The organism is Microcoleus sp. T3_D1, from assembly GCF_036700405.1.
In the GTDB taxonomy this organism is placed as follows: domain Bacteria; phylum Cyanobacteriota; class Cyanobacteriia; order Cyanobacteriales; family Microcoleaceae; genus Microcoleus.
The window spans coordinates 1-57671 of record NZ_JAUBOV010000034.1 but is presented as its reverse complement, the minus strand read 5'-3'; the positions used below and the strand labels follow the sequence as shown (position 1 = coordinate 57671).

General features: G+C 45.6%; 46 protein-coding genes, 1 tRNA gene, 1 other RNA gene, 3 pseudogenes and 1 CRISPR repeat array (1 of these 52 running past the window's edge). Of the genes and pseudogenes, 18 read left to right on the top strand and 33 right to left on the bottom strand.

All coding sequences use genetic code 11. From position 1 onward, the window contains the following. From QT992_RS16875 to QT992_RS16860, 4 genes are all read right to left on the bottom strand, one after another. Positions 1–1586, bottom strand: partial view of an O-linked N-acetylglucosamine transferase family protein gene (locus QT992_RS16875; RefSeq protein WP_333338257.1) — the 5' portion only. It extends 655 nt beyond the left edge of the window; 1586 of the gene's 2241 nt are visible here — the first part of the coding sequence; its start codon is at positions 1584–1586; its stop codon lies beyond the left edge, outside the window. Positions 1587–1695: 109 nt separating this feature from the next. Continuing rightward, the gene (locus QT992_RS16870; RefSeq protein WP_333338254.1) at positions 1696–2229 is read right to left on the bottom strand and encodes a type IV pilin-like G/H family protein; all 534 of its coding nucleotides are present in this window, start codon (positions 2227–2229) and stop codon (positions 1696–1698) included. Between the two features lie 54 nt (positions 2230–2283). Then, positions 2284–3663: a class I SAM-dependent methyltransferase gene (locus QT992_RS16865; RefSeq protein WP_333338251.1), complete on the bottom strand. Its 1380-nt coding sequence runs from the start codon at positions 3661–3663 to the stop codon at positions 2284–2286. Positions 3664–3858: 195 nt separating this feature from the next. After that, positions 3859–4956 carry a flagellar assembly protein H gene (locus QT992_RS16860; protein ID WP_333338249.1) on the bottom strand — a complete coding sequence of 366 codons (1098 nt, stop codon included), beginning with the start codon at positions 4954–4956 and terminating at the stop codon, positions 3859–3861. Between the two features lie 237 nt (positions 4957–5193). Between QT992_RS16860 and QT992_RS16855 the strand changes: the two genes are divergently transcribed. After that, the gene (locus QT992_RS16855; protein WP_333310604.1) at positions 5194–5388 is read left to right on the top strand and encodes a hypothetical protein; all 195 of its coding nucleotides are present in this window, start codon (positions 5194–5196) and stop codon (positions 5386–5388) included. 15 nt (positions 5389–5403) lie between these two features. Here QT992_RS16855 and QT992_RS16850 read toward each other — a convergent pair whose 3' ends face one another. Further along, entirely contained in the window at positions 5404–5985 is a 582-nt protein-coding gene (locus QT992_RS16850) for a Uma2 family endonuclease (protein ID WP_333338246.1), read from the bottom strand. Between the two features lie 141 nt (positions 5986–6126). Between QT992_RS16850 and QT992_RS16845 the strand changes: the two genes are divergently transcribed. From QT992_RS16845 to QT992_RS16835, 3 genes are all read left to right on the top strand, one after another. Beyond that, entirely contained in the window at positions 6127–6315 is a 189-nt protein-coding gene (locus QT992_RS16845) for a hypothetical protein (protein ID WP_333338243.1), read from the top strand. 296 nt (positions 6316–6611) lie between these two features. Further along, complete coding sequence (locus QT992_RS16840) at positions 6612–7229, top strand: Uma2 family endonuclease (RefSeq protein WP_333338240.1); 618 nt, start codon at positions 6612–6614, stop codon at positions 7227–7229. A 179-nt stretch (positions 7230–7408) separates the two neighbouring features. Then, the gene (locus QT992_RS16835) at positions 7409–8581 is read left to right on the top strand and encodes an AI-2E family transporter (RefSeq protein WP_333316660.1); all 1173 of its coding nucleotides are present in this window, start codon (positions 7409–7411) and stop codon (positions 8579–8581) included. Between the two features lie 97 nt (positions 8582–8678). Here the strand turns inward: QT992_RS16835 and QT992_RS16830 are convergent. Next, positions 8679–9326, bottom strand: a pseudogene (locus tag QT992_RS16830) (Uma2 family endonuclease). 309 nt (positions 9327–9635) lie between these two features. Here QT992_RS16830 and QT992_RS16825 point away from each other — a divergent pair. After that, a complete protein-coding gene (locus QT992_RS16825) occupies positions 9636–10811 on the top strand; it encodes a homocysteine biosynthesis protein (protein WP_333108202.1) in 1176 nt (391 codons plus the stop codon). Between the two features lie 237 nt (positions 10812–11048). Here QT992_RS16825 and QT992_RS16820 read toward each other — a convergent pair whose 3' ends face one another. Beyond that, positions 11049–12299, bottom strand: a complete 1251-nt coding sequence (locus QT992_RS16820; protein WP_333338237.1) for a hypothetical protein — start codon at positions 12297–12299, stop codon at positions 11049–11051. A 549-nt stretch (positions 12300–12848) separates the two neighbouring features. Between QT992_RS16820 and QT992_RS16815 the strand changes: the two genes are divergently transcribed. The 3 genes from QT992_RS16815 (at position 12849) to QT992_RS16805 (ending at position 16290) form a co-directional block, all read left to right on the top strand. Continuing rightward, entirely contained in the window at positions 12849–14063 is a 1215-nt protein-coding gene (locus tag QT992_RS16815; RefSeq protein ID WP_333316656.1) for a transposase, read from the top strand. 191 nt (positions 14064–14254) lie between these two features. After that, positions 14255–15163 carry a tetratricopeptide repeat protein gene (locus QT992_RS16810; RefSeq protein ID WP_333316654.1) on the top strand — a complete coding sequence of 303 codons (909 nt, stop codon included), beginning with the start codon at positions 14255–14257 and terminating at the stop codon, positions 15161–15163. A gap of 257 nt (positions 15164–15420) precedes the next feature. Then, complete coding sequence (locus QT992_RS16805; protein WP_333316652.1) at positions 15421–16290, top strand: Uma2 family endonuclease; 870 nt, start codon at positions 15421–15423, stop codon at positions 16288–16290. A gap of 37 nt (positions 16291–16327) precedes the next feature. On the opposite strand, the gene QT992_RS16800 is transcribed toward QT992_RS16805, so the two are convergent. The 5 genes from QT992_RS16800 to QT992_RS16780 form a co-directional block, all read right to left on the bottom strand. Beyond that, entirely contained in the window at positions 16328–16609 is a 282-nt protein-coding gene (locus tag QT992_RS16800; RefSeq protein WP_333316649.1) for a type II toxin-antitoxin system mRNA interferase toxin, RelE/StbE family, read from the bottom strand. Then, on the bottom strand, positions 16609–16833 hold the full coding sequence (locus tag QT992_RS16795) for a hypothetical protein (RefSeq protein WP_333251707.1): 225 nt from the start codon (positions 16831–16833) through the stop codon (positions 16609–16611). The genes QT992_RS16800 and QT992_RS16795 overlap by 1 nt, the downstream gene beginning before the upstream one ends. Positions 16834–16957: 124 nt before the next feature. Then, positions 16958–17800, bottom strand: a complete 843-nt coding sequence (locus QT992_RS16790; protein WP_333316647.1) for a pentapeptide repeat-containing protein — start codon at positions 17798–17800, stop codon at positions 16958–16960. A 191-nt stretch (positions 17801–17991) separates the two neighbouring features. Beyond that, entirely contained in the window at positions 17992–19719 is a 1728-nt protein-coding gene (locus QT992_RS16785) for a succinate dehydrogenase/fumarate reductase flavoprotein subunit (protein WP_333377356.1), read from the bottom strand. A gap of 129 nt (positions 19720–19848) precedes the next feature. Continuing rightward, entirely contained in the window at positions 19849–20163 is a 315-nt protein-coding gene (locus tag QT992_RS16780) for a hypothetical protein (protein WP_333104558.1), read from the bottom strand. A 522-nt stretch (positions 20164–20685) separates the two neighbouring features. Between QT992_RS16780 and QT992_RS16775 the strand changes: the two genes are divergently transcribed. Then, positions 20686–21411, top strand: coding sequence for a lysophospholipid acyltransferase family protein (locus tag QT992_RS16775; RefSeq protein WP_333377354.1), 726 nt, complete (start codon positions 20686–20688; stop codon positions 21409–21411). A gap of 92 nt (positions 21412–21503) precedes the next feature. Next, positions 21504–22325 (top strand): alpha/beta hydrolase, encoded by an 822-nt coding sequence (locus QT992_RS16770; RefSeq protein WP_333377352.1) that lies wholly within the window; start codon positions 21504–21506, stop codon positions 22323–22325. 793 nt (positions 22326–23118) lie between these two features. Here the strand turns inward: QT992_RS16770 and QT992_RS16765 are convergent. The 12 genes from QT992_RS16765 to nadA form a co-directional block, all read right to left on the bottom strand. Beyond that, the gene (locus QT992_RS16765) at positions 23119–23559 is read right to left on the bottom strand and encodes a hypothetical protein (protein WP_333245633.1); all 441 of its coding nucleotides are present in this window, start codon (positions 23557–23559) and stop codon (positions 23119–23121) included. A 75-nt stretch (positions 23560–23634) separates the two neighbouring features. Continuing rightward, on the bottom strand, positions 23635–25230 hold the full coding sequence (locus QT992_RS16760) for a tetratricopeptide repeat protein (RefSeq protein ID WP_333377349.1): 1596 nt from the start codon (positions 25228–25230) through the stop codon (positions 23635–23637). 311 nt (positions 25231–25541) lie between these two features. Then, positions 25542–25982 carry a hypothetical protein gene (locus QT992_RS16755; protein ID WP_333377346.1) on the bottom strand — a complete coding sequence of 147 codons (441 nt, stop codon included), beginning with the start codon at positions 25980–25982 and terminating at the stop codon, positions 25542–25544. A 234-nt stretch (positions 25983–26216) separates the two neighbouring features. Further along, entirely contained in the window at positions 26217–27038 is an 822-nt protein-coding gene (locus tag QT992_RS16750; protein ID WP_333377344.1) for a sigma-70 family RNA polymerase sigma factor, read from the bottom strand. Between the two features lie 378 nt (positions 27039–27416). Further along, positions 27417–27989, bottom strand: a complete 573-nt coding sequence (locus tag QT992_RS16745) for a DUF2996 domain-containing protein (protein ID WP_333299244.1) — start codon at positions 27987–27989, stop codon at positions 27417–27419. Positions 27990–28172: 183 nt separating this feature from the next. Beyond that, positions 28173–29060, bottom strand: coding sequence for a hypothetical protein (locus tag QT992_RS16740; RefSeq protein WP_333377342.1), 888 nt, complete (start codon positions 29058–29060; stop codon positions 28173–28175). A 137-nt stretch (positions 29061–29197) separates the two neighbouring features. After that, positions 29198–29752, bottom strand: coding sequence for a hypothetical protein (locus QT992_RS16735; RefSeq protein WP_333338283.1), 555 nt, complete (start codon positions 29750–29752; stop codon positions 29198–29200). Between the two features lie 337 nt (positions 29753–30089). Continuing rightward, positions 30090–30206: a photosystem I reaction center subunit VIII gene (locus tag QT992_RS16730; RefSeq protein ID WP_333042098.1), complete on the bottom strand. Its 117-nt coding sequence runs from the start codon at positions 30204–30206 to the stop codon at positions 30090–30092. Between the two features lie 57 nt (positions 30207–30263). Beyond that, the gene (locus QT992_RS16725) at positions 30264–30773 is read right to left on the bottom strand and encodes a photosystem I reaction center protein subunit XI (RefSeq protein ID WP_333081456.1); all 510 of its coding nucleotides are present in this window, start codon (positions 30771–30773) and stop codon (positions 30264–30266) included. Positions 30774–30887: 114 nt separating this feature from the next. Then, on the bottom strand, positions 30888–31607 hold the full coding sequence (locus QT992_RS16720; protein ID WP_445305340.1) for a TIGR04283 family arsenosugar biosynthesis glycosyltransferase: 720 nt from the start codon (positions 31605–31607) through the stop codon (positions 30888–30890). A gap of 413 nt (positions 31608–32020) precedes the next feature. Next, entirely contained in the window at positions 32021–32638 is a 618-nt protein-coding gene (locus QT992_RS16715; protein WP_333316703.1) for a TIGR04282 family arsenosugar biosynthesis glycosyltransferase, read from the bottom strand. Positions 32639–32839: 201 nt separating this feature from the next. Then, positions 32840–33808 carry a quinolinate synthase NadA gene (gene nadA / locus QT992_RS16710; protein WP_333316629.1) on the bottom strand — a complete coding sequence of 323 codons (969 nt, stop codon included), beginning with the start codon at positions 33806–33808 and terminating at the stop codon, positions 32840–32842. Between the two features lie 199 nt (positions 33809–34007). On the opposite strand from nadA, the gene QT992_RS16705 reads away from it, so the two are divergent. Continuing rightward, complete coding sequence (locus QT992_RS16705) at positions 34008–34937, top strand: TIGR04168 family protein (protein WP_333316627.1); 930 nt, start codon at positions 34008–34010, stop codon at positions 34935–34937. 34 nt (positions 34938–34971) lie between these two features. Continuing rightward, a tRNA-Ser gene (locus tag QT992_RS16700) sits at positions 34972–35058 on the top strand. Between the two features lie 78 nt (positions 35059–35136). Here the strand turns inward: QT992_RS16700 and QT992_RS16695 are convergent. Next, complete coding sequence (locus QT992_RS16695) at positions 35137–35295, bottom strand: hypothetical protein (protein WP_333289107.1); 159 nt, start codon at positions 35293–35295, stop codon at positions 35137–35139. A gap of 189 nt (positions 35296–35484) precedes the next feature. Then, positions 35485–36215, bottom strand: a pseudogene (locus tag QT992_RS16690) (IS1 family transposase). A 63-nt stretch (positions 36216–36278) separates the two neighbouring features. On the opposite strand from QT992_RS16690, the pseudogene QT992_RS16685 reads away from it, so the two are divergent. Next, positions 36279–36449, top strand: a pseudogene (locus QT992_RS16685) (ISKra4 family transposase); the annotation flags it as partial. Between the two features lie 252 nt (positions 36450–36701). Here QT992_RS16685 and ssrS read toward each other — a convergent pair. Both ssrS and QT992_RS16675 read right to left on the bottom strand, forming a co-directional pair. Further along, positions 36702–36889, bottom strand: a non-coding RNA gene (gene ssrS / locus QT992_RS16680) — 6S RNA. Between the two features lie 325 nt (positions 36890–37214). Continuing rightward, entirely contained in the window at positions 37215–38477 is a 1263-nt protein-coding gene (locus tag QT992_RS16675) for a 5-(carboxyamino)imidazole ribonucleotide synthase (RefSeq protein WP_333341697.1), read from the bottom strand. A 338-nt stretch (positions 38478–38815) separates the two neighbouring features. On the opposite strand from QT992_RS16675, the gene purD reads away from it, so the two are divergent. Together purD and QT992_RS16665 are read left to right on the top strand one after the other, a co-directional pair. Continuing rightward, positions 38816–40096, top strand: coding sequence for a phosphoribosylamine--glycine ligase (gene purD, locus QT992_RS16670; protein ID WP_333316624.1), 1281 nt, complete (start codon positions 38816–38818; stop codon positions 40094–40096). Between the two features lie 170 nt (positions 40097–40266). Beyond that, entirely contained in the window at positions 40267–42432 is a 2166-nt protein-coding gene (locus QT992_RS16665) for an ATP-binding protein (protein WP_333316622.1), read from the top strand. Between the two features lie 120 nt (positions 42433–42552). Here the strand turns inward: QT992_RS16665 and QT992_RS16660 are convergent, their stop codons facing one another. Further along, positions 42553–43908 (bottom strand): O-antigen ligase family protein, encoded by a 1356-nt coding sequence (locus QT992_RS16660; RefSeq protein WP_333316620.1) that lies wholly within the window; start codon positions 43906–43908, stop codon positions 42553–42555. 33 nt (positions 43909–43941) lie between these two features. Here QT992_RS16660 and QT992_RS16655 point away from each other — a divergent pair, with 33 nt between their 5' ends. Both QT992_RS16655 and QT992_RS16650 read left to right on the top strand, forming a co-directional pair. Further along, positions 43942–45372, top strand: a complete 1431-nt coding sequence (locus QT992_RS16655) for an SLBB domain-containing protein (protein WP_333316618.1) — start codon at positions 43942–43944, stop codon at positions 45370–45372. A 25-nt stretch (positions 45373–45397) separates the two neighbouring features. Further along, positions 45398–47629 (top strand): polysaccharide biosynthesis tyrosine autokinase, encoded by a 2232-nt coding sequence (locus tag QT992_RS16650; protein ID WP_333316616.1) that lies wholly within the window; start codon positions 45398–45400, stop codon positions 47627–47629. Positions 47630–48118: 489 nt separating this feature from the next. Here QT992_RS16650 and QT992_RS16645 read toward each other — a convergent pair whose 3' ends face one another. The 3 genes from QT992_RS16645 to QT992_RS16635 form a co-directional block, all read right to left on the bottom strand. Beyond that, the gene (locus QT992_RS16645; RefSeq protein ID WP_333053701.1) at positions 48119–49018 is read right to left on the bottom strand and encodes a S1 RNA-binding domain-containing protein; all 900 of its coding nucleotides are present in this window, start codon (positions 49016–49018) and stop codon (positions 48119–48121) included. Between the two features lie 99 nt (positions 49019–49117). Next, positions 49118–49864 (bottom strand): dienelactone hydrolase family protein, encoded by a 747-nt coding sequence (locus QT992_RS16640; RefSeq protein WP_333316614.1) that lies wholly within the window; start codon positions 49862–49864, stop codon positions 49118–49120. 29 nt (positions 49865–49893) lie between these two features. Then, on the bottom strand, positions 49894–50913 hold the full coding sequence (locus QT992_RS16635; protein ID WP_333316611.1) for an RRXRR domain-containing protein: 1020 nt from the start codon (positions 50911–50913) through the stop codon (positions 49894–49896). A gap of 1269 nt (positions 50914–52182) precedes the next feature. Next, positions 52183–55526: direct repeats of the CRISPR family, unit length 37 nt; unit sequence GCCGGATAAAACCTAAAACCCTATCAGGGATTGAAAC. A gap of 17 nt (positions 55527–55543) precedes the next feature. Between QT992_RS16635 and QT992_RS16630 the strand changes: the two genes are divergently transcribed. Continuing rightward, positions 55544–55951, top strand: coding sequence for a hypothetical protein (locus QT992_RS16630; protein WP_333316609.1), 408 nt, complete (start codon positions 55544–55546; stop codon positions 55949–55951). Positions 55952–56053: 102 nt separating this feature from the next. On the opposite strand, the gene QT992_RS16625 is transcribed toward QT992_RS16630, so the two are convergent. Then, the gene (locus QT992_RS16625) at positions 56054–57280 is read right to left on the bottom strand and encodes a glycosyltransferase family 4 protein (RefSeq protein WP_333316607.1); all 1227 of its coding nucleotides are present in this window, start codon (positions 57278–57280) and stop codon (positions 56054–56056) included. Between the last annotated feature and the right edge of the window lie 391 nt (positions 57281–57671).

The window sequence follows — 57671 nt, the reverse complement described above, 5'->3', positions numbered from 1 at the left end:
AGATAAGTGGCAGGCAATCGCCATATTTTTTCTGCGTAGTAATTCTGTGCTGATTCCGGTAAAACGTAATTATCTGCAATATAGTAATCAACATTTGGTACGCCCGAAGCCTCCCACCCGAGCCAACTAACTTGTACAGGGGCCGGCTTAATTGCCATTACCTCACAGCTACAATTCATCGTAATGCTATCGAGATCGATCAATATATCAATTTCATCTTCGTGAATTTTTTCAGCAGCTTCAATACCCGAAATACCTAGTTTATAAGCTTTGTCAGCTTTACCAATATACCATTGCTGAATGGGATCATTTGTCAGTTTGGCTCCCATTAGATAAGCACATATTTCAAAGCGATCGCGGTCGTGATGTTCAAACAACCAGCGTGCCAGCCATCCTACAGAATGGCTACGTAAGCAATAAGATAAATAACCAACTTTATAACGTCTTTTTTCATTACCTCCCTGAAGCAGAGGCAACGAGCGATGGCGACACCTCTCTACTATTGGCTTAGCATAATTTTCAACATTTGCTTGAAAAAGATTACCAATTTGGATGCGAATTATCCCAGCTTCTTGAGGTCGATCTTCAAAGTACGGAAAGAAAAATAACGAACTCATCAAGCGAAGCGCAGCAGCCGAATCCAGATTAGTCGGATGTTCCTCAATAATAGCCCTCATCATTAATTTGTGTGTCTCAAACGCTGACCAAGAATCTTCCCAATTACCACCAGCCAGCATCAGTCCGCGCAGCAGCAAGTGATTGGCAAAAATTTTATCTACCAACTGTTCCATCACTGAGTAGCAAATCTTAGCAGTTTCTATCCCTTGAGAAAAGTTTCCTATATCTTGGTAAAAACTAGCCAATGCACGCAAAACTTCTTGGTGTTTAGCTTCTAAGCGCAAGGCTAGTTCCACATAACGGGTCGCTAAGTGAAATTGCTTTCCTGAATATGCGATGTCATAAGCAAAGTAAAGTATATTTTCAATAACAGGTAGAGGTTCTTTAACATGATTAAAACAAGCTTCTGTAAATTCAAATGATGAAGGATGGAATGGAGCAACATCTAAAACGGTCTTCCAGACTTGCAACAACAGGTCGTAGTCTAATGCTATTGGAGGCTCGGACTTCAGAAGCTCGATGATCGTGTCCAAAGCGTCTGATTCTTCACCTCTGTAAGTTTTCCGCAGGATGGAAAGTCCCACCGAATGCAACAGGTTATTAATATCCCCAGGATTGATTTCTCGGATATGCTGCCGAATCGCCCAAGCTACTTCATAATTTACCAAATCCAGCCGTTGTCGTTCAGCCTCAGCTTCCAGCACTTGTAACAGTTCTGCTGTCCAGAGTTCAATTTCTTCAGATTCACCCTCAGCCATTGCCAGCAGCCAGGTTGTTTGAGCTTCTGCTTCTTGTTCTTGCAACAGCAATATCAATCCCAAGTGCCAGTAGTAAGACTTAACGCTTGGTTGCTCTGTAATCGCCTGTTCGTAGAGGATTGCTGCCTGAGCGTAATTTTCTTTAAGCAGGAGTTGCTCGGCTGTTTGCTGCCAATCCGGCGCAAGTGCTAATAAATTGTCAGAAATCATAAACTCAGCCACTAAACTCAGTTTCCTATCTACAGTAAAGCGGGCAGCATCGATAACGCTAACCCGCTTTTTCGTACTTTTTCACAAGCATGGCTTGTGTAATAAGCTGTTACTTAGTAACGATTGTCATACCGGCGGGACAAACACTATTGCTACCAGCAAGAGCAATATTCGCAGGATTTCCAACACCCGTCGTTTCACAAAGGATTGTCTGTGTGCCTGAAGCCCCTGTAGCATCGGCCGCTGTCACTGCTACAGCTCCTCCATATCCCTTCAGTGTATTAGCACTCTTAGGACTTGCTGCCGAAGTTGATCCGCCGTTTGCGCCAGTACCACCATCGCTCATGGTGTATGTATAGTTGGTGGTGTCAGTTTTGAGACCAAGACCCAACACACCGACATCTGTTGTAAACTTGGTGTTTTCTGCAAAGTAAGCCTGCGTACCCTTGTTGATTGAACTGATATACTGCTTGGCTTCTGTCTGCTTGGCTTTGTTTGCTTGACTGAGGAAGGAAGGCAAAGCGATAGCGGAAAGAATACCGATAATGATGATAACAACCAGCAGTTCAATCAGGGTGAAACCTTGATCCTGTCTTCTTTTGTTGATGTGTTGCAGGAACTTGGCTTTAAATTCAGTCTTCATAAGTCTTTTCTCCGTGAGGGGTGGGATGCTCGATTTCTAACTCTTATATGTAACTTACCCAGTTATCGGCGCTTTAATATCACCCCCAACTATTTTTTTTTTCAACTCCTGGCTCTCAGGCTCCAAAAGCACATACAGAAAGACTTCCAGCCTAATCAACAGTTCCTTGACTTCCTCAAAGGCAGTCTGCTCACTAACAGGCTCTAGGTTAACACCGATCTGGGAGCCGATCTGGAGCCACTGTTGCACCAGGGACACCACAGACTGCGGCCCATCCCAAAGAGGTAGCAAACAAGCAGCCATTGTACTCTCGATCGCCACCGGCGCTAGAGTGGGCACAATAATATAACGGCTAATCTCAAACGGCGTCTCGCTGTCAATGCAATTACTCAAGTCTTCCCTCACCTGAGAAGTCCTCAGTTGGGGGTGCAGGTGTACCCGCGCTTCCCGCCATTGAGCTTCCGTCCATTCCGCAACTGGCACAAAAGCCTGAGTTCGATCGGGATTGCCACACCAGAAATCAAACAAACGGTACATGGGATGTAATAAGTCAAATAAATGCAGCCGCTCTTCCAGAGAAGTTTCTGGCAGACTCATCGCCAAAAACGGAGGCAAATCATCTGCATCTTTGAACAAATCCATCAACTCCCACCTGCGCCAAGCCACCATACTGATAAACTCTAGATCCGCACCTCTCAACATTGCAAACACTTCAGGAATGGTACAACCTTTATCACCCACCAATAAATAGTTAGCCATAATCCATTCCTCATCCTTTGCACTATCGGAATTCCAGGTGAATGCCTTAAGCCCTACTCCATCTTGTAATGCTTCCATTGTTTCCCGGACTATTTGTATCTCCAATTCTCCCGGAGATCCACTCATTAATCCCATTGCTTTGAAAGCAGCTTGAGCGCGAAATATTCCCGCTCTACCATTTGAACTGTGAAGGTTTGTGCGGATGATGCCATCTGGTTTTAGAACTGACTTCATCGCTTGCAATCCAGCAATAGCATCGGGCAAGAGATACAGAACTTCGTCAGCATTGATATAGTCAAACTGTAAACCTAAAGTTGGTAAATCTTCTATCTTCAAAGCATAAAACTCTGCATTAGCAACCCCATGATATTGTAAACGTTGCTCAGCTAGTTTCACAGATTCTTCTGATAAATCGATGCCTACTATTTTCGCTCCCGGATTGGCTATAGCTAAAACCAAGGATTTATAACCGGTGCCGCATCCCGCATCGAGGATAACTTTACCTTCGGTATTGATAACTTTCCGATTTCTGAAGTAGTAAGCAGTGACAAGATTATGAAGGTAGAGCAACCCACAGTTGTCTTTTGGAGATTGTTCTAGCGGTATTCTGGGATAAGGAGTATTGTCAAATTGCTGGCGAATGTTTTCTATTAACTCTAAATTTTGGTGATCCATGTTCAATTACACTCAACGCTGGCAAGTTATTCTAGTATCTCAGAAAATAGCCGATCGCCCGCCCGGCCGCAACACATACTTGCAATAATAGTCTGAAAACCGATCGCCCCCTGCTGCCCATTTTAACTCGGAGCGATCGCCCCCAACTCAACCTCCCAATCCAGAGGATTTGTAGATCGCTCTCCTCCAAAAACTCTATAATCTTGCCCTCAATTCATCAGCCGATAACTGTGGCAGTTCTTCTACCAACACAGCCAATTCGACCACGGGCAATTCTAGTAAATTGCTAACTGCTATAGCCAGAATATCTACCGATTCATTAAAGTACCTACTCAAGACATATTCCGCCAACAATTTCACCGCTTGTTGCTTTCCTGCTTCATCGACTGTCAGCATTGATATCGCCAGCAACATCCGAGTAAATTCCGTCGCCGACAACTTGGATAGAGGCGTTAAAAACACGCTCATTTTAGGGCTTAATTCTCCGAATCTTCCTGGCAGAAAATCTGATAAAATTAAGCGTTGTTGTTCTTGTCTGCCTCGTTCTAGCCCTTCTCCTCTCCCTTCTTCTCTAGCTTGTTGTTGTGCTGCTTGTATTTGTTGTTGAAAAAGTGGTGTAATGGCCATAATTAACTCCCGCTCTTCTGGTTCTAATTGCTGTGGGGCATCGGTCACTAAATTTGACTGCAACCTATATAATAACTCTAAGGCAGTCATCCGCAGCGGATCGTCCGTGGCTAAAGCGCTCAATTCGGCGATCGCCCTTTGCTGCACTTTCCCTTTACCCAAAATCCTCAACCACAGGGTTTCTGGTGTTTCTGGCAACTGGTGAATCACCACAATTGCCCCTTGCCAGTGCTCCGGGAAAAAATAGATTCCCTCCAGCCAATTGGAGAGGTTTGGCATTCCACCAAACCCAGACACTATTGATTTCGAGGCTGTCGGTGTCAAAATCCACAGGAAGGGCAACTTAGCATCATCATAGCGAGTATTTTCTCTTCTTGCCTGCCGCTCTAATTCTCTTCGCAAATCGAATAACTTACTGGCGCAGTTCCAGACTTCGCTGACAGTTATCGGATTGCGAAACGGTTCAAATATTGCAGTTGTGTTTGCCATTTTTCCCAACAATCCTAGATTCTGTGTGTATTCTGGGATTAGGGCGCCAGGAGTGAAATAGACATCGATTTCTCGGACTTCGCTCGTCACATCGCGGCCGATATTGACTGTGCCGATGGGAGAGAGCATTTCTTCCAGGTATTCTTTGGCAAAGCGATCGTGAATGAATCGCGTCATGGAATTTATGATTGATTTTTATCACTGCATTTTATCATCATTTAATCGCTATGCGATTTCTGAGTTTAAAACAACATTCATTGCCGCTTTCCTGTTAAAAAAATTGTTAGGTGCGATCACGCTGCCAGTTGGGTAAGTTCGTCCGATCGCTCTCTACTTACCTCCCAACCCCACGCCCAGTCCAGAAATTTGCCATAATAGTCTCAATGCCCAATTATACAACTACAGGCTAATTCTATGGACGGAAACACCGCATTTATCCTAAAAGTATTTTTGATGTCGATCGCCCTCTCCCTCACCATCAAATACGGCGGGCCCATTCTGTCTATACCCTCTACCGCTGCGATCGCCCTAATCGCCGTGTTTACCTGTACTATTATCCTTGCCGCACTGCTAAGCTGGCGATCGTTCAACATACTAAAATCAAGTTAATCATAGGAAAATAGCTTAACCAGAAATCCCCCTCCTAAACTCTCTCATCGCTTCCACACTCGAAGCCATCAGCAAGCAGCGACACAGTAAATTAATATCTAAATCTGGCAAAACAACACTTGAAGAAATTTTTTCATAACCCTCAGAACCCAAGCGATACATAGCCAATACACCATCCTCCCAGAACCAGACTTCAGCAACTCCCAATACTCCATAGCGCTGCAATTTTTTGACAGTACCGCTAGTGAAGATAACCTCTACAGATAAGTCGGGAGGGGTTCCAGTTGACCTACCAATAAGATATGATTCGTCAGCTTGTGCTGAAGCTTCGCCTTCTATTTCTAGAGTCCGGCTTCCTGTAGGTTTAAATTCAATATTTTTGATGTCAAAGTAAAGAGCCAAAAGAATAGTGAGGGTGCGACTAATCGCTTCGTGGTCTTCCGAAACTGCCAAGATTTCTACCTCTCCTCTGTAATAAAACAACCTGATGCCAGGGGATTCAGAAAACCCCTGTTCAATTAGCTTGAACTGTTGCCAGCTAATCCCGGAATGAATGAACCGTTGTTCTAGTGGCTGTAAGAGTGTCTGTGTCATCATGGGAACCTCAATCAAGTTCTGGGTTTAAAACAACATTCATCGCCTCTTTCCTGTTAAAAACTCTAAGGCGCGATCGCAGCCGCAACACAATACTTGCGATAATAGTCTCAATGCCTCATTATACAACCAACTACCATATCCATGAACGCCAACATCAGCCCCATCATCAAAGTATTCACCCTATCCGCCGCCCTTTCCCTGGCCATCAAGTATGCAGGGCCTAGCTTATCCATCCCCTCTACGGACCTCAACGCCCTAATCGCCGTCTTTACGCCCAGTATCATCCTAGCTGCTATCCTCGGCTGGCGATCGCGCCAACAGCAGCAGTAGAGACGCCATCCAAAAATGCGATCTACACTAGGTCTAATACCAATTCAATGTGAAGTTGCACATATCTCGATCCCCCTCGCATACCCCCTACTCCCCCTGATTGTTGGGGAGTAGGGGTTGACTTTGAGAAGAATCTTGTCCCCCCCTTAGTAGGGGCGGTGCCAAGAGTGCCCGCCCTCTTGGCTAGGGGGGATCGGATTCTATGCAACCTCATAAAAAATTGGTATAAAGACTGTGTTTTTACCAAAATCTTAATTCCCCGTACAGCTATCGAAACCAAAGTTGAGGCACTCACCATGATTCAAATCATACCTGAATTAGTAACATTCGATGAATTCATTGACTGGTATCCTGAAAATTCAGAACACCACTATGAACTACACAATGGAGAAATTGTTGAGATGCCAAAAGCAACAGGCAAACATTCTAAACTAACAGGTTTTCTGCTAGCGGATCTATACTTTGAAATCCGAAGGCTACAACTGCCATATTTTATCCCCAAAGAATGCGTCATCAAACCCATGCGCGAGGAATCGGGATATGAACCAGATATTATTGTACTTAACGAACAAACCATTGGAAACGAGCCGCGATGGGAGAAATCATCAATTATCACAATGGGATCATCAGTCCCCCTAATCGTCGAGGTAACTAGCACTAATTGGGGTGATGATTATGCCCTAAAGCTTGAGGCATATGAGTCAATGGGTATTCAAGAATATTGGATTATAGACTATCTAGGATTGGGCGGCAGACGGTTTATTGGCAACCCCAAACAACCCACTTTTTCGGTTTACCAACTAATTGACGGGGAATACCAAGTCAAACTGTTCAGAGGCAGCGAGGGTATTGAGTCCCCAACTTTCCCGGAATTGAAGCTGACAGCGCAGCAGGTGTTCGCCAAAGGGAATTGAGGAGGCTGCTTATGCTGATGTCCGAGTAGGGGTATCGGATTAAAGATGCGATCGCGCCCATCTGCTGTATCTTGTATACAGGCGATTCATCGCGTCTGGGCTGCAGAGCAATTAGCCAGCAGTAATTCCCCATACCCTATTCCTCAATCTAAAATCTAAAATCTAAAATCTAAAATCTAATGAAGCTAGGACAGTGGATGGGCTTATTAGCCCTCATCGCATCTTGTTACATCCTGTGGCAAATCAGGCAGGCCCTACTGCTGCTGTTTGCCGCCGTCGTCTTAGCCACAGCCTTAAACAGACTAGCACGCTACTTGCAAAAATTCGGACTCAAAAGATCGATCGCCGTACTCTTATCCGTTAGCTTCCTAGTCCTCATCTTCGTAGGATTATTCCTAATCATTGTACCACCATTTGCCCAACAGTTTCAACAACTTACCCAAAGAGCCCCTCAAGGAATAGCAAAATTAAATGAGTGGATCGATCAGATTGAATCTCGCTTTTCTGGACAAATGGGTCAGCGACTACCGAATCTTGATATTAACGACATTATCCAACAACTGCAACCCCTATTCAACCAACTCGTCGGCGGTGCAGGAGCCTTTGTTGGCAACACATTAGGCGTTATACTCAGCTTTTTGCTAGTCATAGTTTTGACATTGATGACATTAGCAGAACCTTTATCTTACCGCAAAGCATTTATCCAACTATTTCCCTCTTTTTATCGGCGGCGAATCGAGGGTATCTTAGATGAATGCGAAATAGCCCTCGGTCGATGGGTAATCGGTGCTTTAATTAGCATGAGCGTCATCACTTTCCTGAGTTTAATTGGTTTGTCAGTATTGCAAGTTCCCCTAGCTCTAGCCCACGCTGTTTTAGCTGGTTTGCTGAACTTAATACCCAATATCGGACCAGGTTTGAGCGTCATTCCCCCAGTGACGATCGCACTTTTAGACTCTCCCTTAAAAGCCGGTTTTGTACTCATCCTCTACTTTCTAATTCAACAATTTGAAAGCAACCTCCTCACCCCTTACGTTATGGCGCAGCAAGTAGCACTACTGCCAGCAGTAACATTAATAGCTCAAGTATTCTTCGCCACCTTCTTTGGATTTTTAGGCTTACTGCTAGCTCTCCCCCTCACCGTTGTAGCTCAAGTTTGGATTAGGGAAGTCCTAATTAAAGATATTCTCAACCAGTGGAGTGCCAGCCCTAAAACCTTAGCAGCAATCGATTCGGCTATCCATGAAGAATATGAATCTATAGAAGTCGCCGAAAGCCGACCCGAAAAGTTGCCAAAACACAAACCCGACATCCCAGATAATGTAGAAAATGACACTCCTGAAAATCAATAGTTAAGGTTTGTAATGACTTCAGTTCTTATTCATTCCCAGTTAGAGGACAGAAGTATTCTCTACAAACTTAGTAAATTTGTGGTACGAATACCCTCAACTAACTATCTTCAAGCCTCGCATTTTCTACCGTATCTCTGCGGGCGCTAAAAATTTGTTTAACCGTCAAATTCAACGGCAAAAATGGGGGTGACACAACCCTATCACGGCCCCGAAACTGACTTTGATACTCACCGTCAACAAACTGGTAAACAGAAAAAGTAGGTTGTTTAGGATTGCCAATATAGCGTCGCCCGCCAAGTCCCAAATAGTCCGCAATCCAGTATTCAGAAATGCCCAAAGCTTCGTAGTCAACCAATTTGTAGCCGTAATCATCCCGCCAATTGGTACTGACAACTGCGACAATTAGCCGGACAGAACTACCCATTGTAATGATAGATTACTTTTTCCATCTCGGTTCGCTGTCCGTCCCTTGCCTGTCCAAAACGATCGCATCCGGTTCGCAACCAGATAGCCCGTTATCAGCTTTGACAACGCATTCTTTGGGAACGAAGTAAGGAAGTCCTAGTCGTCTGATTTCAAAGTTGAGTTCAGCGACAAGGAAGCCCGCTACTTCTGAATGTTCTCCGGTTGCTTTAGGCGTCTCAACAATAGTTCCATTTTGCAGTTCGTAACGGTTAAGCGAATTTTCAGGATACCAGTCAATAAATTCATCGAAGGTGACTGGTTTTAATATCGCTTGAGTCATGGCGATCGCTCTTTATTTGATTTATGATATTGTTATTGTATCCGTTAGAATTTACATCTTGGCTCATTATCAAGAACAGGCTTTTCGGCCTGTTCCACAAAGAGTGAATTTTCTTGTGGAACAGGCCGAAAAGCCTGTTCATAAAAGGCTTATTGAGAATGGTGCAACTTCTCAGTTATAATATATTGCTTTTATCTCAAACAACCAGCTCGATCGACAATCCATCAATCTAAAATCAATCCCAAATCAAAATCACTCCAAAATCAATCTATTCAAAATCTAAAATCTAAAATCTAAAATCTAAAATATATGAGATCGATCGACGAAATCAACGATAAAATCAGCCAGGGCAAAGCCACAGTCTGGACAATCGAAGAACTCAAAACAAGAGTTCAAGAAACCAGCATTACCCAAGCAGCCAAAGAAGTCGATGTGATTACCACCGGCACCTTCGAGCCGATGGAATCCTCCGGTGCAATCATCAACCTCGGCCATACCGACCCCCCGATAAAAATCCGCCAGTGCTGGCTAGACGGCGTTTTAGCCTACTCCGGCTTCGGGGCAGTAGACCTGTACCTGGGAGCCACCCAAGTAGCCGAAGACGGCGAAGAATCCCGCGAACGGGGCGGCGGACACGTCATCGAAGACTTAATAGCCGGCAAACCCGTGCAGTTGCGAGCCTTGGGGCAAGTAACAGACTGCTACCCCCGCGCCTCCTTTGAAACCACGATTACCCGCGATACAATCAACCAGTTTTATTTATTCAATCCCCGCAACGCATATCAAAACTTTATTGTTGGCGTCAACGGGGGCGATCGTCCGCTGTTCACCTACCTCGGCCCCCTGCAACCAAACCTCGGCAACGCCGTCTACTCGAACCTTGGAGCCATGTCTCCCCTGCTCAACGACCCCGACCTCGAAATCATCGGCATCGGCACCCGCATCTTCCTAGGAGGCGCCACCGGCTACATCACCTGGGAAGGAACCCAGCACTTCCCGCTGCAAAAACGCCAGCCCAACCGCACCCCCATCGGCCCAGCCGCCACCCTCGCACTCATCGGCGACGCGAAACAGATGAACTCGAAATGGGTGCGCGGCTGCTACTTCAAAAACTACGGCCCATCCCTGATGCTGGGAGTCGGCATCCCCTTTCCCGTCTTAAACGAAACAGTCGTCGCCCACTGTGCAGTATCAGACAAAAAAATAGTAGCGCCGGTGGTAGATTTCTCTATCCCCCGGCGCGTTCGTCCCACATTCGGTTTAGTTAGTTACGCTCAATTAAAGACTGGCCGCATCTTGATAGAGGGCAAACCTGTGCGGGCCGCCCCCCTTGCGAGTATGTTTCTCTCCCGACAAGTAGCATTGGAATTGAAGCAGCAAATTGAAGCGGGTCAATTTACCCTCACGGCCCCAGTTGCTCCCCTACCCACCGACAGAGTATTTCTCCCGCAAGATTTGTGGGGCGCCCAAGTCCGGCTCGAATAAAGGATTTTAGATTATTTGTGGACGCACCAGGTCCCAGAAACCGGGTTTCTTGTCGCCAGCGCGGGCCTGAAAGCTTGGGTGGTTGGTCAAGAAACCCGGTTTCTACTCCCGGCGAGTGCGTCCAGGATTCTAGATTTTCGATTGAAGAATTCTGGTAAAAAACTGCACACATGGGAAACTGATGCACTCACCTAAAATCTAAAATCTAAAATCTAAAATCTAAAATCTAAAATTGGTTCATTCCTCGATCGGCTTAGGCTTCTTAACCGGCTTAGGAAGAGGTTCCTTCGGGACAGGCGGTGGTGCTGCTGCTGCGGATTTGATGGTAGGACGCCCTACAGGAGCACCGTCACCGCTGGGCCTAGGAGTAAAGGGACGCTTCCCTCCCCCTCCTTTGAAGCCGCCTGGCTTCTTGCTGCCAGGGGGGAATTTCCGCTTTTTAATCGGCAGGGCACCAATATTATTAGCCTGCTCAATCATCAGACTCTCAGCTTTCAATTTGACGTGGAAATCCCAAAAAAACCCGATCGCCTTTGTAGCTAAATCTCCCTTGAGTTTCAACTTAAAAAACTTCATCTTGTCGTCATTCTTGCGGGGAGCTTGCTTGATTTTGACGATGACATACTTTTCTTCGTCTTGGGATTGATAAATCACCTCACCTCTAATCGAAAAATAGCCATCTTCAACATCAGGTTCCGAGGGAGGCAAAGATGCGGTCGATGCTTCGCCGCTAGCCTCAATCTCCGCTGCTTCCTGATTTTCCTCATCAGAGGACAGTTCGGGAGGTTTCTTGAGCGTTTCCGGCTCCCAAACTCCCATAATCTGGGCGTGCAAGTTGCCGTCTTCTTGCCTGGTGCGGGGATAGACCACCCACAAGTGTTCTTGTTCCAGCTCCAGGTGATTTTTGACTAAACTCATGACTCTACCCAGCAAAACTGCGTCGATGGCAGTTCCGTCGGCAGCTATCAGCATACCCCGGGTGAATTGCTCTTCTGATGGCGTGTAGCGGCCCCGCACCAAACCAACAGCTCGGTACTGTCTGGGTTCGCTGGGGGGGGGAATGGGATGTTGGCGCATGACGGAGGGTATGTCCTCAGCGGCCTGACTTTCGTTAGCGGCAGGCTCGGCGTTTGCGGGCGGTACGACTGCTAGGGCTGGAGTATCGCTGACAGGTGTCGAAGACGCTGCAGGCGCGGGGGGTGCAGGAGCCTTGCTGGGCTGGTCTTGTGGCTTTGTTTTGTCCTTGTCGGGGGCAGAACTGTAGCGTGGTCGTTGCAGCCTATCCTTGGACGCTGGGGCGTCTGTTGGTGTTGCGGGTTGATTTGGGTCAACAGGTGCAGCCAACGCCGAAGGCACCGAACTTTCGTCTGGTGTCTCAGCAATGGAATCTGTATCTTTAGGCGGATTGACGGCCTGTTCGCTCGGCTGATCCTTGCGATTTGAAGTAGATTTGGACGATTTGGAAGACCGGTTGGGAGAGGGGTTCATAAAAACTCCTTGCAGCGGAGACACATCCCTTAAGGGAAATTAGGAATAAACTGAAGAAACTGCTTTAAAAACTACTAGCACCTGACAGGCGGGCTTGCGCCCGGAGGTCTGGTTGTGACCCGTCAACGCCAACTTTCAACGCTACGAGTGCCGATCGGTTCGCTGGCTGCTACAATCCTTGCGAGCAAGGACTTTGGCAGTTGCTGACCGATCGATCGCCGATCGCGCCCAGGTGGAGTTGCTGGCTAATAGCATTTAGGATATTCAGCTTGCCTATTTTACTTAATCCAATTACCTAACGGCCTGATCCGCCATATTTTCGGTAATTTTTAGCTTGACCATACTAAATTGGACAGACACCGCAGTCCTTGGGGCTGCGGGTCTGAGTGTCCAAAATTGTTTAGCTAGCATGGAGTTGTGGGTCTGTTACCGGAAAACGAGAGGAAAGCCCCCGACTTCAGGCGTGGGGATGAATTCGGCAGCGGATGCGGCCGCCTACAGTCTTAGAAAAATCCTGGTTGATTTCTAAAAGCATGATATGATTATATCATGCTAACAGTAACTCACGAGTACAAACTACGTCCGACCAAATCTCAAGTTCAAATATTTGAGATTTGGTTGTCTGTTTGTCGTCAGGTTTATAACTATGCCTTGCGAGAACGGAAAGATTGGGTTAATTCTCGTAAGTCTTCTGTTAATGCTTGTTCGATAATTGGTGAGTATATTATCTCACCGGATACTCCTAGACCAACCTATGCTAGTCAGTGCAAAGGTTTGGCAGAAGCTAAGAAGCATTGTCCCGAATTAAAGACCCCTCCCAAGCAAGTATTGCAGCAAACTTTAAAGGTTTTAGAGTCGGCATTTGTGGCAATGTGGGATAGAGGGCATGGGTTTCCTCGCTTCAAAAAACGGATGCGATCGTTTGTTTTCCCGGCTGTTAAGGATGCAGCAGTGGAGAAGGGAAAGGTTAACCTGCCGTCTATTGGGTGGGTAAGGATGAAAATGTCTAGACCCACACCAGAGGGTTTTATACTCAAGCAAATTAGAGTAGTTAAAAGGGCATCAGGATATTTTGTCATGCTGACCTACCAGTTAGCAGTCAACCTGCCCGCTCGCCCACCGTCAGGACATCCATTAGGGGTAGATATTGGGCTTGACAAATACCTCGCAACTTCAGATGGAGAATTAGTCAACAGACCGAGATTTTTTCAGGCACTTCACCGCGAGTTGAAATCACTGCAACGAAGATTAAAGCATCAAAGAAAAGGGTCTAATAATTGGCTTGATATCCAGAAAAAGATTGCTAGAATTCATCAAAAAATCAGTGATACCAGAAAGGATTGGCACTATAAATTAGCTCATCGGTTATGTGACCAAGCAGGAATGATATTCGTTGAGGATATCAATTTTAAGGCTTGGGCAAAGGGGATGTTCGGTAAACATACTCTCGATGCAGCCTATGGTCAATTCTTCTCGATTCTGTCTCATGTGTGTTGGAAGCGCGGGGTGTATTTTGCTCGTGTTGATAAAAACTATACGAGTCAAATTTGCCCCCAATGTGGAACCCATACTGGTAAGAAAACCTTGGATGTCAGAATCCATAGTTGTCAGTCGTGCGGGTACACCACTGATCGCGATACAGCAGCAGCACAAGTAATTAGAGACAGAGGTATCCTTGCGGTCGGGCAGCCCGTGAGTAAAACTGCTTCTGGAGGCGTTCTATCGGGGATCGATAGTAATATCGGTCTAGAGTCGAGCCTGTGAGAGAAGAATCCCCCGCATTGTATGCGTGGGGAGTGTCAACATATTAGCTGCAAGTAAAAGGCTGCTTTGTCCGTTCGGACTATGAAGTTAAAAACGTTTACGGTTGCACCGATCGAGCTAAATGGCAGATGCCCCCCGGCGATGCCTTAATTCTTAGAAAATAGTAGATTTTAAGCTGGGATAGTTGAATTATGGAAAAAGCAAACAAGCGTCGTGGGTTGATTACTGTGGTGGTGGTGCTGTCGCTCATCGCTTTTTTGGGATTTTCCCTTGTGCCAATTTTAAACAGTATTCTCCAGGCCAGCCAAGCGCAAAGTCGATCGACTCCAACGCCTACTCAGACGGCGCAGTCTGGGGAGAAGCAATCAGAGTTGCTGCAAGCTCAGGCGAGGGGATACGAATTGGTTTTGCAGCGGGAACCTGACAATGTAACGGCTTTGCGGGGATTGTTGCAGGTGCGACTGGAGTTGATCGGGCAAGGAGTGGGCGACATTAAGGATGCGATCGCTCCTTTGGAAAAGTTGGCTTCGCTGAATCCTGAGACTACTGAATACGGGATTTTGCTGGCTCAGGCTAAGGAACGCACGGGCGATCGCGAAGGGGCTGCTCAAGCTTACAGGTCAATTTTAGCGTCTAAGCCTGGGGAAATTAAGGCTTTGCAGGGGTTGGTGAATTTGTTGCTAGTGCAGCAGCGGCCGGAAGCTGCGATCGGACTGCTGCAAGATACGCTGAAGGCGGCTCCGGCTGCAAATCTAGCGAAACCGGAAAGTGTGGATGTAACTTCAGTGCAGTTGATTTTGGGACAGGTTTATGCTGTGCAGAAGCGCTACGAGGAGGCGATCGCGATTTACGACGAATCTGCTAAGGCTAATCCGAAAGATTTTCGCCCGACTTTAGGAAAGGCGATCGTGCTGAAGGAACAGGGCAAAACAGATGAGGCAAAAACGCTGTTCGATCGAGCTAGTGAGTTAGCTCCTCCTAACTATAAAGACCAAATAAATCAGTTAGCTAGTGGCACTCCTTCGCCTTCTCCTGCGGCTACGACGACTCCCGAACCGGCTGCTTCTCCTAGTCCTGAAGGTGCGCTACCGAAACCTTAAGGAAAGTTCTAAGTAAAAGAGTTTTGACTTGTCAGTGAAAAAGTATTAAGTTAAAAACTTAATACTTTAAACTCAAAATTACTGGCTTTTTTCCTAATTACGCAGAACTTATGAAAAGAAACCCGGTTTCTACGATTAATCTTGGTTGAACGACGATAGATACAGGTCGAAACCGGGTTTATAAGTCCTCGCGGGGAGCGTCTTTTTACCGATTACCAATTACTAATTACCAATTATGTAAGACCTCGGAGGGAATTATGACCCAAAGCGTTGACCGCGTTGTTCTACCTCCTGCTTTTCCAGACCACACTCAATTACCAGACTCCGACGGTATTTTTGTTAAAAATTTTCAGGAACACCCGCAAAGTTTAATTTTAACTGATTCGATCGGGCAAATTTTGCAGCAGCGGCATCCAGACGGACAATATGCGATCGGTCAAGACTGCGGCATTTACTGGCGAGAAACCGAGCCGCCGGAAAAAGGTGCAGAAGCTCCTGATTGGTTTTATGTTCCCAATGTACCTCCTAATTTAGACGGTCAAATTCGCCGTTCCTACGTGCTGTGGCGAGAACACATAGCACCGTTAATTGCTTTGGAATTTGCGAGCGGCAACGGTGATGAAGAGCGCGAACGTACTCCTTTATCTCGCACTGATGAAGGGGTAATAACGAAACCGGGCAAGTTTTGGGTGTACGAACAGGTGATGCGAATTCCCTATTACGGCATCTATGAAATTAACAGCGGTCGATTAGAAGTTTATCGGTTGATGGAGGGGTATTATCAACTGTTAGAACTCAATCAACGCGGCCATTTTCCCATTGCATCTTTAGGCATAGAATTGGGACTTTGGCAAGGTAGTTATCAAAATCAAAGTATGCTTTGGCTGCGCTGGTGGGACGAGGAAGGTAATTTGCTATTGATTGGCGATGAAAGAGCAGAATTAGAGAGATTGCGAGGGGCACAACAGCGGGAAAGAGCCGAGAGTGCAGAACAGGCACGACAAGCTGAATTTCAGGCAAGAAGGGATGCAATTCCCCGGTTGTTGGGAATGGGTTTGAGTGCGGAACAAGTGGCGGAGGCGTTAAGTTTATCCGTCGAAGAAGTGACGGAGAATGCTGGAGAGTGACATAGCGGGAGAGAATGGGGGAAAAGGGCGATCGGTCTTAATAGACTTCATCATGAGAACCCATTTTGAGCAATAAAATAGCTTCCTCATCATCTTCGGGATCGGTCACAAACTCAAATAAAATCCGATAATCGTAATCTATTGAACACGACCAGATACCCGATAAATCTCCTGTCAGTTTGTGAGTTCGCAAGCTGGGGTTAAAGCAGTCTTCAGACAAAAGTTCTAGAGTAGCTTCAATTAAAAGGCGAAGCTGAGGATTTTTACGAACTAACTTTTTGAAAGTACGAATAGATTTTGGAGTCCAACCAATTTTCATCAATCATCCAACTCCGCCATAAAATCCGCTACCGACCCAAATTTAGCATTGCCCTCAGCATACTCTTGACGAACTTCTGCTACTTCCTTGAGTAATTCATTTCGTCGCTGTTGTCGCAGACGATTCTGAAGAATATCTAGAAGCATAGCTTGATCTTCTAATGATAAAACTTCTACAGCTTCAAGAGCTTGCTGGAATTGAGATGTCTGTGTCGTTTTACTCATATATTATTTTTAACTGTTTATAACCACGATATTTTTTATTTATTTTAGCAAGACTTATCCTAAGCTAGCATTTTTTAGTTGTGATGTGGAGAATTTCCCTGATGAGTTTCAAATTAATTATAAATTATTTTAGCAACATAGTACCATCAGGCATAACAGTATTGCAAAAGATAGTCATGCTAGTCTGAGCATCACTCAAATTAGCTTGTTCGAGGTCAGCATCAGTTAAATCGGTATAATCTAAATTAGCACCTTCTAAATTGGCTTGGAAGAGGATAGCCCCACTTAAATTAGCGCCCCTCAGATTTGTAAAACTCAAATCAGCCTCACTTAAATCAGCCTCACTTAGATCGGCATTTGTCAAATCAATCCCCTTCAAATTAGCTCCAACCCCGATATAAATTCCACCTGAATGAGGAGTAAATGTATCGTCAAAAGTAGTTTCTGAGTCGTAAAGAAATCTATTGAGATTTACGTACTCCAACTGAGTTCCGCTCAAGTCAGCCCCCATCAGATTTGTACCTTCTAAGGAACCATCAAATAATCCAATATCTCGCAAATCAGCCTCTCTCAAGTTAGCACCATTGAACAAGGCGGAAGTTGTTTGAGTTCCTCTTAAGTTCGCTCCTTTCAAACAGGCATTATACAAACTAGATTCATATAGTTTAACACCTCTCATGTCGGCGTTAGTCAAATTAGCCCCTTCCAAGTTGCTTTCACTCAAATCGGCTTCGACTAAGCTAGCATTCTCCAGGTTAATTCCTTCTAGCTCAGCACTATCTAGCCTTGCATTATCCAAAACTGCTCCTTCCAGATTAGCACCCTGCAACCGAGCGGAGTAGAGATTAGCACTATGCAAGTTAATTCCTTCTAAATTGGCATCGTGCAATTTCGCTCCCTCCAAATTGACTCCTTTAAAGTTCCTCTCTCCAGCAGAGTACCGCTGCAACAATTCTTCAGAGTTCATGATTTACAGCAGATTAATTGCTTGTCGGTGCGGTATAACTTCAAAAACTTGGGAATTATACCCTATCAAAGCATTATAACACTACCAAGTTTACAGTCATATCTCAAAGTTGAATAAATGACCAAGTTAGTAGATTATGTTTACTTCTCTGACCAGACTATTAGTAAGGTGGGCAATGCCCACCCTACAAATTAATACTTCCTCTCCTGCGGCTCAAACATCGTAATCGCCACCGGCATATAAGCCAAATCAATCCCCGCCGGCGAATAATACGCCATTGTATGCTTCAAGAAATTCCCATCATCGCGCTCAGTAAAATCTTCCCGCGAATGAGCTCCCCGACTTTCCTGCCGATTCAAAGCAGAAGTTAAAATCATTTTCCCGACTATTATCAAACTCCGCAACTCCAAAGCTTCCACAATTTCCGTATTCCACAACTTGCCTTTATCATCTAAGTAAACCTCCTCATATTGTCGCTCTAAATCCTCCAATTTCTTTAAACCTTCCTGCATCAATTCGGCGCTACGAAATACACCACAATACTCAGTCATAGTATCTTGATACTGCTGCCGGATTTGATTGATGCGGTATTTTCCGGGACGTTCTAAAAGTGCTTGAATTTGCTCTTTTGCTTCCATAATGTAACGCTGTTCGTCTACTGTCGGCAACTTGCGATTTTGTACGAATTGTGCTATGGTTGCGCCAGTAACTTTGCCGTAAACGACGCATTCCAAAAGCGAATTGCTGCCCAAACGGTTGGCGCCGTGAACCGATACGCAAGCTGCTTCGCCGGCTGCAAAGAAACCGTCTACCAAACTGTCAGGACTGCTGCGAACTTGCCCGCTAACATTAGTAGGAATTCCCCCCATTGAATAGTGAACAGTAGGGCGCACGGGCATCGGCTGATTTACCGCATCAATTCCTAACAAACGGTGGGCTTCTTCCCAAGCAAAAGGAATTTTGCTCATAATTTTTTCGCGTCCCATGTGCCGCAAATCGAGGTAGATAAAGGGGCCGCCGGCACTACCATCAACATTAATCCCTCGGCCGGCGCGAATTTCTATGGAAATTGACCGCGAGGTGATATCTCTGGGCGCTAATTCCATCCGCGACGGCGCATAATTTGCCATAAATCGATCGCCCTCTGAATTAATCAAATAAGCGCCTTCGCCCCGCACAGCCTCGGAAATCAACACTCCCACGGGATACAAACCAGTCGGGTGAAACTGCACAAACTCCATATCTTCCAGCGGCAATCCAGCTAAAGCCGTCATCGCCAAACCGTCTCCCGTCGAGGCATAATCGTTGGACGTAGTATTGTAAACTCGGCCGTAACCCCCCGTGGCAAACATCACCGCCTTAGCGCGCACGACCTCAATTTGACCGTCTAGCAGGCTGTACATAACTACGCCCTTGGCTTGGCCTTCTTCCAAAATCAGGCGCGTAACATACCACTCCTGATAGATGTGAACTCCGCAGCGGCGCAGATTGTTGACTAATTCGTGGAGGATGGCGTGACCGGTTTTGTCGGCGGCGTAACAGGTGCGGCGGTGGGAATGTCCGCCGAAAGCGCGTTGGGCAATTCTGCCATCTGGGAGGCGAGAAAAGAGGACTCCCATGTGTTCTAAATCTATGACTACACCGGGTGCTTCGCGGGTGAGGATTTCTACCGCGTCTTGGTCTGCTAAATAGTCGGAACCTTTTACTGTGTCGAAGGCGTGGGCTTTCCAACTGTCTTCGGGATCGACATTTTGGAGGCTGGAGGCCATCCCACCTTGGGCTGCGACGGAGTGCGATCGAATCGGGTGAGTTTTAGCGACGACAGCTACCTTTAAACTGGGGTCAGTCCGAGCAATTTCTACTGCGGCGCGGCAACCTGCTAAACCGCCGCCTACAATGATTACGTCGTGTTCTAGCATCTTTTTGAATTATTTTGAGTGTTCTGCTCAACTTATCGTGACGCAAAAAAAAACTTCCCACCAAAAGAGCAGGAAGTTTTTTAACTTTTGATTTGAATGGGAAATCAAAAGTTAAAATTTCACATTGGACTAGCCGGCGCTTTCGATAGGCTGCTGAGTGGACTGATTTCCCGTTGCAGAAGGTTGAGTTTCCGTACCGGGTTCTACAGCAAGCACTTCAATGTTATTTAGCAGAGTTGTAACGAAAGCAAACAGCAAGAAGGGCAGAGACAGCACTAAAATCAAGCCGACGGTAGCCAAGGCGAAGATTTGGCGGGCGCTACTCCACAAGGCGAGTGCCGACGCTAGACTTAGGAAGATGACTATCAGCCAAACAATGATTTGACCGTAAATGTCGCCAAAGGTGAGCGTACATTTAAGGCGATAGTTTTGGATGTTATTCATTTGATGCCTCGCGAGATTGCTATTACGACTTGTCCAAAAATACTTTGACAGTGTGTCAATGGCCACTGTAAATTTCTAAGTTTAGCTGCCGCAACCTGGTTTTAGGGCTGTTTTAAACATTTTTATAGAAGTTTGCAACAACACTTTATGAATTTTTGTTTCTGACTGGGAAATTTGGCCGAAACAAGACTTACGCACTCCGACAAAGAAACCGGGTTTTTTACTGTTTTGGCGGGCTGTAACGCGTCTTTTCGCAAAAAACCCGGTTTCTGGCAACCCCTGCGTCCAGGACTAAGCTGTTCTGAATCTAAATCGTATTTTTTGTGCGGGCTATAAGCCCAACCCCTACTCCCCACAAGAACTTTATCAAATTTTAGTTCACAGTTTAAATGTCCAACAGCTTACGAAACAAAGGCACAAGGGGAAAGTCTACTTTTTGAGGGAGCCCCGACTTGGTAAAGAAATGTTAAGCTGCGTGGGAATGGAATCAACCTTTATAGCGTCGCACCTGTCTTTTCGCCCATGTCTTCAGAGAGCAAATTGCTGATTTCGCGCTGTTTCCTGGCTGGTTTAGGAACGCAGATGTTTATGTACCGCGAAGACCGGATTCCCCAAGAGAGTCCGGTGCTGGTTGTGAGCAATCACCGCAGTTTCTTAGATCCTGTGCTGCTGACGGCGGCTTTGGGTCGATCGATCCGCTTTGCTTGTCATCATTACATGGGTCAAGTTCCGGTGATGAGGGAAGTGGTCACGACTTTCGGCGCTTTCCCCTTGGAAGCACCAGAACACCGACAGCAGCATTTTTTCTCTCAAGCAACAGCGCTACTGCAAGGCGGGGAGATGGTGGGGGTGTTTCCAGAGGGTGCAGAACCGATGGTGAAGCTGACTGGTCCGAATACTGTGGGGAAGTTTCAGCGGGGATTTGCTCATTTGGCTTTGCGGGCGCCGGTGCGGGATTTGGCAGTTTTGCCGGTGGCGATTAGTTCCTTTGAGGAACAGTCAATACGATCGGGTGTACCGCTCAAGTTGTTGAGTTTGTTTGATCCTTCGGAACCGCTGTTCGATCGATCTGGGTGGCATCCTATGATAATTTATCAGCGAGTTAATGTTTTAATCGGTCGCCCTTACAGGATTACTGTCGAGAGACAGCAGCAATATCGAGGCAAAAAAGCCAAAGCAGTTGTTGCTGAACTCACAGACCACTGTCAGGGAGAAATTGCAGAATTACTCCAACGACGTTGTTTGTAAGTTTGTTGACTGTTGACTGTTGACTGTGGGCTGGTGTCAGATTTCCCATCTAAAATCTAAAATCTAAAATCTAAAATCGATTGACTTGAATCATGGCAAATGCTAACAATAAGGTTCGTTTCCTAACCCCCAAACCCCCGAAACCCGATCGCCCTTTATTTGTATTTTTGCCCGGTATGGACGGGGGCGGTTTGCTGCTGCGCTCCCAAATTCCTAAATTAGCCAATCATTTCGACATTCGTTGCTTAACTTTACCTGCGGACGATACGCCTAGCTGGGATGTACTGGTTAGCGAAACAATTGCCTTAATTGAAGCCGAAAAGCAAGCCGGAAAGCCGAAGCGGCCGGTTTATCTGTGCGGCGAGTCATTTGGGGGGTGTTTAGCGATGAAAGTTGTGTTAGAAGCTCCCCAATTGTGCGATCGATTAATATTAGTCAATCCAGCTTCTTCGTTTCGACAGCAGCCTTGGGTGCAGTGGGGATCGTACCTGACTCAGTGGCTGCCGGCTAACCTTTATCCGCTGTCGGTAATCGGTCTATTGCCGATATTAGCATCATTAGGAAAGATTGGGCGCGACGATCGGCGAGCTTTACTAGAAGCGATGCAAGCAGTACCGCAAAATACGTCGGTGTGGAGATTGGCTTTAGTGCGATCGTTTAATGTGGACGAAAATCAGTTGCGCGGCATCAAACAGCCGACGCTAGTAATTGCTAGCGGTGCCGATCGGCTGCTGCCTTCCCTAGTAGAAGCGAAGCTTTTAGTCAAGGTAATTCCCAAGGCTCAAATGGTGCTGCTGGCTAACAGCGGTCATGCTTGTTTGTTAGAAACCGATGTTAACCTTTACGGCATTATGCAAGCTCGCAATTTTTTGACTAAATCCGAAGAAAATCGGTCATTAGTCAGCAGTCAATAGTCAATAGTCATTGGGCATGGGGCATGGGGCATTGGGCATCTCCGAAAAACAATCTTATCGGCATCAGCAATTAGCAATTAAGTAGATGAGTGGGAAAATACATAAGTATGTCATAGCTGCATGAAACGAAGTGAAACGAAGCAATCGCAATGGTTCTGGCAGATTTACATTCCGTTACATAGCGAGGTTTCTTTGCGCCTACCTACTTAATACCTCTTGGATGTCGATGGTCAGGAACTGCAATAATAGCTTCAATTAAGTTCAGAGACTGTTGGCGAATTAAAAAAGGGTAATACCCCTCATAGGTAAAATGTAGATAGTGTAGGTTGGGTAGAGCGCGAGCGAAACCCAACTCTTTTAAAATAATGTGTTGGGTTTCGCTGACGCTCTACCCAACCTACTACATCTATGTGAGAAACACCGCGAGTGCTGGTTTTAGAGGTGAGGGGTGAAACCCTATGTGAATTCGCCAACAGTCTCTTAAGTTCATTAGCGATACACCGAGTTAGGATAGTATTTGCGATCGGGTCAGACCCGATCGCAAATACTATGATACATTTAAGTAGATGAGTGGGAAAATACATAAGTATGTCATTGTTAGTTAAACGTCGCAATTGCTTACGGTTCTAGCAGCTTTACATTCGGTTACACAGGAAGGTTTATTTGCGCCTAGCTACTTATCCTCTGACAATAAATCCACCCTGCTTTACTACTCGTGAAACATACTTAGTCTGGTCAGATTCTGACTTTTTCAAGCCTAGGCCTTTAGATGTGCGCTTCCTGACGTAATTCTTTATTCCTGCGTCGCACGTACACGAACAGATCGACTAAACTCAGGCCTATTTCTTTGCATATTTACTACCTTTACCGGATATATACCCATTCTTTTGGATATACATTGTTCTTTAGGGCTAGCCCGTAAATCTTCTATTTTTACGTCTATTCCCCCCACCCTGTCGGTGATATAAAGCAATTTTAGGTTACCCACTAAGTTATCAGTTGTCTGGAAGCAAAGCGTTATATTCCTCATATCTTTTGGCATTAAGTTCAATGTCTCTTGAGGACCGAGAGTCTTCTCTCCTAATAAAATCGTTTCTGCTAAGGCTGCACCGGCGAAACTAAAAGAGATGCCAACAGCAGCGATTAAAACTGCTGGTAATTTTTTGACAAAACTCATACGACAATACCTCGTTTGTTGAAATTTACGTTGATTGGTGGTTTTTTCTTCCCACATCTTTTAGACGTTTCCCGAGCCCAATTTAGTAATTTTTCGAGTTAGGAGCAATTTTTCTCCCCAAAAAACCCACCCTCAACCCCTAGAACCCTTCCCCTTCTTACCCTTCAACCGCCGCAAACTCTTCTCAACCTCCCCACGCGCTGGATACAACAACTGCTGACTCAATGCACTTTCATACGCCTGTATCGCCCCCAACTTATCCCTCAACCCCACCAAGGCTCTCCCTAACCAGTAGTCAGCCATAGCCCCGTTAAACCCTCTCAATTCCTGACATCCCTCACCGCCAACTTTCCACCAGCGCTGACTAGCCCCAACATCCCCCAGCACCTGGTAACTCTCCGCCAGCCACAACGCCGTCGGCACGAATTGCAGAGAAATTCCCGCTGGTAACAACTTCCATCCTTTCTCCAACGCCTCCACCGCTTCTTGATGTTTAAGCGCCAAAGCCAACACCCGCCCATGACGAAACCAAGCATCAACTAACTGCGGCTGAAGTTTTGTGCCCTGCTCAGAAACACTACATCCTCGTTCAATCTCTTTGAAATGTTCCACCAACACCCGCCCCGCAGTCGCCCAAACACTCCAACGTTCAGGAAATCGTTTCAGCATCTGTTCTGCCACAAAACGCAATTCTTCCCAGCGTTTGGCAGCCGGTAAAATTTCACACAAGACCTGATAAATTGCACAATTATGGGGATACAGTTGATAAGCATTCGCCATCATCTGTGCTGCTTTTTGATATTCTCCCGTGTCGTATAAGCACCGGCCATAGTAATACCAACCATAAGGATAATTGGGGTGTTCGGTGGTAAACTCTGCTAACACCTCCACACCTTGCCGCCAATCTCCCCGGAAAATGTGATAATAGCCCAGAGAATTGTGAGCCTCAGCCCCATGAGGAGTTTGTAGCAGTAAAGAGGTAATCATCTTTTTCGTCAGTTTCCCCTCTTCACCAGAAACTAATCTCATCTGAAGACGTTGCTCAATTTGTCGTTGCAGTACCCTAAAATCATTCGGAAATAGAGCTATAAGCTTGCTCAACTGCTCTGTTGCGGCGCTCATATCCCCCACCGCCAGATTCGCATCTTGGCTGTAAATCAACGCCACAACATCATCTGGGTTGATTGCCAAAATTTGCTCCACAGCACTGAGCACGCCAAGATGATTTTCTATCTGCTGATACACCTGTGCCAAAGCCAGCCGGTGAACGACTTTTTCAGGTTCTAAATGAGTTGCTAAATTAAAGGCAATAATTGCTTTGTCACTCTCACCCCGACAAACTGCAATCAATCCCTTGATATGATGCTGAGTCGCTGCGTTTTCGGAACACGACAAGGCTTTTTCATAGACTTCTATTGCCTCTTTTTCTCGTTTCATTAGCTGCAATAGTTTCCCTAGTTGCAGCCGCACACCCCTTAATTGCGGTTGTCGCTCAATCACTTGATGATATTCGGCAACCGCTTGTTGCCAGTCTCCCATCTGGTAAAGCAAATTAGCTAGTTCTAACCTTTTTTTCCATCCTTGGGGATATTTCTGAACATACTTACTTAAAGTGTTCAATTTCTGCTCTTGTCTAGTTGGCTTTTCTTCTAAGAAAAAGTGAACATTCATCTCTAGCCCAGAAGATTGGCAGAACTGCACCAATGATGTGGCAAAGTATCCAGACATAATTTAGACTGGCTATATATAACGGGAAATAGAATAACTTACGTTGCTCAGATTATGTCTTAGTTACTCAAACTGAACAAGCTAAAAAAGATTAATTATTATTAAGAAAAATTAATGCGATCGCGTCAATCAATGGCTCTCTAGTAAACGAAAAGCGATATCTACGACGGGCGTTGGCTACGCACTCCGAAAAAAAGCGATCGCGCCCTTCGTCGAGTGGGCAAGATCGCTTTTTATTCAAGTTTTTGAACACTGAAATAGAGCAGCACTAAGTTGGTAATTTTCTTGCTTCTCTAAATATATTGTTTAGCTCATGGTAATTTTCTTGCTTCATCAAATATATTGTTTAGCTCATCGGAGTCCTTACGGTTGGCAGATTCCCCTATATCGTCTGCCCAAACTGTTAGCATTCTAAAACATAGCTTAACTGATAACACTTTTTGAGTGTTGCAGTGATCAAATAATCTTTTCTTCCTGTCTGCTGGATTCTTCCATATCTCGTCAAATGCTTTGAACGTGTCATATCCCCCAGGTACTTTACTCAGCATATCCCTGAACTGACCAGCAATTAAATAAGTATCTGGTGTTACATTTAACTGCCTAGAGGGAATACTTTCCACAGGAAGTTTTACCGTGTCTGACTGAAACTTTTCAGAGGTAATCGAGTTGGTAGCAGCAAAACTGCTTATGGATGTAGATGACCACAGGAGACTTGCCACGAGTGCGATCTGGATTTTGCGGGATGTACTCATTTTTTGTTAAGGAAGATGCAACTAATACATGGATTTTAAGCGGTTTTCTCTGACCGCTTATTTATTAGACGTTTTTCTACCCCAATTTGGGAATTTTTCGAGTTACGAGCAAATTTTCTCCCCAAAAATCCCCCCTCAACCCCTAGAACCCTTGCTCATCTTACCTTTGAGCCGCTGTAATATCGTCTAAACTTCCCCACAGGCGGGATAAACAACGGCTGACTCAACGCACTTTCATCTCCAGACGGGAAGAGTAGTAGAGATGTAGGAATGATGGGGTAAAGTTTCCAGACATAGTACGGTGACTTGATAGCTAATTTCTTCATCCTGGCTTTTTGGGGGAATTAGTGATTCCCAATTGCATTGGGGTTGAGACTTTTCTGGCAAAGGAATTACCAACTTTAAGGGGGGCGAGGAAGAATTTAGAGGAGTATCATCTTCACCGGCCAGATATTTGGTTAAATGCCTTCGCAGAATACGTCCGGCTTTGCTCACGCATTTGCGGACGTTTTCTTCAGAGCATAGAAATAGCTTGGCAATATCTTGATAAGATTTATTTTGGTAGTGGTATAAGACAAAAGTATCGCGGATTCTGAGAGGCAAGGAGTCAATTTTGTGGTGGATATATGCCTCCCATTCTAGGTTCATAATATTAGGTTCAGTAAATTCTAAGTTAGAATAAAGTGCTGGATTATCTTCAAGTTTAATCTCGTCTATGTTTTCAATTATTAGTGCATCTCGTTTCCGTTTTCGATGCAAATCTATGCAGAAGTTATAGAGAATTTTAGTTAACCAAGCTTTAGGATATTTAATTTGACTTCCATAGTTTTGCCATTCTGTCCAGGCTTTAAGCATTGCCTGACTCAATACTTCTTCGGCATCGAGTGGGTTTGAGTTCATCCACTTGAAACAGCAATGGGAAAGATAATCTTGATGCGCCTGCCATTCTTGCCAAAAAATTATATTTTTATCTTCTGTTTCATCCGACAGGATTGATGCAGCCACTGATTGAGAAGATGACCTGATTTTTTGAGTTCTATGGCTATTGCTTTCCATTTACAGCAGATTCCACATTTATGAAGTACACCCGCCTATCGTGAGCTTCCCCGTAGGGATACTCCAAGAGCCCAAGGAGTGTCAACTTAAGGTCAAACCCATAGTCCGGCGGGGGTTGAAACCCCGGCCTCAAAGCTAAAGTCCTCTAAAAGAGGACTGAAGAGAAGAATTTTCAACTCATTAGTCCTCTTTGAGAGGACTTTAGCTATTAGACAGGGGTTTCAACCCCTGGCGGACTCCGGGCCCACAGACGAACTTGGCGGGCTTTCAGGCTTAAGTTGACACCAATGGACACTGCCGTGTCCCTACAATTCACAAACCTCGAATACGCTGTATTTCAGCTTACACGGCTCCTCCTCTTCTTATCCCGAACTCAGGTTAATTAAGATTTAGCCATTTTTGAGCGTTAAGCCGCTGGACGACCCCAAACACCATGAGGTCTAGTGTTACCTTACGCTCATCTATCAAAAAAGGCTCTAAAGTGCTGGTTTTTGTCTTATTTTCCGCGCAGGAAAAGGCTCTTTGACTTTGAATATTTTCTTGAGGAAAATACAGGTTAAATTGGCGCTCTCCTTCTTGGAATTTACCAATTACCTGCCAGCAATCCCCGGCGGAACTCATGCCAAAAACGGGGAATTTTTGCTTGGTAAAACTCACCTCTAAATCCTTAACGCCCTGCTTAGTCAAAGCAGTTTGCAAAGCGGGCAAATAATCTTGTTGAATAAATTCCGCAAAGGGCTTGTCTTCAACAGCAGGTGCTTTTTCCTTTTTAGCTTTAGCTGGGGGCTTGTCGCCTTCGGCCTTGGCTGCGGGCTTTTTAGCAGCCGCCTGGGGCTTGTCAGTGCTGGGGAAGTCGCTTGTCTCGGCTGTGTCGGAACTCGGGGCGTTCTCGATCGAAGCACTGGGAGTTTCCGATTCGCCAGCGGTAGGATTTTTCGGTTCTTCTGACATTAACGCTTCCTGGTAAAAGTGATTGGGTAAGGAGTTGGGAGTTGAGCAAGCGGGCGATCGGCTCGATCGATCGCATACTTTTTATCGAAAACCAACCTGAGAGAATGGCTAGTCAAAAAAAATTGAACTGAAAACACTCTCACAGGGCGATCGCCCGCAAACATCACAACTCTTGAGATTATTCTAAATCTCAGCGACAGCTCGTTCAATCAAACGGCGGGCGAGAGTTTGAACACCGGTGTGTTCGTAGTAGTTGGTAGTCATGTCGAGGAATGCGCCCACGTAGTCCACCTTGTCTGCTGAAATATCTACAAAATTCTGCAAGTGGCCGAGTACGTTTTGGGGAGTCAAACCTCGATCGCTCACAAAAGAGCCCATCCAGCCAGAAACCGAGTTAAAGCTTTCGCCGATAAAGCCGAGTTGGCCTGCGGGAGAGCCCCCAGGAATCATGCCACCGATCGACTTAAAGACCGAATTATCTTGCAAATCGTTCGGGGAAAGCCTCTGAATCCAAGACTGAGTTGCCATGATAAAGTCCGGGCCCAGGGGAATCAAACCGTCAAAACAAACCAAAGCAGCCATCCGCATCAGGGATTCGCCGCCGTAGTCGCCCAAGGAAGCGGCAAAATCGCCGATGCTGTCGCCGGGAAGGCCGTTGATTTGGCAAAAAGCCAGCAACTCAGTGACTAACTTCAGAGAAAGGTCGATCGTTTGAGCTTTTTCCGGCTTGGGAGTGAGATTGCCCAGCAGGGACAAAAACGGCACATTTTGGGAGACTTTGTTAGCGAGGGCAGCAGTGCCCAAAGCCTTGTCGGCACTGTCAATAGTTTGGTAGAGCCAGAGAGCGCGCTGGTAGCCCTCAGATTTATCGTTGTAGAGGTAGATGGCGCGCTCGCCAATTTGCTGGATTAAATCTTCGTCTGTTTCGCCAGTAACGGTGCGAATGGTATTTTCAAAGCCAACTAAATTGTTCCACTCGCCGGGTACCACAAAGTCAAGCGCTCGTAGGGCTTTGACAGTCATGTTGTCTTGAGGCAGTTGATCGACTAATTCAAAGACTGTTTTGCTCACAAAAAACTCCTTATGCTGGAACGAAAATCAAAGGTATTACTTTTGGCAGATTGCAAAACTTCACAGTCTCATTGTGGCAGACTTAGTTCTGATAGCGCCAGACTGGAATCGGGCGCGGAGTGCGACAAGAGACATTGCTATTTGACGCGGGCGAGGCCGCCGAGGTTAAATTTTGACAGCCAAGCTTCGCGATCGCTAGCGGTAAAAGAGGGACTGCGCGATTGAACTTTCACCTGATAGCGATTTGCCACTAAAACAGCGGTACCATTAGCACCCTGATTAACGGCGGGATAGCCACTGATTTGCTTGGTACTTTGCTTAAATTTTGCACCTGCGCTGGGGTTGCCGGCGATGTCGCTAATCGAGAGCACCGCGACATTTTTACCGTCTTTGTTCAATTTAGCTTCAGCAAAACCGGATTTTTCTTGAGCAAAAACGCGATCGAATCCACCGCCAGAAGCCGGGAAGTATTTATTTAACTTACCGCCTGCAACTGCCTTCTTGGGCAGGTTTTGATTACTAGCACTTGATTTATCAGCAGTTGTCTGCTGTGCTTTACCAGGTTTTTGGGTGCTTTCCTGCTGAGCTTTGTCCCAGCGTGATTCGGTTTGGGTTTGACCGCAGGCGGTCACTAACAGCAGTACCGAGATCAGGAATGGAGCTAAAATTCTGCGTGCGGGGGAAAATTGCATCGCTGTCTCCTCATTAGTAGGTTTCCATAACAATTGTGGCTCAGAATTTGGCAATTTGTGTTCCCCGATCGGATGATTTGTCTTCTTGGCAAAAAAATCCTCTACCTACAGGCAGAGGATTTTTTGGCAATTACGAGTTTTGAAGGAAGAAAACTGAAAGATTGCTCCACAGATAAATTCTGGGGATGGGGGTAAAGAAACTAAGTTTTCTGATAGCCAGCAATCTCAAAACAATTTTTGCTGATTTTCCCTAGATTTATCTAGAAATTTCAGAGCGATTGTTCCTCAATCATCTTACTTCGGCTTTCCAACTTAGGTCTTACTTGAGGGGTAAGGATCAGGCGTCGCTTTCAATGTAGATAAACAACAAACCCATTACCACAACCGGCATCACCCAGGTAATTAGGGGAATCAAAATCCAAGGCAAGAAAGAGGCAGCGTAGGAACCTGTCATATCAAATTCTCCAAACTAAAGTTAGTGTGTTCCAACAGGGATATGTGGGAGTCGAGTCTAATTGTTGACTAAACCCCGGAAAATGGCATCAACGCCGTTAAAGTTTTCGAGTAAGAAGTAGGCAACAAAGACACCACCCATTCCACCAATGAAGAAACCACCGGTAAACTGGCTCCACCCTTCAGCATTTCTGAGGGCATCAGGGGTCATGGGATTAGCGCTAGGGTAGCTGGTGTTGTCTTGTTTGAAAGAGACTAAACCGTAAGCAGACATACCTAGTGTGCCAAGCAGAACTAAGACGAGGGCGGTATATAATCCTCCGAGATTAGCTGCTTCTGGATAATCCCGCAGGGGTCCGAAGACGATTTCGGGGCCGACGAGGAAATAACCGTGTGCCAAACCAATTTCTAGGCCTCGAATTAGGGGCGAGAGTCCTTTGCGGTAGACGGGCAAGTTCCCAATGAATGCTTTTGTGAAATCAGAAGCACTGATGGGAGTTGCGAGATGACCCGTGAAGGGGTCGCCGTTAAAGGGTTTAATCAGCTCTGCATCTCTGGGATCTGCCATATTCTCTTTTTCCTCGCTGTGCGTAAAAGTTGAGGCGTTCAAGTCATATTTTACGCAGGGACGTGTTTCCTATTTGCATAATTGGCAGCGAGCTTTAGAAAAGTTCACTATTCTTTAGTTTTTGGAAGAATTTTTCTTTTGCCTCTTATACCAGAAAGCGAGTCGATCGGGCGACACTCCCAGGAAATAAGCGAGGATTACTATTTGATTAATGGCGGTGGTTTTGATCACCCCAAGCTGCTGCCAGCGACGGGCGGATGTCAGCACTGGCTGGGGTACTATTTCAATGCGGCCTTGTTTTTTCAACCGCCGCACGAATTCAAAGTCTTCCATGAGGGGCAAGTCGGGAAAACCGCCGATTTGGTCAAAGGTAACTGCTTTGAGGAAAATGGCTTGATCGCCGTAGGGCATTTGCAGAAAGTTCGATCGCCAGTGTACCCCTGTTTCTACCAGCCGGAGGCTGAGCCTGCAGGCGTCAATCTTGAGTTCAAAGGCCCCCGCTACTGCAGACGGGTTAGCTAGTACCCGACGCGCGCAAGAGTCGTACCCGCGAGGCAACAGAGTGTCTGCGTGGAGAAACAGCAGGATATCTCCAGTAGCGGCGGCGGCACCTGCATTCATTTGGGTGGCGCGGCCTGGGGCGGTGCAGATAACTCGGACGCCCAAAGATTTTGCTATATCTGTAGTACCGTCGCTGCTGCCGCCGTCGGCGACAATTATTTCGACATTTTTGGCCTCAAGGGCGGTGGAGATGACTGAGGCAATTGTAGGTGCTTCGTTTAAGACTGGAACGATCAGGGAAATTTTGAGATTGGAATTTTCTGGCGACAACATACAGAATTAAGCAGCCCGTGAGAGAGAGCGGGTTTTGTACAAAGCTGATTTTGCCCATTTCTGCCCCCGGGCTCGCCCCTACATTTTGCCTTAACGTGGGAGAAGTTTGGTAAAAAACAAAGCTATTAGTCGCTCATTTTTTACACCGGCCCCGCGCCTACATTGGGCTTTCCTGTGGCAGGGCGGGTTTTGTACAAAGCCGATCTGTTAGTTGCTAATTTAGTTGGTAATTTTTGGCTTTTTCTCGCGCCTGGGACTATTGTCCCAAGCGCTGTCTAACTGCTACTGAGATTCAGCATTTGGTTAGACAAATACAATTACTATATTATGACGTTCTGGTTTCACAATCAAGTATTTTTATCCAATTATATATGACAATTTTTAATACTTAATCGACGTTAAATAGACTTTAGTTATTTAAACATATTAATATCTAAACCGAGGAGATCTTCGGGTCGATCGATATCTGCAAGAGTGGGAAGATAAGCAATATTGAGGTCGAGTTTTTGGGCGATCGCCCGCGTACAAGCCAATACTTCACTGGTTCCCCAGTCAATGCCACCGAACAATTCCGGTATCGATCGCCGCAGCCCGATGAGATAATAACCTCCGTCTTTTGCCGGGCCCAAAACTAAATCGTGCTGGCTCAATTCCTCAAAAGCTTGTGCCATGATTTCTGCTTTCAAACCCGGACAATCAGTGCCGATAATTGCTGTTTTCTCAACCCCTGAATTAAAAGAGTTTTGAAACGCTGCTGTCATTCTGGCGCCCAAATCACCGTCTATTTGATTTTTACAAAAAATATCACTTCCCAACCACTCTTGCATCAGTTGTTGGCTGCCGCCGGATCGGTGAATTTCTACCGATAATCGGCGGGTTTTTTCCAGAGAGAGAGCGCAGGCGATCGTCCGTTGGGCCATCAAGCGGTGAAGGTTGGCAGCACCTGCTTTTCCCAGCACCGGAATTAGTCGAGTTTTGGTTGTTCCGGGTTCGGGATAGCGGGTGAAAACAATCAGTTTTTCTAAAATCATCGATTGTCCATAATTTTTAAATAAATGACCTAATGCAGTGCTGGAACCACGCGGGGCTAAAAACCCGGTTTCTGTGGCGAGCATCCGCAATTTTTCGGAGAAACCGGTTTTTTCGCGTCCATGATTACTAATTTAATCCGTGGATTCCACCCATCCTAAAATACTGTCAACTGTCAACTGACAACTGTCAACAGTCAACCGTTAGCTCATTTCTAGCATTCGTTGGATGGGCTGCAAAGCTGCTAGTTGAATATCTAGAGGCATGGTAATTTCAGGGGTTTGATTTTTCATAGCTAGATACAATTTTTCCAAGGTATTTAATCTCATGTGCGGGCATTCGTTGCAAGCACAACTATTATTGTTGGGAGGAGCGGGGATGAAGCGTTTGTGCGGAGCTTGCTTTTGCATTTGGTGAATGATTCCCGGTTCAGTCGCGACAATAAAAGCTGGGCTGGAACTAGCTTGAGAATATTTGAGCAAAGCAGTGGTGGAGCCGATGTAATTGGCGTGGCGCAGCACGGGAGGTTCGCATTCTGGGTGGGCAATTATTTCGGCTTCGGGATTTTCGATTTTGAGTTGAACTATCTTTTTTTCTGAGAAGTTTTCGTGGACGATGCAAGCTCCTTGCCAAATCTCCATGTTTCTGCCGGTTTGTTCCATGACGTAGCGGCCGAGATTGCGATCGGGTCCAAAAATTATCGGCTGATTTTCGGGAATTTGGTTGACAATTTTAACCGCGTTAGAACTGGTGCAAATTATATCGCTCATTGCCTTAATTGCGGCGGTACAATTAATGTAGGAAATTACCAAATGTCCTGGTCGATCGGCTTTGAAAGCTGCAAAGGCTTCGGGAGGGCAACTGTCGGCGAGGGAACACCCAGCATTTAAGTCGGGCAACAATACTAATTTGTCGGGATTGAGAATTTTTGCGGTTTCAGCCATGAAATGAACTCCGGCAAAAACTATGACATCGGCGCTGGTGTTGGCGGCTTTGCGGGCAAGTTCTAGGGAGTCGCCAATGAAGTCTGCGATGTCTTGAATCTCGGAGTCTTGGTAATAGTGGGCGAGAATGACGGCGTTTAACTCTTGTTTGAGGGCGTTAATGGCTGCAAACAAGTCGTCGGGCAGTCGGGTTTGAGTAAAGTTCGGAGCAGGTGCGGTGGTAAACACAGTTAGAATATTCCGGGGAAGGTGGCGAAGACAGCTAAAGTGTATTTTGAATTATAGTTGAATTCACCAAAAAGTGCTGGCTGTTCAGTGGAACCAATCTAATATCTAAAATCTAAAATCCAAAATATGCTGTGGGAGAGTGCAAAAATGGGTCGCTGTTTCTTATGCTGAGTAAGAAGGGGCTAGGGATCGATCGCACATGACAAATCACATGAATGAGGCTAAATCTATCAAAATTGCGGTGGTGGGGGATGTTCACGATCGCTGGGAACCTGAAGACGGCGAGGCCCTGAAGCATCTGGGCGTTGATTTGGTGCTGTTTGTGGGGGATTTTGGCAATGAGTCGGTGGAGGTGGTGCGGGCGATCTCCCAATTGGACATTCCGAAAGCAGCGGTGTTTGGGAACCACGACGCTTGGTACACGGCGACAGAGTGGGGCCGCAGTCAGTGTCCTTACGATCGCACTCAAGAAAATTGGGTAAAACAGCAGTTAGATTTAATGGGAGAAGCTCACGTCGGTTACGGGAAACGGGATTTTCCCGAATTGGGCGTAACTGTGGTAGGAAGCCGCCCGTTTACTTGGGGGGGATCGGAGTGGAAGTACGGGGATTTTTACTCGGAGTGGTTTGGGGTAGAAAGTTTTGAGGAGTCGGCGCGGCGAATTGCAGGGGCTGCGGCGGATGCCGATTGCGAAAATGTGATTTTTTTGGGTCACACGGGCCCGACGGGGTTAGGAGACGCTCCTGAAGACCCCTGCGGGCGAGATTGGAAGCCGCTGGGAGGGGATTGGGGCGACCCGGATTTTGCGGAGGCGATCGATCGAACTCGGAGTTCTGGGAAGCACATACCGCTGGTAACTTTTGGTCATATGCACCACAAACTGCGGCACACGAAGCACGAGTTGCGGAAGTCGCTGGAGGTGAGTGCGGAGGGTACGGTGTATTTGAATGCCGCCAGCGTACCGCGAATTGTGGAGAGAGAGTGCTCGAAATTGCGGAATTTCTCGATCGTCCTGCTGGAAAATGGAGCAGTGTCGGAAGTGTCGCTGGTATGGGTAGGCGAAGATTTCGGGGTAGAAAGAGAACAAATTCTTTATCGGCGCACAGAATCTGCGGCTATTTGTAGTTAGAGACATTTGCTGGTATGATAAAACTTATGCGCCAGGAGAGGTGGCAGAGTGGTCGAATGCGCTCGGCTTGAAACCGAGTGTGGCAGTGATGTCACCGTGGGTTCAAATCCCACCCTCTCCGTTGAACAATTCTCTTGCCTGTTAAGGGTTTCAGGTTAACTACATAGCAAGAAAAACCGTTTTCCGCTCAACTTTCGCGCTAATGGTTTTCTAATATGTCCAAAACCGCCTCCATATCTGCCAAGTCTGCCCCGGACTTTTTGCGTCTGTTTTTCAACTGATTGAGCAAGTCGGCCGCTTCTGGCAACTCGCTGGCAGTGGCTGATTTTTGTTTCAGGTCGGCGAGCTGTGTTTCCATTTTCTCACGATCGGCGCGCTCGGTCGTAAGTTGCGATCGCACTTCTGCTAATTCTTGCCTGAGCTTATTGGTGATGTGGGTACTAGATTCTAGAAGCTTGGCGTAGTCCGCGCGGGCTTCTGCTAATTCTTGTTCAAGGTCATCTGTTCTCCGCTTATTGCAACTGGCGTTGCTGAATGGGGGTATGATTTAGGAATCCTGTGCGGTGAGTAATGCTCGCTCGGAATAATTAATTGAACATGGAACGGGAACATCATTAAACTTGAGGTAATGAATAAGTAGCTTAATTGAATATCTGAGCATTCTTTCTGATGCCAGAATAACAAAGAGTTTTTCGTTTTAATCGAGCCAGATAATGCCTTAATCTTGTGTTTTCACCTTCTGCAAGTCATGTAAGTTTTGGATATAATTTGGTCTCCATCTGGAATAAACATTGGATCAACTTTCGGGCCATCTGTCACATAAAAATAACATCCCCATTTACTAACTACATCCCACAAAGGTTCAAATGTTTTAGCACGCTCGGTCTCCTAATACCCCTCCTAGAATACCTGGTCTAAAGTGGTCTACTACTGTCCACACCCCTTTTTTTTTGATCCGATAAAAGTTTGTAGTTCATCTAGTTCTCCTACTTCGGGAATTATCTCGGGAGCGTAAGCCGATGGTAGCAATTTTCCAACTTGCTTGACCCAATTAATTCTTGTCCTGTGAGGCACGCATTTTACTCTCTCTATCGCCCGAAAACCCATTCCCTCGATCTACATTTTTAGGCATTCATATTTAACTTCTTGTTCGTAGCCACGGTGGCTTTGATAGCAATCTATAAATTGCCTGTCACAGTCAACATAAATATAATTTTGCTTGCCTTTTTTGTGACCATTTTTATTAACATGAGTTAACTTACATTCGGGACATTTCATTGTCTTTCACTTTCAGTTAGTTGGTTTTTATGAATCCCTCGCTCCATTTATCATACCTCAATTCAGCAACGCCAGATTTGTTCCATCGGCTCGGGAGCGGTGGAATCGACGGTCAAACAAATAGACAGAAGGTTGAAAATTTCTGGGACTCAATGGTTGAAAAAAAATGTCAATCAAATGCTAAAATTTCGTTGTGCCTACCTCAACGACCTCTTAGGAATGAGAATTAAATAACTTCCACTCTTGAAAGTGGGATGGGCGTCCCGCCCGTCGAAAAAGGACGGGCGGGACGCCCATCCCACAATAACAATTAAAATTGTAAGTTATTTAATTCGCGATCCTTAGCCATTTGAGGCTTTTGCAAAACCGGGATGTTCCCGTTGCAAAAGCCCTCGTCGAGCTCACGTTTACTATGAGTAAAAGCGTGTATCTAAAAAAAAATAGGCTAGCCATATTTCACAGCGCCTATCTCTATCCAAATTTTAATGGTTCCCCGCAACGCCGTCTTACCTCAGCTTTTGACCTGGTATTTTACCAGGTGGGTACCGTTGGCTCGGACTTAAAGTTTCTGGGTACAAGCCCAGTTTACTGCTGTCCAAACATCTTGATTCCCGAGAGTTAAGAGTTATAGATCAAAAAAACATTATTGGCAGTCACCAACGTCGCAGTAGAACCTTTATGTGAACAAACCTGACTGTCAACTGAGTACAGTTAGACCGCAGGCTTCTTTTTCCTTTTTTTCAAAGGCTTTTTATAGTGAGGTAGTTCCACCCCCACTTGCTAATATAGTATCAGAGTATTTCCAGATTATCAAGGGATATACAGAAATAATTGTCGCTTTGGGTACCTACACCCGACGAGCCTTTCATCCCAAGGAGTAATTCCCAACGGGGTACTTCGCGCAGCGCTCAGATTAATCGCCTTTAAATATACCGAGGGACTTCCCGGCTGGTAGTTAATATATACCAACTAACCCGATTTTGGCAAGCTGCGAGCAATTTAACTTGCATACCAGATGGATTCTACGGTTTGAGCGATCGCCGCTGCTGACGATCGCCCCTGAGCCACCAAGTCCGCGTCGAACACAACTGTAACGTGACCGAGTTTGCGGCCCGGACGCGATACTTTCTTACCATACCAATGGACAAAAGCACCGCTAATTTGTGCCAGTTGTTTTCTTTTGGCTAAATAATCGGACTGGGCCGACTCGTAGCCTAGCAAATTTACCATGACAGCGCCTGCACATTTCAGAGCCGAATTACCTAAAGGCAGTTGACAAACTGCGCGCAAATGCTGTTCAAATTGTGAAGTTTCGCAGGCATCGATCGTAAAATGTCCCGAGTTGTGGGTGCGGGGTGCAATTTCATTGACTAACAGCTTATTGTCGGCGGTTAAAAATAATTCAATGCCGAATACGCCGACAGCTTGCAAACTGTTGAGGAGAGTGCGGGCGATCGCACAAGCTTCCGTTTTCACATCTAAACTAATATCAGCGGGCGCAATCACCAGATGACAAACCTGATTTTGCTGCTGAGTTTCCACTATCGGATAAATCGCAATTTCGCCATTTGCCGATCGAGCTGCAATCACAGCCAACTCGCGATCGAACGGCACAAACTCTTCCACTAGCAAAGACTGACCCTCTATCTTAGCACGAATTGACTCAAAACTCCCCCGATCGTTAACAATAAAAGTACCTTGGCCGTCATAACCGTGGCGGCGAACTTTGACGACAAAGGGAAAGTCGATCGATCCAGCATCCGAGTCTCCTTCCATCTGCACCCTGTCGGAAACAGAAATTGCCCGAAAGTCGATCGCCACCGCCTTAAACAATTCCGGGGGCAAATCCGCGCTGCAATCCCATTCCCAAAACCTCGGAGTTGGCAAACCCAAACCTTGTAAATAACAGCGCTGAACGTACTTATCCAACAAAGGAGAAAGCGACGACAAACTCGGCTGAAATAAAACACCTTGCCGTTCTAGCGGCCGCAAACCATCCAAATCCACAAACTCATTTTCAAAAGTAATAACATCGCAGCCAGCAGCCAATTGAGCCGTAGCTAAAACATCATCAACAGCCGCCAAAACAGCACCAGCAGCCACAGAAACTGCCGGGTCAGTAGCATTAGGAGTTTGTACTACCAATTCAATACCGAGTGCCCTAGCAGCATCCCCCATCATCGAAGCTAGCTGGCCCCCGCCGACAACGCCCACCCGCTTAAATTTGGCCGACAAACTCGCAGCGGTTTGATTTGATTTCATGTGAGTAAAATTCCGCAAAGTCAACCTGCCTATCTTATCGCTATTTGGCCCTAGCTAAATTACAGTAATTGAAGAGTTAAAAGCCAAAAAATAGTTTTAATTGCATGATTAAATCGAGGCAGAACCCAGAAAAATTGGGCAGCTAAAGTCTTTAATTATTGCACGCTCCCAGCCATTGAGAAACAGCCGTCGAAGCCCACTCCTCCAGAAAAGTGCCACATCTAGCAATTCCCTAGCGCCAAGCATGGCATAATTGACAGCACTGCAAAAAGCAGATAGACAGATGCCAACACTGAAAATCAGACATTCAGGGAACAAAATTTATAGGTGAGGATACTGTGAAAGTTTTAGTTGTGGGAAACGGAGGTCGCGAACACGCGATCGCAAAAAAACTGCTAGAATCTACGCGGATTAAACAAGTATTCTGCGTACCGGGCAACGGCGGCACAGCTACCACCCCAGGCTGTCAGAATCTGTCGCTCAACATCGACGACTTCCAAGGCATCGAACGCTTTGTGATGGTCAACAACATCGGATTAGTCATCGTCGGCCCCGAATTGCCCCTATCGCTAGGCATCGCCGACTATTTCCAACAGCGAAAAATGATGATTTTCGGCCCCACCAAAGCCGGCGCCCAAATTGAATCCAGCAAATCCTGGGCCAAAGAACTGATGCTCGAAGCAGGCATCCCCACACCCAAAGCTGCCGTATTTACAGACGCAGAAGCAGCCAAAGCATACGTTCTGGAACAAGGAACCCCAATAGTCATCAAAGCAGACGGACTCGCATCAGGCAAAGGAGTCACCGTTGCCACCACCGTCAAAATGGCTCACAGCGCCATCAACACCATTTTCAGAGGCGAATTCGGCACAGACAACATCCGAGTCGTCGTCGAAGAATTCTTAACAGGTCAAGAAGTCTCGATTCTCGCCCTCACCGACGGCATCACAGTGGAACCGTTGCTGCCGGCCCAAGACCACAAAGCTATCGGCGAAGGCGACAAGGGAGCCAACACCGGGGGTATGGGAGCCTACGCCCCAGCGCCCATCGTCACCCCGGAACTCATGGAAAGGATTCAAGAAGAAATTCTCGAACCCACCCTCTCCGCACTGCAAAAACGCAAAATCGACTACCGGGGTGTACTCTACGCAGGTTTAATGATTACCCCCGACGGAGAACCCAAAGTCTTAGAATTCAACTGCCGTTTCGGAGATCCCGAAACTCAAGCGGTTTTGTCACTGCTGGAAACTCCTTTAGAAGATTTGGTGCTGGCCTGCTGTCAGCAGCGTCTCGGTGAATATTCTATTCGCTGGAAGTCGGGGGGCTCTGTTTGCGTAGTTTTGGCTTCTGGGGGCTATCCTGGAAGTTATCAAAAAGGCAAAGTTATTACAGGTATCGAGGAAGCTGAAGCCAAAGGAGCAGAAGTGTTTCACGCAGGCACCCAGTTGAAGCACCAGGAGTTGGTGAGCGACGGAGGCCGGGTTTTGGGCGTCACTGCGACGGGAGAAACTTTGGAACAAGCTATCTCCAAAGCTTATGCAGCAGTGGATTGCATCCAATTTGAAGGGGTCTACTGCCGGCGGGACATCGGCCGCCGAGCACTGGGCGATAAAAATTAGGAATTGCGGCATCGGCCGCCATCCGAAAGCCAAGCAATCTCAATGTAGAAATGTAACAATGAAGTTTGGTCTCTCTGCGGTGGCGGTAGCGGACAAGTCGCAGCAGAAAATTCGATCGGGAGCCAACTGAATTGATCTTGCTTTTAATATTGAACGGGTGAACTGGTGAAATGCTGGCCATACTAAACAAAATCGGAGAAATTATTGCCCGCTGGTGGTCGGATTTTACCCTCCAGACCCGCCTGATGGCCGGTGCTACCCTCGTAGTGTCGTTAATTATGAGCGGCCTGACATTCTGGGCCGTGAATACTATCCAGCAAGACGCCCGACTTAACGATACTCGTTACGGCCGAGACCTCGGCCTGCTGTTGGCGGCAAATGTGGCGCCGCTGATTGCCAAAAACGATCGCTCCGAAGTCGCCCGCTTTTCCCGCCAATTTTACAGCAGCACCTCCAGCGTCCGCTATATGCTTTATGCCGACGAAGCGGGGGATATTTTCCTGGGGATACCCTTTTCGGAATCCGAGGTGGAGACTTCCCTGACGCTGCGCCGCCAGATCAAACTTCCCGATAATTTTCTCGCCGATATTGAGGCGAGAAATTTAACTTCTTTGCCTTTGGTGCGGCAGCATTTGACGCCAGATGGAGAAGTTACCGATGTATTTGTGCCGTTAATTCATGAAGACAAATATTTGGGAGTTTTGGCGATCGGCATTAACCCCAATCCCGCAGCAGTTATCTCTTCAAATCTGACTAGGGATGTCACTTTAGCAGTATTTGTCACAATTTGGGTGATGGTAATTTTGGGAGCTGTATTTAATGCCCTGACAATTACTCAGCCGATCAAACAATTAGTCTTCGGGGTCAAAAACATTGCCAGCGGGAATTTTAAGCAGCGAGTTGACCTGCCTTTAGGGGGAGAATTGGGCGAGTTGATCGGCAGTTTTAACGAGATGGCCCAGAAACTCGAAAGTTATGAAGAACAAAATATTGAAGAGCTGACAGCGGAAAAAGCTAAGTTAGAAACTTTGGTTTCAACGATTGCTGATGGCGCGCTTTTATTAGACGCAAATTTGCAGGTGATTTTAGTTAATCCGACGGGGATGCGGATTTTTGGATGGGAAGGCAAAAATGCGCTCGGAGTAAATGTTCTGAACATTTTGCCTTCGGAAGTGCAGCAGGAGTTGGGGAGACCGTTGCAGGAAATAGCTGCGGGCGATCGCGAAGGCGGCGAATTTCGCATCTCTATGAGCGAACCAGTTAACCGTACAATTAGGATTGTTTTAACTACAGTCATTCTGCACAAAGCGCCCGGTGCCGAACCGCTGTGCAGAAGCTGCATCCGCCATGAGGAAGATACCTGTACCGAGCCACAACGCCCGGTAGCTGTAGAGTGTACTTTCTACGAGCAAACCTCCAAGCATCAAGGTTCCGGAAATTACCGAGAAAGTCTCAAAGGCATTGCAATGACAGTGCAGGACATCACTAGGGAAGTAGAACTCAATGAGGCTAAAAGCAATTTTATCAGCAATGTTTCTCACGAATTGAGAACACCTTTATTTAATATCAAATCTTTTATCGAGACTCTTCACGAGTACGGAGAAGACCTTCTAGAAAGCGAGCGCAGGGAATTCTTAGAAATTGCCAATCGAGAAACCGATCGACTAACTCGTTTAGTTAACGACGTGTTAGACTTGTCGCGGCTGGAATCCTGCCGAGTTTATCACTTGGAAGCTGTGGACCTCCCGCAAGCTGTGGAACAAACCCTGCGGACTTATCAGTTAAATGCTAAGGATAAAGGCATTGAATTAGAGCAAGAAGTTGACCCGTATTTGCCGCCTGCGTTAGGTCATTACGATTTGCTACTGCAAGTATTTGCAAATTTAGTAGGAAATGCCTTAAAATTTACTCAGTCCGGCGGCAAGGTGGCAATTCGAGCGTATTTGCTAGAGTCGGAGGCGTCCACCCACAAAGACGGTCAATCCGTCAACCAAAACTTGTCACCGGATGCCAAACATTTTCCGGTAGTGCGGATCGAAATTTCGGATACGGGAATTGGGATAGATCCTGAAGACCAACAAGCAATCTTCGATCGCTTTTTCCGGGTAGAAAACCGAGTACACACTTTAGAAGGAACGGGATTAGGTCTTTCTATTGTCAGAAACATTATTGACAAGCACCACACTAAAATTAATTTAGTTAGCGAAGTTAATGTGGGTACGACTTTCTGGTTTGACTTGGCAGTTTATCAGCCGAAACAAACAGTAGAGATGGAAAATTCTTGGCCAGTGGAAGCAACGGTGGAAAGTGAAACAATTGCGAGTCATATTAAGTAAGCCCACTTAATTAAACGTAAAAGGCGATCGGTATTAAAGCCCCGACTTCTTTAAGAAGTCGGGGTTCTGCCTATTCTGTTTAAAGATTCTCCTAATAGGCCTGACCAAACGCTGACATCATCAGTGTGGATTATCCTTAGCTGTCCTATCTAAGCTCAATTTTACCGATAAAACTACATACCAAGACCAATAAGTACCAACCCCCAATAGTCCCCCCTCTGTCAAATTGGTCATTAGTATAAATGTTAATAAATACAAAGGCAAACCTGACTCTGGAAAACTTCCCTTAACTAGGTACTTTATACCTCTAAATATATTATTAAAAAATGACCCAATAAACAACAATAATCCGGCCCAACCCAGTTCGCAAAGTATATCAATAAAACCATTGTGAGAGTGGGGTGGCACAAAACCAGTTTTAGCTACTACAATTCCGTAAGCTGGATTTTCCGAGCCACGCCAAGACTGCCAAAATCCTTTCAGTCCATAACCAAATATGGGATTATTTTCATTAAGTCGATCAATAATTAAAGGCCAAAAATCGGTTCGCCCGGTTAAAGTCATATCTTTTCCCAAACCATCCACAATAATAGCCTCTAAATTATTTAACACCAAAATACTTATACCTATACTACCCACCAAAAATAAGATAAAGCAGACAAAAGCCCATTTTACAGGTAATTTTTTTAAGAGTGCTAAATAACTCCACAAACTGATTAATACCACTGTCAAAATCCGACTAGCACCACTACAACCTTTTTGCAATCCTACTAAAGCTATTAAAGTGATAAATAATGATAAATATCGATACTTACGATCCTTAAAAGCATATAAAATCCATAAAGAAGCTGTATTAGCCATTTGAAAAGAAAAAGGGTTTTTATGACCTAAAACTCCTGTCCAACAACCGTCCGGCGCTGCATTTGTTTTCACAATAGACCATAAAGCTAATAAACCACTTAGCCATCTCAATAATCCATAAATTTCTAACCAACTATACACTTTCCCTGCATAAATAGAAACCAGTGTTATTCCCCACATAGCAAAAATAGCCCGGAAAGTAAGTTCAGGAGTTTCTGACCACAAGCCCGATAAAGTCATAATCAACAAAAACCAACCTAAAAAAATGTCCCCTGCTATCCATTTAATGCACATAGAAACAGTTTTTTGCGTAGTTTTAGTTAAGCGGGGAAATATCATTAATATCATGGCCCCATAAATGGCAATTTGACCAATCATCGTTGGGGGCGTAGTTTCTAAGTTGTAGAAAACGTTAGGGTGGAGTTTGCTAAAGGGCATGGCCGCGATCCCCGAACCACCAGTCATGGTAAAAAAAAGTATCCCCACAAAAATCTTTTCTAATGTGAGACCCAATTTGGGATGGCGTGCGACTAAAATATAAATAGTCACCAAGACGATAAGCGCTAAACACAATAGCATCAACGCAAACATCGGCACCCTTAAAATATCTTTCATGGCTTTACCTCTATCATAAATTTGTTACTACCTATGAAATGGCTTACTCTCCGTGCTTTACAACTGCCACTGCTGGCGCTGGTACTCACACTCTCCTACCCTCAAACCAACCTCGCTCAGTCGCCTGCCCCCGCAACAAGTATTAATACTGACTACTATCTAGGTGGTGGAGACAATATTAGAATTGATATCTACGATCTGCCCCAGCTTAGTGGGGTGTATCAAATTCCCGCTGGGGGAGCTATTCAAATCCCGGTTATTGGTAGTGTTTCCCTTCAAGGATTAACTTTAGAACAGGCAGCCCAAGCTATCACTAGAGCTTATGGCCGGGTCGTAAAAAGACCTTTAGTTACCATTAGCTTACAAGCTGCCCGCCCGCTCAATATTTGGTTGTCGGGTGAAATAAGTCGTCCCGGCTCCTACTCATTGCCCCTAGCTAATGGAGGTGGAAATACACCATCAGTTCAGTTTCCCACGCTTCCTCAAGCTTTAGAAAAAGCTGGCGGTATTCGAGCTAGCGCTGATATCCGCCGAGTAATTGTCCGACGTCGTGTCAAGGCTAACCAACAAATAACTCTCACTTATAACCTGTGGGATTATTTACAAACGGGTCAAACAAGCCAAGACATCACGTTGCGAGATGGAGATCAAATCTTGGTTCCCCCTCAAGAAACAATTAATTTAGCAGAAACAAATCAAGTTAGTGAATCTACTTTTTCTATACCAGCAGAGCAACCCCGTAGTGTCTCAGTATTCGGAGAGGTAAAGCGTCCCGGTAGATATGTAGCGATCGGTGGTGATACCCAAAATGGTCAAAGAACCAGCGGACAACCGACCATCATTCGAGCTCTACAACTAGCTGGTGGCATCACATCAATCGCTGATATTCGGCAAATCCAACTCCAACGTTATACTAGAAGTGGCAAACAACAAATTAGAACTATTAACCTCTGGCAATATTTGCAAGAACAAGATACCTCTCAAGATACTATACTACAAGAAGGGGATATCATCTTTGTCCCGACAGCGACGGCGATCGACCCAGGAGAAGTTTCGGTTCTAGCTACTGCTAGCTTTGCTCCGGGGACTGTGCAAGTGAGTGTTATCGGAGAAGTCAATACTCCGGGTGGACTTAAATTACCTCCTAATACTACCTTAAATCAAGCAATTATGAGTGCGGGGGGTTTCCGACTAAGTCGCGCTAACTCTAGATCCGTGGAACTGATCAGGCTGAATCCTAATGGAACTATATCCCGCTCGGAAGTAGCAATTAATTTGAATCAAGGAATCGATGCTCAAACCAACCCACTTATTCAAGATAATGACATAATTATAGTGGGACGTTCGAGGACTGCTACCTTGGTAGACACCATTAACACTGTTCTCACACCCGCTAGTAATATTATTGGTGGAATTCTCGTTCCTACCCGACTGATAGAGCTACTTAGACTATTGGGAAATTAGGAATTAAATAACATACATTTTTGCTATGGATAAAAAACTGTTGTCTTCCCTCAAGAATGACCTTAATGGTCAATATTTGTCTGTTCCCTCCGCTAATTACCTAGCTAGTAGCCCAGCAGAGGATGACCAAGTTCTTGATATGAATTGGGTACTAGCTGTAGTCAAACGTCGCCTTCTGGTGATGGGCATAGTAGCTGCCAGCATAGCTACTTTAAGCGGGAGTTTCGTGCTCAAGGCTGCCAAAAACTCTATTACCGAGTATGAAGGAAAATTTACGGTTTTAGCAGAACCCATTACGGCTGACGATCGGCTATCCAAGCTCTTGGTTCAAGCTCAAAATAACAGTTTAGGTATCACAGACTTGAACAAAATTAAATCATCAGCGGAAGACGGTTCCTCGGTGGATTATCAAAGTTTAGCGCGGGTTTTAAAAAGCCCAGAAGTGTTACTACCATTAGTCAATAAATTGCAAACAAAATATCCAAAGTTTGACTATAAAAGTCTCAGTAGCCGCTTGACGATCCAACGTATTACTTTCTTGCGAGATGGGAAGCAGGGGGGTACTAAGCTCGTAGATATTAGCTACCGCGATCGAGATCCCAAGCGCATCCAATATGTGCTGGATGAAACTGCCAAATATTACCTAGAATATATGGACAAAGAGCGTTTAAAAGTTAGCAAACAAAGTATTGATTTTATTGATCGACAACTGCCACCACTCCAACAGAAAGTAGATAACTTGCAACAAGAATTACAAAGGTTAAGGGTTCAGTATAACTTTAACCAACCCGAACTACGCAGCCGCAGCCTATCAGATCAGCTAGATAATTTAACTAATCGTCGCCTAGAAGTACAAGTACAACTAGCAGAAAGTAGGCATCAATATGAAAGCTACAAAAAAAGATCGTTAACCGGGGATAATCGTTGGATTGTTGAGATTAACCCCAAGTCTTATGAAAATTTAATTAGCAAAGTAAATGAAATTGAGTCGCAATTAGCTTTAACCTCTACTCAATTTTATGAAAATAGCCTTCCCATTCAATCTTTGCGGGAAAAGCAGCAAAGTTTGCGCGCTTTAATGAAAAAAGAAGCTGAGTCTGTCATCTCTCAGATGAAATCCCAACTAGAACAGTTGGAAGCTCGCGAGCGAGTGATAACTAATAGTCAAAACTTACTGCAAGCAAAAATCACTCAAATGCCCCAAGCTCAGCGTCGCTATGATGACCTACAATTAAAACTAGAACTAGCTAAGGAGACTCTCAAACTCTTCCTCGAAAAACAAAAAACTTTACAACTAGATGCTGGTCAAATTGATGGCTCTTGGCAAATTATATCTAAACCACAGTTAGTCACAAACGAAAATGGTGAGCCCAACCCAGTAACACAAAAACCAACCCGTCGCCACCTAGCGATCGCGATCGTTATTAGCACTTTACTAGGCATTGCTATAGGTTTCCTAGTAGAAGTTTTAAATACGGTTTTCCATACTCCCGAAGAAATTAAATCAGCAACTAAACGGCCTCTTTTGGGAGTCATTCCGATCGCCAAAGCGATGAAAATTAAATCTCGTAGAGGTGAAAGTGTTCCACCTAAATTCACTAGCGTAAGTTTAAATACTAACAGTGCAAGCTTAAAACGAATAATAGTTTCAAATTACAAAGATTTTCCTGTGGTCGAGGCATTTCACTACTTATACACAAATATTCAATTATTAAATGCTGACAACCCAATAAGTTCTTTAACCATCACTTCGACTATTAAAGGTGAGGGTAAGTCCACTGTAGCACTTTATTTAGCTAAAACTGCTTCGGCTGTTGGTAAACGAGTATTATTAGTGGATGCTAATATGCGTTTGCCTCAACTGCACACATACCTTGGCTTATCAAATATGAGAGGTTTAAGTAATGTTTTAAGTTCGGATTTAAGCTTAAATGAGGCTATTCAGCGATTACCCGACGATGACAATCTTTTTGTCCTCACAGCAGGTACTATTCCCGCCGATCCAATTAAATTACTTTCTTCGAGAAAGATGCACTATTTAATGGAACAATTCCTAGCCTTATTTGATTTAGTCATTTACGATACGCCACCTTTGATTGGTTTAGCCGACGGTCATTTACTAGCTTCTCAAACTGATGGTACAGTGCTGATAGTGAAAATAGAAAAAACAGATCGCGGCATGGTAAGCAAAGCTTTAGATCAACTAAATGTAGCCGATTTTAAAGTATTGGGAGTAGTAGCTAATGGGGTCAAATAACGAATGCTAAAATGGGAGCATCTCAATGAAAGCAGCCAAGCTCGAAATTGGAATTAGGAGTCAGGAGTCAGGAGCCAGGAGAAAAGAGTCAGAAGGAAGAAGAAAGAAGTATTTTTGCAAATATGAGATGCTCCCGCTAAAATGGAGTTAGATAGGGAAAGGAAGAAGTAAGACAATTTGAGATTTTTGATGGGCGAGAGGTATTAACTTACTAGATAAGCTGTTGTGCATCTAAATCGTGTTTTTTGTGCGGGCTTTCTGGCCCAACCCCTACTCCCCATAAGAACTTTATCAAATTTTAGTTCACAGTTTAAATGTGCAACAGCTTAGGGGTTTGGAGTTAGCCTATACTGGGATTCTTTTGGGAAACTGGTATAAGAAGTCGATGTAGAATGCAAAATAAGTAAATCAAGTTAATTAAACGTAAAACGATCGCACTTTTACCACCCCCACTTCTTAAAGAAGTCGGGGTGGTAATTAGATCAAGACTTAAGAAAGAGTCTTTCTAGCACGTTCCGATCGCTCTTCTGCCGTCTCCATAACATCCGCCATCTTATCCACCATTTCCCCTGGGTAATTTTCCAGTACCCGAGTAGAAAGCGAAATCCGGCCGCGACTTTCATCGAGGTCAAGCACGATCGCTTTCAGGGGTTGACCGGGAGCAAACACCTTTCCAAGGTTATCAATATATTTTTGGCTAACTTGCTTGATGTGCAGCAAACCGCTAACTCCTTCCAAGTCCACAAACACCCCAAAAGGCTTGATGCTGCTGACTTTTCCTTCCACCAACTGACCAATTTGCAAATCCTTGAAGGCATTGGATTGAGTGGCCATCCGCTGGGAAAGTACGAGTTTTTCTCGTTCGCGATCGACCTCCAAAAAATTAACGCTCAAAGATTGACCGATCAGCGATTCTAGGTTATCGCGATCGACTAAGTGCGATCGGGGAATAAAGCCGCGCATTCCCTGAACATCTACAGTCACGCCGCCCTTATTTGCGCCAGAAACCCGCACCTGAAGAACTTTACCGGTTTCCTGCAATTCAACTAAATCTTCCCAAGCTTGCTGAATTTGTAACTGCCGCAGGGACAAGGTAACTTGGCCATCTGCATCTTGTTCGCGGATAATCAAAAAGTCCCGTTCCTCGTCCAGGGGAACCACTTCCGACAAATCCGTTACTGTTCTCAAAGCAGCCTCTTCGATCGGCAAAAAAGCCGAAGACTTGCCGCCGATATCAACATACGCGCCGTTTGAGTCGTACTCGAACACTTTGCCGCGCACTACTTGTCCCTTCTGGAACTCATAATTGTGCTGTTCGAGGGCTTTAGCAAAATCATCCATTGAAAAGGATGGTTTTGCGCTTTGAGAACCTGTAGATTTGGAATTCATGTCAGTTTAGTTGTCAGTTGTCAGTAATTTAGTTGTCAGTCGTCAGTAGAAAAAATTTTCCCACTCTCCCCATCTCCCTATCTCCCCATCTCCCACTCTCTAAGCTGGTTGAAGTTGCTGATGAAATAGCTGCTTCACCTGCATCCACGAGTCGGCTGCTGCCGTAGCGTCGTAACTGCCGCGGTGGTCGCAGAAGAAGCCGTGATCGGCATTGTAGCGGAAAATTTGGTGAGAAATACTGTGTTTTTGCAATTCGGCGGCGATTTGGTCAACTTGTTCTAAGGGAATGCTGGGGTCTTGAGTGCCAAAAAAGGCGTAGAGAGTGCCTTTAATGTCTGCTGTGCGGGCGATCGTGGGGGTGCCGCCGCCGGGGGTTTGGGTGGCGATACCGGCGCCGTAGAACGACGCTGTAGCCTTGATTTCGGGCAATGTAGCGGCGAGGTAGGCGACGTGTCCTCCAAAGCAGAAACCGATGCAGCCAAAACCTTGTTGTTTGACTGAGGGTAGAGTTTTGAGGTAATCGATGGTGGCTTGGATATCGCCGAGAAGTTCGGAAGCGGTGGTTTTTTCTTTGTATTCTCTGCCGATTTGGATGGCTTCGGGTGTGTAGCAGGTTTCAAAGCCGGGGGCTTGACGCTGGTAAATGGCTGGGGCGATCGCCACATATCCTTCTTTTGCTATTTTTTCAGTAACTTCGCGGATGTGCGAGTTGACGCCAAAGATTTCTTGAATCACGATAACTGCGGGAAATTGCCCTGGGGAGGCTGGCTGGGCTAGGTATGCAGCTATTTGCAAATCCCCGTTAGGAACTGTGATGTTTTTGGTGCTAATTTCGGCTTTTGTCATCAGAAAAATGGGTTTGAAACCCCGTCCTTTTAGGACGGCTTTACAGTTCGCCATGAGTTGTAAGCCAGAAACTTACAATCTGTGGGCTTTGCGTTTTGACACAGGCGTTTTCCTGTACCAAGACTGTGCAGGCTAATGCGAGATTTTTTAGAATCTTCGCCACCTACGTAACACTTTCCATACTTAGGATGCTTGACAATCCCCCCGCGCTTCAATCCTTGCGACATGGAGCCACCGTAAGGACGGCGATATCCGTTTTTCCCAGGGTTAAAAACGTGCAATTGCCTGCGATAAATGCGGATGGGCTTACATTCCATCACCACCATATTTTTTGGTGATCTATCGCCACCTACCAACAGGTAAGCTAGCACCCAAGAATCGACACAATGGGCATCAAAAACATTGGATAACTTGACCTTAGATTTTTGGAGACCTAATTTTTGACGAGTTAAGTAGGTGTCGGTATAGCCATCAAATTGGGTGACAGGTGCAATTCTTTCCAACTCGGAATAACACCATTTTTTGCCAACTTCTAAGGGCGAAAATGACTTATTCCATTTGCGACAACCTTTTTTGGTCAATGCTTTTACATCCTCAATTCCAATGTCTGAGATAGGAAAGATGGTATCAAAAACTTTGACTACTCGGATTTTGAATTGCCAACGCGCCTTAGTGCTTGGAGGAATCCCGCCACGCTTACGGTTTTTACGAGGTTGGCGACAAGGTGTTTTTCGATTGCGCCTTGCACGTCTGGCGTTTGTACTTGTCTCCTCAGCCTCTTTGACCCAATCAACAGCATGAAACTGCTGATTTAAGTAGGTATGAGCTTTTGATTTGACTGTGTACCCCTCACGTTTAGAACCCGGATCGATTCCGACTGCTACGGGTTGGGTCTGACGATTTGAAGGTTCAACGTTTAAGCGAACACAAAATATCCCTTTACGGAAAAATGGTGTTGCTTTTCCAGATTTAATCCAACGCTCTGCCCTTGCGGGTGTTGTTGGCATTAAAGGACGTTGCTCAAAGTCCACTACAGGAACGTATTGCATGGTTTTTGTTTGGCGATAAGCCTAACTGTTTAATTTCCTTCGACTTTGACTAACGGAGTGGTTACGGGTTAGGAATAGCGCCTGTAACGTCCAATGAAAGTGCCACCTTCAGTTAGTTCAAATTGGTTTCTCAACCGTTGTCTAGTCCTACTTGCGCTTGTTTTCTACCTATGGCTTGGTTTCCTTACAAGCCCCATCCCTTTAGGGTGGGGTTAGTGACAGGGAGTTTTAAGGTAAATGCCACTCTACTAATTTTAAGTTAATTTGGGGATTTTGTATGAAATTTGCCAATAATATTTTTCGGAACGGCGAAGCGCAAATACCGCAAATATGGCAGGTAAAAATTCGCTATTTATTGAAGGTTTAGGTTTCGCTAAATAAGTTGGGTCAAATCACTCCTAGCAATTAATTGGGGATTCAATTCCGGTAAAATATAAGTTGTGGTCTGGGATTTTCTAAAGCATAGATTTTGATAACTCTACGAGTGGGCAGCTTTTATCTGGCTTTTTCGTGAGATTTTAGAGATAAGTGTCTAAGCCGTTAGCTGTTGAATATGAGCTAATTTTTTTTGATATATCGGAGTTGTTTTTTAATCGCTTTGCTTTCTGGTTGGCGGAATCGTTTTAGGAGATTGATTCCGGCTAGGACTCAAGTCTAAGTTACGATCGCCATGCCGAACAAAGTCATCCAACCAGTTGAGGAGATTGATTCCGGCTAGGACTCAAGTCTAAGTTACGATCGCCATGCCGAACAAAGTCATCCAACCAGTTGAGGAGATTGATTCCGGCTAGGACTCAAGTCTAAGTTACGATCGCCACGCCGAACAAAGTCATGCAACCAGTTGAGGAGATTGATTCCGGCTAGGACTCAAGTCTAAGTTACGATCGCCACGCCGAACAAAGTTATCCAACCCAAGGAAGACAGTATTTGGTTTTTTCCGCTGTGGGCTTGCTGTCAGGGTAAGATCGAAGGTATTGGTGGGGTAGAGCCAGTCGATCGCACAATATTTTTTGCCTAGTTTCCGTGAACCGGTAGGTGTTAAAATAGGGGTATCAAATTTTTAGGCTCAAACTCATGTGCAGCAAGAGTTTGATGCCCCTCCTCTGAAAAAACGATTCACGGAAAGTCTGAAAGCTTTACAGGATAAGGTTTTGGAGTGAATATGAAATTTTTGGTATTGACAACCCGAAGGCTGGAATGGTACTTTTGTTTTAGATTCACGGAACTGCACCTTGAAAACCAAATACACCCTGGCTTCTGGAACGGGCGGCCGGATAAAACCTAAAACCCTATCAGGGATTGAAACATTTCTACCAAAGTCTCGAAGACGCTGCCCGTGTGCCGGATAAAACCTAAAACCCTATCAGGGATTGAAACATGGGTTCAACTTCATAATCAGCCATGTTGTGGTGCCGGATAAAACCTAAAACCCTATCAGGGATTGAAACATTATTTGATGGTGTGTGTTGGGGGCGTTTTGCCCCCAACGCCGGATAAAACCTAAAACCCTATCAGGGATTGAAACTTAATATTTTTATTTTTAAAATACCAGTTCGACGAAACATCTAGCCGGATAAAACCTAAAACCCTATCAGGGATTGAAACCTTACAAGCCTGCCAGATTGAGCCGTCCGGGGCTTCGCCGGATAAAACCTAAAACCCTATCAGGGATTGAAACTAAATGCCACAAGGCATATCCAGGCTCTCACCAACAAGCCGGATAAAACCTAAAACCCTATCAGGGATTGAAACTAAACGCTAGTTGCCATCGGTTTATGTTTGTAGGCCGGATAAAACCTAAAACCCTATCAGGGATTGAAACGGAGAGCCAATGATTACGACTGTTGTTGCTAAAGGCCGGATAAAACCTAAAACCCTATCAGGGATTGAAACAAATCGCCAGTCGGTGCGGGTGCGGGGCTGGGAGATGGTGAGCCGGATAAAACCTAAAACCCTATCAGGGATTGAAACGCTAAAACTTCCGGTTTGATAAGAAGCTACAAGCAGCGCCGGATAAAACCTAAAACCCTATCAGGGATTGAAACACCATCTGGACACCCCGCGCCGCCCTTCGACTGGGAAGCCGGATAAAACCTAAAACCCTATCAGGGATTGAAACTTACTATTCAGGTGTAATTTATCCACAATCAAAGCCGGATAAAACCTAAAACCCTATCAGGGATTGAAACTAGCCGTGGTTGCTGTAACTTTAGCCGCCACTTTCTGTAGAGCCGGATAAAACCTAAAACCCTATCAGGGATTGAAACTTAGAGGATCTGCATTGCAAAGTTGGCCTATTTTCGCCGGATAAAACCTAAAACCCTATCAGGGATTGAAACACTCCTTCCCCACGGGCGATCGGCTACAGCAAAAGCCGGATAAAACCTAAAACCCTATCAGGGATTGAAACAAAGGCTCAGACTTTGATTGTGTATTTGTCTATTTCGGGCCGGATAAAACCTAAAACCCTATCAGGGATTGAAACCCGGTGGTCGTCGGCTCCAAGCCTTTTTCCATCAACTGAGAGCCGGATAAAACCTAAAACCCTATCAGGGATTGAAACCCATTAGAGTTGGAGCATCTTTTTCTAAATTACTTGGCCGGATAAAACCTAAAACCCTATCAGGGATTGAAACACTCCAACCGCATTGCTTCCAAGGGTGAATCATTGCCGGATAAAACCTAAAACCCTATCAGGGATTGAAACTATAACGAGCGCGGTCTTTAGCTTGCTGACAACTGCCGGATAAAACCTAAAACCCTATCAGGGATTGAAACGCAACTGTGTCAAGTCAACATAAAAACGAAGTCGCAAGCCGGATAAAACCTAAAACCCTATCAGGGATTGAAACGAAGTCATCGCACCCGCCGCAGCACCCGCACCCACAACACTGCCGGATAAAACCTAAAACCCTATCAGGGATTGAAACGAACTTGCCAGATCGCACGGCATCGTAACTCTGACATGCCGGATAAAACCTAAAACCCTATCAGGGATTGAAACGAACATAGCCCCAACTTCTATTACACTTACGAACCGCGCCGGATAAAACCTAAAACCCTATCAGGGATTGAAACATTCTGGATACCGAGACGACGGGCCTGTACGATGCCGAGCCGGATAAAACCTAAAACCCTATCAGGGATTGAAACAAAATGGACAGCTTGGCCGCCTTCTTTGAGATGGATTTGGTGCCGGATAAAACCTAAAACCCTATCAGGGATTGAAACATCCTTGGCCTTCAGTGGCGAGACGGAATTAAAGTTTTGCCGGATAAAACCTAAAACCCTATCAGGGATTGAAACGTTGTCTTGTGGTGCTGGAATTTCGCCCACCAGTTGCAAGCCGGATAAAACCTAAAACCCTATCAGGGATTGAAACAAGGCGTGGCGTTTGGTTAGGAAATAATGCTTTTAGCCGGATAAAACCTAAAACCCTATCAGGGATTGAAACTCCTTTAAAATTCAGCATTAGCAATGGGCAGATTGCCGGATAAAACCTAAAACCCTATCAGGGATTGAAACAAAAATAATGGGGTTAAGGTGCTGCGGGTGCAGGCCGGATAAAACCTAAAACCCTATCAGGGATTGAAACGCACGTTTAACCCCCGCATCTTCAAGGTATCCCGCGCCGGATAAAACCTAAAACCCTATCAGGGATTGAAACGAAAAAGTTGGTTGCTCAGATGAACGTGCAGCGGGCCGGATAAAACCTAAAACCCTATCAGGGATTGAAACGGGGAGACGGATTGACAGGGTTTGCTGTCCCTCTGGCCGGATAAAACCTAAAACCCTATCAGGGATTGAAACGTTAATTAACTATAGTTCGTTTACGAACAACTGGCCGGATAAAACCTAAAACCCTATCAGGGATTGAAACAAGCGGCATCGGGCTCGGTTGGTTTCAGATTGTTTGGCCGGATAAAACCTAAAACCCTATCAGGGATTGAAACAACTCTTCTTCCTCTCTTTCTCTTCTCTTGAAAAGCCGGATAAAACCTAAAACCCTATCAGGGATTGAAACTGAGCTTGCGGTTTAGTTCGTGGCGCTGTGCTAAGCCGGATAAAACCTAAAACCCTATCAGGGATTGAAACTACAAGGAATAGGTTTACTTAACGGGTCTTCCCAGAGCCGGATAAAACCTAAAACCCTATCAGGGATTGAAACACTAACTTCTGCAAAGCTTCTGCCTGTTGCACTTGCCGGATAAAACCTAAAACCCTATCAGGGATTGAAACCCAGGGAACCCCAGAGGAGAAAACCAACTTAAGGCCGGATAAAACCTAAAACCCTATCAGGGATTGAAACAGCTTTCTACACGGTTCGCCATGTGGCTGAGCGATGAGCCGGATAAAACCTAAAACCCTATCAGGGATTGAAACTACGATTACAGGCTGAAGAAACTAACCAATACAGAATGCCGGATAAAACCTAAAACCCTATCAGGGATTGAAACTTTGCTAGTCGCTTTTTCATCTCGTACAGCGCGGCGAGCCGGAATCGCCGGATAAAACCTAAAACCCTATCAGGGATTGAAACAGCAGAAGCTACTATCAACCGCCGACTTGCAGCTATGCCGGATAAAACCTAAAACCCTATCAGGGATTGAAACCAAAACAAGGTAAAAGAATGCACAAGTCAATCAAAGCAATCGCAGCGTCAATATTAAGTTTTACTGTCGCAACAGCGGTTTACGCTCAAAGACCGCCGGAGCAATGGGTTCAAGTAGTTACGACCGAAGACGGCAATCGGATTTATCTTGATCTGTCTTCCCAAGTACGACTGTTTGACTCTGGGGTCAAGAAAAGCACTTTCCGCACCGTGACTACTTCCCCTGAAGGAAGGTCATTGAGGGGAATGCGCTATCAAGCTGATTGCTTCCAGAGAACTTTAGCATTGCAGGCGGTGGAAATAGTAAACGCTCAAGGTTCATTTGTTCGGCGGGTTCCCCTAGAGAGCGCAGACAAAGCGCCTACTGTGCCGACAAAAGATACGGTTGCAGAAGCAATCTTGCAATATGCTTGCTCTCAGTTCTAGGGAATCCGATCGCAAGCAACGTCACAAATTAAAACGCCCCTGCGATGCAGCAAACTTGCCGGAAAATACCTATTTCCCCATCTAGGGCTTGAAACGCCCAAACTACAAAATTATTGGCTCAAAAATAGACCTCTCCTCTCTCTTTTTATCTCCTCCCATAACCTCAAGCAATCGATCGACTACACGCCTCCAAGTAAAATTTTCAGCCACAAAAGCCGGGCCCGCAACCCTCGCTTTCGCAGCCAATCCAGGCTGTTCGATCGCCCTTTGCATCAAATCAGTCAAATGTTCCCACTTAGGAGCTAAGATAAATAAGGTTTCCCCCTCACTCTCCACAGCCGTAAATTTACTCTCAATCCGCTGTGCAAAGTTCGATCGCGTAAAATCATCCGTAGGGCCGCCCGCCGTGCAAATAACCGGCAAACCGCAAGCTGCAGCTTCTAACACCGGCAGATTAAAACCTTCTGCCAAATAGGGAGAAACATAAACATCTGCTGCTTGGTAAAACTCAGCTATTTGAGCAAAAGATAGCTGGCTACCAGTATAAATTAATCTTGGTAAAACCCTCGCTCTTTCGGCATCGTTGAGCACAACTCGGCAGGCTTGGGCAATCTCGTCTCTCGACGGATAAAGCAGTTCCGAACCTTTTAAAACTAATCTCGCATCTGGATATTTGTCAACTACCGCAGCGAAGGCTTTTAATAAAGGGCGAATACCTTTGCGATCCGTTTGTCCTCCGATGTTTAAAAATATAAAATAGTTTGACCAGCCCAAGCTTTGGCGCAGTGATTGACGCCGATCGCCCGTAGCAGGATAATAAATATTAGGATCGACCCCCAAAGGTACAACGGCAATGCGATCGGCCTCAACTCCGCTGCGAATTAAGCCGGCTTTTGACCAAGCTGAAGGTGTAATAATTTTCGTTTCTGAATTAACCGGGGTTTGGGCGATCGACTTAACACCCATCGCCTGTAATACTGAACGGGTAATAATCCCCCATTCTGTGGCTGCAAATACCCAAGTTTGAGCGCTGCTGGATGCCGAGAAGTTCCACGGGCAGTACATTCGCAGGGTAACATCCGCTGACTGATTTACCCCAGGGCTCTTAATGCTGCGAAGTAATGTTTCATTTGGGCGATCGAACAAACTAATTTTCGTCTCCCAAGCTGCGTCAATGTAGGGCATATCGCGGTGGAAAAGCTCAATTTTTCCTCGCGGGCGATTCCCTACGGGATAGCTGCGCCGCGCGTGCATTTCCAGCAGTTGAAATTGATTGGCTACGCAATAGGAATGATAAATAAAACGCCAGCCTTCAACAATAATCTGCAATTCAAAACTCCCGCTTTTGGAATTAAAAATTCACCTAATAATCAGAAACTGGTAATTAGTAATTAGCCAGCAAAAATTACCAATTACCAATTACCAATTACCAGAAAGAATAGGTTTACAGCCAGAACCCCGATCGGGAGAAATTAAAAGAAGACTGTTCATTAAGCTGTTGGGCATCTAAATTGTATTTTTTGGGCGGGCGAGACGCCCAACCCCTACTCCCCACAAGACTTTTCTTAAATTTGACTCTACAATTTAAATGCACTTCAGCTTACTCCAATCCTCTTCTTTCCAGGTAGATGTCGGTATCCCAGGTCAACTGTCAACTGTCAACTGTCAACTGTCAACTGTCAACTGTCAACTGTCAACTGTCAACTGTCAACTGTCAACT

Bases quoted from the DNA above. Each gene is read 5' to 3' on its own strand.
- QT992_RS16870 (WP_333338254.1), bottom strand. From the start codon at position 2,229: ATGAAGACTGAATTTAAAGCCAAGTTCCTGCAACACATCAACAAAAGA.
- QT992_RS16865 (WP_333338251.1), bottom strand. From the start codon at position 3,663: ATGGATCACCAAAATTTAGAGTTAATAGAAAACATTCGCCAGCAATTT.
- QT992_RS16860 (WP_333338249.1), bottom strand. From the start codon at position 4,956: ATGACGCGATTCATTCACGATCGCTTTGCCAAAGAATACCTGGAAGAA.
- QT992_RS16855 (WP_333310604.1), top strand. From the start codon at position 5,194: ATGGACGGAAACACCGCATTTATCCTAAAAGTATTTTTGATGTCGATC.
- QT992_RS16850 (WP_333338246.1), bottom strand. From the start codon at position 5,985: ATGATGACACAGACACTCTTACAGCCACTAGAACAACGGTTCATTCAT.
- QT992_RS16845 (WP_333338243.1), top strand. From the start codon at position 6,127: ATGAACGCCAACATCAGCCCCATCATCAAAGTATTCACCCTATCCGCC.
- QT992_RS16840 (WP_333338240.1), top strand. From the start codon at position 6,612: ATGATTCAAATCATACCTGAATTAGTAACATTCGATGAATTCATTGAC.
- QT992_RS16835 (WP_333316660.1), top strand. From the start codon at position 7,409: ATGAAGCTAGGACAGTGGATGGGCTTATTAGCCCTCATCGCATCTTGT.
- QT992_RS16825 (WP_333108202.1), top strand. From the start codon at position 9,636: ATGAGATCGATCGACGAAATCAACGATAAAATCAGCCAGGGCAAAGCC.
- QT992_RS16820 (WP_333338237.1), bottom strand. From the start codon at position 12,299: ATGAACCCCTCTCCCAACCGGTCTTCCAAATCGTCCAAATCTACTTCA.
- QT992_RS16815 (WP_333316656.1), top strand. From the start codon at position 12,849: ATGCTAACAGTAACTCACGAGTACAAACTACGTCCGACCAAATCTCAA.
- QT992_RS16810 (WP_333316654.1), top strand. From the start codon at position 14,255: ATGGAAAAAGCAAACAAGCGTCGTGGGTTGATTACTGTGGTGGTGGTG.
- QT992_RS16805 (WP_333316652.1), top strand. From the start codon at position 15,421: ATGACCCAAAGCGTTGACCGCGTTGTTCTACCTCCTGCTTTTCCAGAC.
- QT992_RS16800 (WP_333316649.1), bottom strand. From the start codon at position 16,609: ATGAAAATTGGTTGGACTCCAAAATCTATTCGTACTTTCAAAAAGTTA.
- QT992_RS16795 (WP_333251707.1), bottom strand. From the start codon at position 16,833: ATGAGTAAAACGACACAGACATCTCAATTCCAGCAAGCTCTTGAAGCT.
- QT992_RS16790 (WP_333316647.1), bottom strand. From the start codon at position 17,800: ATGAACTCTGAAGAATTGTTGCAGCGGTACTCTGCTGGAGAGAGGAAC.
- QT992_RS16785 (WP_333377356.1), bottom strand. From the start codon at position 19,719: ATGCTAGAACACGACGTAATCATTGTAGGCGGCGGTTTAGCAGGTTGC.
- QT992_RS16780 (WP_333104558.1), bottom strand. From the start codon at position 20,163: ATGAATAACATCCAAAACTATCGCCTTAAATGTACGCTCACCTTTGGC.
- QT992_RS16775 (WP_333377354.1), top strand. From the start codon at position 20,686: ATGTCTTCAGAGAGCAAATTGCTGATTTCGCGCTGTTTCCTGGCTGGT.
- QT992_RS16770 (WP_333377352.1), top strand. From the start codon at position 21,504: ATGGCAAATGCTAACAATAAGGTTCGTTTCCTAACCCCCAAACCCCCG.
- QT992_RS16765 (WP_333245633.1), bottom strand. From the start codon at position 23,559: ATGTGGGAAGAAAAAACCACCAATCAACGTAAATTTCAACAAACGAGG.
- QT992_RS16760 (WP_333377349.1), bottom strand. From the start codon at position 25,230: ATGTCTGGATACTTTGCCACATCATTGGTGCAGTTCTGCCAATCTTCT.
- QT992_RS16755 (WP_333377346.1), bottom strand. From the start codon at position 25,982: ATGAGTACATCCCGCAAAATCCAGATCGCACTCGTGGCAAGTCTCCTG.
- QT992_RS16750 (WP_333377344.1), bottom strand. From the start codon at position 27,038: ATGGAAAGCAATAGCCATAGAACTCAAAAAATCAGGTCATCTTCTCAA.
- QT992_RS16745 (WP_333299244.1), bottom strand. From the start codon at position 27,989: ATGTCAGAAGAACCGAAAAATCCTACCGCTGGCGAATCGGAAACTCCC.
- QT992_RS16735 (WP_333338283.1), bottom strand. From the start codon at position 29,752: ATGCAATTTTCCCCCGCACGCAGAATTTTAGCTCCATTCCTGATCTCG.
- QT992_RS16730 (WP_333042098.1), bottom strand. From the start codon at position 30,206: ATGACAGGTTCCTACGCTGCCTCTTTCTTGCCTTGGATTTTGATTCCC.
- QT992_RS16725 (WP_333081456.1), bottom strand. From the start codon at position 30,773: ATGGCAGATCCCAGAGATGCAGAGCTGATTAAACCCTTTAACGGCGAC.
- QT992_RS16720 (WP_445305340.1), bottom strand. From the start codon at position 31,607: ATGTTGTCGCCAGAAAATTCCAATCTCAAAATTTCCCTGATCGTTCCA.
- QT992_RS16715 (WP_333316703.1), bottom strand. From the start codon at position 32,638: ATGATTTTAGAAAAACTGATTGTTTTCACCCGCTATCCCGAACCCGGA.
- QT992_RS16705 (WP_333316627.1), top strand. From the start codon at position 34,008: ATGACAAATCACATGAATGAGGCTAAATCTATCAAAATTGCGGTGGTG.
- QT992_RS16695 (WP_333289107.1), bottom strand. From the start codon at position 35,295: ATGGAAACACAGCTCGCCGACCTGAAACAAAAATCAGCCACTGCCAGC.
- QT992_RS16675 (WP_333341697.1), bottom strand. From the start codon at position 38,477: ATGAAATCAAATCAAACCGCTGCGAGTTTGTCGGCCAAATTTAAGCGG.
- QT992_RS16665 (WP_333316622.1), top strand. From the start codon at position 40,267: ATGCTGGCCATACTAAACAAAATCGGAGAAATTATTGCCCGCTGGTGG.
- QT992_RS16660 (WP_333316620.1), bottom strand. From the start codon at position 43,908: ATGAAAGATATTTTAAGGGTGCCGATGTTTGCGTTGATGCTATTGTGT.
- QT992_RS16655 (WP_333316618.1), top strand. From the start codon at position 43,942: ATGAAATGGCTTACTCTCCGTGCTTTACAACTGCCACTGCTGGCGCTG.
- QT992_RS16650 (WP_333316616.1), top strand. From the start codon at position 45,398: ATGGATAAAAAACTGTTGTCTTCCCTCAAGAATGACCTTAATGGTCAA.
- QT992_RS16645 (WP_333053701.1), bottom strand. From the start codon at position 49,018: ATGAATTCCAAATCTACAGGTTCTCAAAGCGCAAAACCATCCTTTTCA.
- QT992_RS16640 (WP_333316614.1), bottom strand. From the start codon at position 49,864: ATGACAAAAGCCGAAATTAGCACCAAAAACATCACAGTTCCTAACGGG.
- QT992_RS16635 (WP_333316611.1), bottom strand. From the start codon at position 50,913: ATGCAATACGTTCCTGTAGTGGACTTTGAGCAACGTCCTTTAATGCCA.
- QT992_RS16630 (WP_333316609.1), top strand. From the start codon at position 55,544: ATGCACAAGTCAATCAAAGCAATCGCAGCGTCAATATTAAGTTTTACT.